This is a genomic window from Pseudomonas sp. NPDC087697 (assembly GCF_044743155.1).
GTDB lineage: Bacteria > Pseudomonadota > Gammaproteobacteria > Pseudomonadales > Pseudomonadaceae > Aquipseudomonas.
Map to the genome: position 1 here is coordinate 16,764 of NZ_JBIUVW010000036.1, position 50,723 is coordinate 67,486.

The following is a 50,723-nucleotide window of genomic DNA, read 5'->3' on the forward strand; positions in this document are numbered from 1 at the left end:
CAAGCACAAAAAGCCATACAACATAATTAAAGGAAAAATCAGTAAAGACATCATCACAAACCCAATCAAAGACGCCACCGGCCAGTCGCGGTTGTTGAAGAACTCTTGCCAGAGCACTTTACCGATCATCAGGGTTTCCGGGCCACCGAGCAGTTCCGGGATCACGAACTCACCCACCACCGGGATGAACACCAGCATGCAGCCAGCGATGATGCCGTTTTTCGACAACGGAACGGTGATCTTCCAGAAGCTGTTGAAGGTGCTCGAACCCAGGTCCGACGCGGCTTCCAGCAAACTGTTGTCGTGCTTCACAAGGTTGGCGTACAGCGGCAGGATCATGAACGGCAGGTACGAATAGACCACGCCGATATAGACCGCCAGGTTGGTGTTGAGAATCTGCAGCGGCTCGTTGATCCAGCCCATAGACATTAAAAAGCCGTTGAGCAGGCCGTTGTTGCTGAGGATACCCATCCACGCGTACACGCGGATCAGGATCGCCGTCCAGGTCGGCATCATGATCAGCAGCACCAGCACGGTCTGTATTTCCTTACGCGCACTGGCGATGGCGTAAGCCATCGGGTAACCGATCAGCAGACAAAGAATGGTGCTGAACAGCGCCATCTTCAGCGAGCCAAGATAGGCGGCGATGTACAACTCGTCGCCGCCCAGCATCGTGTAATTGCCCAGATTCAGTAGCAACTGGATCTTCTGATCGACGAAGCTGTAGATCTGGGTGTACGGCGGAATGGCCACGTCGGCTTCGGCGAAGCTGATCTTCAAAACGATGAAGAACGGCAACATGAAGAACATGAACAGCCAGATAAACGGAACCCCGATGACCAGATGACGGCCACCGGGAATTATTCGACCGAGTTGTCGTTTGAGCTTTTGCGTGTTCATGAGCGCAGTACCACGCCGCTGTCGTCTTCCCACCAGACGTAAACCTGATCGCCCCAGGTAGGACGCTGGCCACGCCGCTCGGCGTTGGCCACGAACGACTGCACGATCTTGCCGCTTGGCAGTTCAACGTAGAACACCGAGTGGCCGCCCAGGTAAGCGATGTCGTGCACTTTGCCGCTCGACCAGTTGTGTTCGCAGGTCGGCATTTCTGCCGTCACCAGCAGTTTTTCCGGACGAATCGCGTAGGTCACCGACTTGTCTTGCACCGAAGTGCTGATGCCGTGGCCGACGTAGATGTTGCGGTCCAGGTCCTTGCAGGTAATCAGCGCGTGGCCCTCGGCGTCGTCCACCACTTCACCGTCGAAGATGTTGACGTTGCCGATGAACTCGCACACCAGACGGCTGGTCGGGGTTTCGTAGATGTCGATCGGGCTGCCGATCTGGGCGATCCAGCCCAGGTGCATGATCGCGATGCGCTCGGCCATGGTCATGGCCTCTTCCTGGTCGTGGGTCACCATGACGCAGGTCACGCCGACACGCTCGATGATTTCCACCAATTCGAGCTGCATCTGCGAACGCAGTTTCTTGTCCAGCGCGCCCATCGGTTCGTCGAGCAACAGCAGCTTCGGCTTTTTGGCCAACGAGCGAGCCAGCGCGACACGCTGGCGCTGACCGCCAGAGAGCTGGTGCGGCTTGCGCTTGGCGTACTGGCTCATCTGCACCAGTTTGAGCATCTCGGCCACTCGGGCGTCGACTTCAGCCGTCGGGATCTTGTCCTGCTTCAGGCCGAAGGCGATGTTCTGCGCCACGGTCATGTGCGGGAACAAGGCGTAGGACTGGAACATCATGTTGATCGGCCGCTCGTACGGCGGCATCTCGGTGATGTCTACGCCATCGAGGAAAATGCGCCCCTCCGTGGGCCGTTCGAAACCTGCGAGCATGCGCAGCAAGGTCGACTTGCCCGATCCCGAACCGCCGAGCAAAGCGAAGATCTCGCCTTTCTTGATTTCCAGGGACACATCGTCCACGGCAATCGTCTCGTCGAACTTCTTCGTGACCCGGTCGATTTTGACCAGCACCTGTTTAGGTGACTGGTCGCCCTCGAGGGCTTTCTTATAGGCGCCGGAGGCAACTGCCATTTACGAAACTCCCAACAAAATTTGCAGTTCACCCAATGCAGGCGAACCTTGGATAGTCTGAGCCTTTGTCACTATTTACCCGACTTGACCTTGGTCCAGCTGCGGGTCATCAAACGTTGAATCTTTGGCGGCAGCTCAGCGTTGACGTAAAGCTTGTCGACGATGGCTTGCGACGGGTAAACCGCCTCGTCTGTACGTACTGCCTGATTCATCAGCTCACCCGCCTTGGGATTCGGGTTGGCATAGCCGACGGCATCACTGACCTGAGCGATCACTTCAGGTTTGAGCACATAGTTGATGAAGGCATTGGCCTCTTTGACGTTGCCGGCATCCCGAGGAATTGCCAGCATGTCGAACCACAGGTTGCCGCCTTCTTTGGGAATCACGTAGGCAATTTCGATACCTTTGCCGGCTTCGGCAGCACGCGCCCTGGCCTGGAATACATCGCCGGAGAAGCCGGCCGCAACACAAATCTCGCCGTTGGCCAGATCGGAAATGTACTTGGACGAGTTGAAATACGTCACATAAGGCCGCACCGCCAACAGTTTGGCTTCAGCCTTCTTGTAGTCTTCAGGGTTCTGGCTGTTGGGCGACAGGCCCATGTAATTCAGCACCGCGGGGAGCATTTCATCCGCCGAGTCGAGGAAGGCAACACCGCAGCTGGAAAGCTTCTTGATGTTTTCCGGCTCGAACAGCATGGCCCACGAGTCGATCTTGTCGACACCCAGTGCCGCTTTGACTTTCTCTACGTTGTAACCAATCCCGTTAGTGCCCCACAGGTAAGGCACGGCGTATTGATTACCCGGATCGTTTTTCTCCAGACGCTTGAGCAGCGCCGGATCGAGGTTGGAGTAGTTCGGCAGTTGCGATCTGTCGAGCTTCTGGAACGCCCCAGCCTTGATCTGCTTGCCCAGGAAGTGGTTGGACGGCACGACCACGTCATAACCGGTATGCCCGGCCAGCAACTTGCCTTCCAGGGTTTCATTGGAGTCGAACACGTCGTACACCGGCTTGATGCCAGTGGCCTTTTCGAAATCTGCCAGGGTGGTCTGCCCGATGTAATCCGACCAGTTATAAATATGCACAGTGGGCGCGGCTTGAACACTGACGGCAAGCGTCAGGCCAGCGCCGACCAGCATGGCTTTGCGAAACAAAGAAACAGGCAAGTGGAGGTCCTCTAAAATAGTTGGGCCCAAGTTGCCCAGCGTTACGTGACAGCCATGGCTGCCTGGAAACAAAACCGGCGCGCAACTTACCCTCGATAAACCTTTCCAGCAAAACTTTCTGTCATTTAATTATTCCTGTTGCCGCCGCCAGAGCGACGACGGCAACAGGTGACTGCCTCAAACCGGCTTATTTACCGGATTTGATCTTGGTCCAGCTGCGGGTCAGCTCACGCTGAGTGGCGGCTGGCAAATCGGCGATGGCGTAGAGCTTGGCCTGCACCTCTGTCGACGGATAGATGCCCGGATCCGAGGTGATTTCCTTGTTCACGTACTGGGTTGCTTCGGCATTCCCGTTAGGGAAACGCACAGCGTTGGTGATTTCAGCCATCACTTTCGGCTGCAACAGGTAGTTCATGAACTTGTAGGCACCCTCGACGTTTTCCGCATCTTTAGGGATAGCGACCATGTCGTAGAAGCTGCCGGCACCTTCTTTCGGAATGGCGTAGCTGACTTTCACCTTGTCACCGGCTTCGGCGGCACGGGTTTTGGCCTGCTGGACGTCACCCGAGTAGCCAACGGCTACGCAGATGTTGCCGTTGGCCAGGTCGGAGATGTACTTGGACGAGTGGAAGTAGGTGACCGAAGGACGAATCTTCAGGAACAGCTCTTCAGCCTTCTTCAGATCTTCCTTTTTCTGACTGTCGGTCGGCAGACCCAGGTAATGCAGGGCGACCGGCAGCATTTCGGTAGGCGAATCGAGGAAGCTCACGCCGCAGCCCTTGAGCTTGGCGAGGTTCTCTGGCTTGAGCACGACATCCCAGGAGTCGATTTTGTCGACGCCCAGCGCGGCTTTGACCTTCTCGGCGTTGTAACCGATACCGATCGAGCCCCACATGTAAGGGAAGGCATGTTTGTTGTCCGGGTCGCTGACAGAAACCGCTTTGAGCAGCGACTTGTTCAGGTTGCCGTAGTTGGACAGCTTGGACTTGTCCAGCTCCTGGTAAACGCCAGCCTTGATCTGCTTGGCCAGGAAGTTGTTGGACGGTACAACCACGTCATAACCGGACTTGCCGGCCAGCAACTTGGCCTCAAGGGTTTCGTTACTGTCGAACACATCGTAGACGACCTTGATCCCGGACTCTTTTTCAAAGTTCGCGATGGTGTCCGGTGCGATGTAATCGGACCAGTTGTAAACGTGCAGGACTTTGTCGTCGGCCTGGGCTGCCCCAGCCATCACGCCCATCAGGGACAAGGCGAGCAGGGTCTTGCCAGTGTTCTTCAAACCTAATGCCTTCATGCGTAACGCTCCAATTTATTCTTTTTTAAGCACATTTTTTGTTAACCAAGATCCAGCGGCCGATTCCTTGGCAACTCAAACAGCGGATAGTCTGGCAAGTTACAAGGCAGGCTTTCAAGGAAAGACCCGTCCTTTGTGCGCCCTGAGCGAAGTGCCAGCCACGGACCTCGCTCAGAGCCTAGCACTTAGCTTTGCAACGCACTCAGGGTCAGGTCCAGGCACTTGCGCGCCTTGGTGACCAGTTCGTCGATCTCGGCTTCGGTGATCACCAGGGGCGGAGCGATGATCATGGTGTCGCCCACGGCGCGCATGATCAGCCCGTTGTCGAAGCAGAACTGCCGGCAGATCATGCCAACACCCTTGCCGACGTACCGCGCCCGGGTCGCCTTGTCCTGAACCAGCTCAATGGCCCCCAACAGACCTACCCCACGAACCTCACCCACCAGCGGGTGATCGTTCAGTTCCCGTAGACGCTTTTGCAAATAAGGTGCCGTTTCTGCACGAACGCGCTCGATAATTTTCTCGTCGCGCAGAATGCGGATGTTTTCCAGTGCCACCGCAGCGGCAACCGGGTGCCCGGAATACGTGAAGCCGTGGTTGAAGTCGCCACCTTCGTTCAGCACGTCGACCACTTCGTCACGCACGATCAGGCCACCCATCGGGATGTAGCCGGACGTCAGGCCCTTGGCGATGGTCATCATGTCGGGCTTGAGGCCGTAGAAATCGCTACCGAACCACTCGCCGGTACGGCCGAAGCCACAGATCACCTCGTCCGCGACGAACAGGATGTCGTACTTGGCGAGGATTTCCTTGATGCGCGGCCAGTAGCTGTCTGGCGGAATGATCACGCCGCCCGCGCCCTGGATCGGCTCGGCAATAAAGGCCCCGACAGTGTCGACGCCGAGTTCGAGAATCTTCTCTTCGAGTTGATTGGCGGCCCAGATACCGAACTCTTCCGGGCTCATGTCGCCACCTTCACCGAACCAGTACGGTTGCGGGATGTGAACAATGCCCGGGATCGGCAAGTCGCCCTGTTCGTGCATATAGGTCATGCCACCCAGGCTGGCGCCGGCCACGGTCGAACCGTGGTAACCGTTTTTGCGGCTGATGATGACTTTCTTCTTCGGCTGGCCTTTGATCGCCCAATAGTGGCGAACCATGCGCAGCATGGTGTCGTTGCCTTCAGAGCCGGAACCGGTGAAGAACACGTGATTCATGCCTTCTGGCGCGATGTCCGAAATGGCCTTGGCCAGTTCCAGTACCGGCGGGTGGGCGGTCTGGAAGAAAAGATTGTAATAAGGCAGCTCGCGCATCTGTTTGCTGGCGGCATCGGCCAGTTCATCGCGACCGTAACCGATGGCCACGCACCACAGACCGGCCATGCCGTCGAGGATCTTGTTGCCTTCGCTGTCCCAGAGGTAAACGCCCTTGGCGTTGGTGATGATCCGCGGGCCTTTCTCTTTCAGCTGCTTGAAGTCGCTGAAGGGGGCCAGGTGGTGCTCGCTGCTCAGGGTTTGCCATTCACGGGTTTGCGGGTTCTTGCTGGTCATAAAGCTCTCCTAGTGGGGTGAGAGTGCGGCTTTTGAGGGCCGCACCCGGCGCATCAGACGGCGAACAACAGGAACTCCCGCTCCCACGAACTGATGACGCGCTTGAAGTTTTCATGCTCGGCCCGCTTGACCGCGACGTAGCCAGTGATGAATTTTTTGCCCAGGTACTTCTCGATGGTCGCGCTGTGCTCCATGCGCTCCAGTGCGTCTTCAATGGTCAGCGGCAGACGCAGGTTGCGTCGCTCGTAACCACGACCAACTACGGGTGCGCTTGGGGTGATGCCTTCCACCATGCCGATGTAACCGCAGAGCAGGCTCGCGGCGATCGCCAGGTAAGGGTTGGCATCGGCGCCCGGCAGGCGGTTTTCCACCCGACGGTTCTGCGGGCCTGCGTCTGGTACTCGCAGGCCGACAGTGCGGTTCTCTTCGCCCCACTCCACGTTCACCGGTGCCGAGGTATCCGGCAGGAAGCGGCGGAACGAGTTGACGTTCGGCGCGAACAACGGCAACAGCTCGGGGATGAACTTCTGCAAGCCACCGATGTGGTGCAGGAACAGCTCGCTCATGCTCCCGTCTTCATTAGAGAAGACGTTCTTGCCGCTTTCGATGTCGATGATGCTCTGGTGCAAGTGCATCGCACTGCCCGGCTCGCCGGTCATCGGCTTGGCCATGAAGGTCGCGGCTACGTTGTGCTTGAGCGCCGCTTCGCGCATGGTGCGCTTGAACACCAGAATCTGGTCGGCCAGGGACAGCGCATCGCCATGACGGAAGTTGATTTCCATCTGCGCCGTGCCGTCTTCGTGGATCAGCGTGTCCAGATCCAGCTCTTGCAGTTCGCACCAGTCGTAGACGTCTTCGAACAGCGGGTCGAATTCGTTGGCCGCCTCAATAGAAAACGACTGACGGCCGGTTTCCGGGCGACCGGAGCGGCCAATCGGTGGCTGCAACGGGAAGTCCGGGTCTTCGCAACGCTTGGTCAGGTAGAACTCCATCTCCGGCGCCACGATCGGCTGCCAGCCCTTGTCGGAATAGAGCTTCAGTACCTTTTTGAGCACGTTGCGCGGCGACAGCTCGATCGGGTTGCCCTGCTTGTCGTAAGTGTCGTGAATCACCTGTGCGGTCGGCTCGATGGCCCACGGCACGAGGAATACCGCGTTCGAGTCCGGGCGGCAGATCATGTCGATGTCGGCCGGGTCGAGCAGCTCGTAATAGATGTCGTCTTCGACGTAGTCGCCCGTCACTGTTTGCAACAGCACACTCTCGGGCAGGCGCATGCCTTTTTCGGCAATGAACTTGTTGGTCGGCGAAATCTTGCCACGGGTGATCCCGGTCAGATCGCCAATCATGCATTCGACTTCTGTGATCTTGTGGTCTTTCAACCAATCGGTGAGCTGGTCGAGGTTGTTACTCATAAATGCCTCTGGGCTGAGTGTCCTGACGTCTTTAAAAGTCAGGCGTTGTTTGACGCATCCGCGTCGCGTTGTGTTGCCTGCTTGCCGGCGCGAATCAACGGGAGGGTAGTGGCGTCGCGTGCAGGATCACGAGCAGTTCCCGGCGCACTGGCAGGACCGCTATAGTGAAAAGGTTCTACATTGGAAAGAGAGCCGGTAAACAGGATGCCATCCAGACCGTCAATAATATCGGTCGGATCGAGCAGCTCCGCCAGGGACGGAAGGATCAACGGCAGGCCCTTGGCAGCGGTGGCCACTGCGCGGACGTACTTATCGCCAGTGATGTGATAAGCATGCAAACCGATCTGCCTTGAGCAGTCGGTGACGCCGATTAACGGCAGGCGAGACATGAAGCACCCCGGTATTATTGCTGTTATGGGTTTGATTCGAGCTTAGCGTTGTTCATTTTTTTACACAACACCCCCGTAAAAAATACAACACGCCCCGCTCAAGCCTGCGGTCGTCAAAGACCCCGAAGGCAAAAAAACGCCCCAAAGCGCCTCAAAAATGCCCTTCGAGCGCTTTTTTAGGGCAAAAACGGCCTCGCTTGACTTCGGCATGCCGTTCGGGTTGACTGGAATCTGAAAAGATCAATGATTGATATTTTTAACAACAAAGGTGTTGCATCATGTCGGTACCCCCGCGTGCCGTTCAGCTTAACGAAGCGAACGCGTTCCTTAAGGAACATCCTGACGTACTCTACGAAGACGTTCTGTATGCGGAGATGAATGGTGTGGTGCGCGGCAAGCGCATCGAACGCACCAGCCTCCACAAGGTTTACGAGAAAGGCATCAACCTGCCGGCCTCTCTATTTGCTCTGGATATCAATGGCTCGACGGTGGAAAGCACCGGTCTGGGTCTGGACATCGGTGATGCTGACCGAATCTGCTATCCAATCCCCGATACCCTGTGCAATGAACCCTGGCAGAAGCGCCCGACCGCGCAACTGTTAATGACCATGCACGAAATTGAAGGTGAACCTTTCTTCGCCGACCCGCGTGAAGTGCTGGCCAATGTGGTGCGCAAGTTCGACGACATGGGTCTGACCATCTGCGCCGCATTCGAGCTTGAGTTCTACCTGATCGACCAGGAGAACGTGAATGGCCGGCCACAACCTCCGCGCTCGCCGGTTTCCGGCAAACGTCCGCACTCGACACAGGTGTACCTGATCGACGACCTGGACGAATACGTCGACTGCCTCCAGGACATTCTGGAAGGTGCGAAAGAGCAAGGCATCCCTGCCGACGCGATCGTCAAGGAAAGTGCTCCGGCGCAGTTCGAAGTGAACCTGCACCACGTTGCCGACCCGATCAAGGCCTGCGATTACGCGGTACTGCTCAAGCGTCTGATCAAAAACATCGCCTACGACCATGAGATGGACACCACCTTCATGGCCAAGCCTTACCCAGGCCAGGCGGGTAACGGTCTGCACGTCCATATCTCGATCCTTGATAAAGACGGCAAAAATATTTTTGCCAGTGAGGATCCCGAGCAGAACGCCGCACTGCGTCACGCGATCGGCGGTGTGCTCGAGACCCTACCGGCGCAGATGGCTTTCCTCTGCCCGAACGTCAACTCGTACCGTCGTTTCGGCGCACAGTTCTACGTGCCGAACTCGCCGTGCTGGGGCCTGGACAACCGTACCGTGGCGATTCGCGTACCGACAGGCTCTTCCGATGCCGTCCGTATCGAACACCGCGTTGCCGGCGCCGATGCCAACCCGTACCTGCTGATGGCTTCGGTATTGGCGGGCGTGCACCACGGTCTGGTCAACAAGATCGAACCTGGCGCGCCGGTTGAAGGCAACAGCTACGAGCAGAACGAGCAGAGCCTGCCGAACAACCTGCGTGATGCACTGCGCGAGCTGGACGACAGCGAAGTCATGGCCAAGTACATCGATCCGAAATACATCGACATTTTTGTCGCCTGTAAAGAGAGCGAGCTGGAGGAGTTCGAACACTCCATCTCCGACCTCGAGTACAACTGGTACCTGCACACCGTGTAAGCGGCTGTAGCAAAAAAACAACGCCGTGGGGCTCAACGCCCACGGCGTTTTTTTATGGCCGCCTGCGGCGGATCGCGAGCAAGCTTTGCTCCTACAGGGTTGAGCCGATCGGTATTTATGGCCCGAAGCCAAACCTCTGTAGGAGCAAGGCTTGCCCGCGATGGCGTCCTGGCAGACAACATCGAACCCTGCTCGTACAATGCCCGCTGCCCTGCAGGAGACTTCAATGACGCGCCCCGCCCCCCTTCGCAAACCCCGCGCACGCAGCCAGGCCCGGATCGACTCGATACTCGATGCCGCCCGCACGCTGCTTGCCGCCGAAGGCGTGGCCAGCCTGTCGATCTACAGCGTGGCCGAGCGCGCCGAGATCCCGCCGTCATCGGTCTACCATTTCTTCGCCAGCGTCCCGGCCTTGCTCGAAGCCCTGACCGCCGACGTCCACAGCGCCTTCCGCGCCTGCCTGCAAGAGCCGATCGAAGTCGACTCGCTGAATGGCTGGCGCGATCTGTCGCGATTGGTCGAGCAACGCATGCTCGCCATCTACAGCGAAGATGCCGCCGCGCGCCAGTTGATCCTCGCTCAACACGGCCTGACCGAAGTCACCCAGGCCGACCGCCAGCACGACATCGAGCTCGGCGACCTGATGCACAAACTCTTCGATCAGCATTTCGAACTGCCGTCGCTGCCCAAGGACGTCGACGTCTTTGCCCTGGCCATGGAGCTGGGCGACCGCGTCTATGCCCGCTCGGTGCAACAACACGGGCAGATCACCCCGCGCATGGCCGAGGAAGGCATGCGGGTGTTTGACGCGTATCTGGGACTGTATCTGCCGCCGTATCTACCCAAGCGCGCGATTCCAGCCTGATTTTTCTATTGTTTTCTCCGGCCTCATCGCGAGCTTGCTCGCGATGGCTGCGCCGCCGATACCCAGAGAAAAACCACAAAAACCCCGAAGGGCTCAAGCCGTCCGGGGTTGTGTACCGCGCATCAATCACAACTTGGCGATCGACACCTCGGTGGATTTCACGAAGGCGATCACTTCGCTGCCGATCACCAGTTCCAGTTCTTTGACCGAGCGCGTGGTGATGACCGAGGTAACGATGCCGGACGCTGTCTGAACATCGATTTCCGAGAGCACGTCACCTTCGACGATTTCCTTGATGGTGCCTTTGAACTGGTTGCGAACGTTGATGGCTTTGATCGTCATGATGTTGATTCCTGTCGTTGGGAGAACGTTGAGTCAGTGAGCCCAGCGCAATTGCGTGGGCAAGGGTGAAACAGGTTCCGGTTCCGGCGGCGAGCCCGGCAGTGACAGCACGCGGTTGAGCACTTCGGTTTCCAGCGCCGCCAGCCGATGAGAACCACGCACCCGAGGGCGCGGCAGTTCGACGTGTAGGTCGAGGCCGATTTCGCCCTCTTCGATCAGCAACACCCGGTCGGCGATCGCCACCGCTTCACTGACGTCGTGGGTCACCAGCAACACGGTAAAACCGTGCTGTTGCCAGAGGCGTTCGATCAGTTGCTGCATTTCAATTCGGGTCAGCGCATCCAGTGCGCCCAGCGGCTCATCGAGCAACAGCAAACGCGGCTGATGGATCAGCGCCCGCGCCAATGCCACCCGCTGCTTTTGCCCGCCGGACAACGCCGCTGGCCATTCATCGGCACGATCCGCCAGGCCCACCGCTTCCAGTGCGTCCAAAGCCTGCTGACGCCAATTACCCTTGAGCCCGAGGCCGACGTTGTCGATGACCTTTTTCCATGGCAACAAACGTGCTTCCTGGAACATCAGCCGAGTGTCTTCGCGCGCCTCGCCAAGCGGCGCAGAGCCGGCCAACAGTTCACCGGCCGTGGGTTGATCAAGGCCAGCAAGCAGACGCAGCAAGGTGCTTTTGCCGCAGCCGCTGCGACCGACCACTGCAACGAACTGACCGGCCGGAATGTGCAGGTCGATCTCGCGCAGCACCTGCCGCGCACCAAAGGTTTTTTGCAGTTTGCGCACCGCCAGCGGTATCCCGCGCAGCAGGCGTGGAGGTTGTTGTGCCGTCATGCTGCGTCCCTCCTGGCCACTTGATAGGCCGGATGCCAGCGCAACCAGATCCGTTCCAGACCACGGGCCGCGAGGTCGGCCAATTTGCCGAGCACCGCGTACAAAACAATCGCCAGCACCACCACATCCGTTTGCAAGAACTCCCGGGCATTCATTGCCAGGTAACCGATGCCGGAACTGGCGGAGATGGTTTCAGCGACGATCAGGGTCAGCCACATGAAGCCCAGGGCAAAGCGCACGCCCACCAGAATCGAAGGCAGCGCGCCCGGCAGAATCACCTGGCGGAACAGGCTGAATCCGGACAAACCGTAACTGCGCGCCATTTCCACCAAGGCCGGGTCGACGTTGCGAATGCCGTGGTAGGTGTTGAGGTAGATCGGGAACAACGTCCCCAGCGCCACCAGAAAAATCTTCGCCGACTCGTCGATGCCGAACCACAGGATCACCAGCGGAATCAGCGCCAGATGCGGCACGTTGCGGATCATCTGCACTGAACTGTCGAGCAGGCGTTCGCCCCATTTCGACAGACCGGTGATAAAGCCCAGCGCCAGACCGATACCGCCGCCAATCACAAAACCAATGCCGGCGCGCCAACCGCTGATCGCCAGGTGTTTCCAGATCTCGCCGCTGCGCACCAGGCTCACGCCCGCCTCGATCACCGCACTGGGTGCCGGCAGAATCCGCGTCGACAACCAGCCCGCCGACACCGACAACTGCCACACCGCCAGTAGCAGCACCGGCAATGCCCAGGGCGCGAGGCTGTGGATAATCTTTTCGCTTTTCATGGCGCGCCTCAGCTCTGGGACGCGGCTTTGGGAAGAATATCGTTGGCGACCATCTCGCCAAACGGGCTGATGTAACCGGCGCTTTTCGGCAACTCGGGACGCTCGATGTCGAGGTGCGGGAACAGCAGCTCCGCGACCCGATACGATTCTTCCAAATGCGGGTAGCCCGAGAAGATAAAGGTATCGATGCCAAGGTCCGCGTATTCCTTGACCCGCGCCGCCACGGTCGGGCCGTCCCCAACCAGCGCTGTACCGGCACCGCCACGCACCAGACCGACGCCGGCCCAGAGGTTCGGGCTGACTTCGAGGTTGTCGCGGCTGCCGCCGTGCAGCGCGGCCATGCGCTGCTGGCCGACCGAGTCGAAGCGCGCCAACGAGGCCTGAGCGCGGGCGATGGTGTCGTCGTCCAGATGGGAGATCAGCCGGTCCGCCGCTTGCCAGGCTTCAGCGTTGGTTTCGCGGACGATCACATGCAAACGAATACCGAAGCGCACGGTGCGTCCGAGCTTCGCGGCTTTGGCTCGCACTTGCTCGATCTTCTCGGCGACGGCGGCCGGCGGCTCGCCCCACGTCAGAACCATTTCGACCTGCTCGGCAGCCAGGTCCTGAGCGGCTTCCGAGGAGCCACCGAAGTACAGCGGCGGACGCGGTTGCTGGATCGGCGGATAGAGCAATTTCGCACCCTTCACGCTGATGTGCTGACCGTCGTAATCGACCGTCTCGCCTTCCAGCACCCGACGCCAGATCCGGGTAAATTCCACCGAGGCCTGATAGCGCTCTTCGTGACTGAGGAACAATCCATCACCGGCCAGTTCTTCCGGATCGCCGCCGGTCACCAGGTTGAACAACGCACGACCGCCGGATAAACGATCCAGGGTCGCCGCCTGACGCGCGGCCACCGTCGGGGAAATGATCCCGGGGCGCAACGCGACCAGAAACTTCAAGCGCTGGGTGACCGGTATCAGCGACGCGGCCACCAGCCACGAGTCTTCACAGGAGCGCCCGGTGGGAATCAACACCCCGCCGAAACCCAGACGATCCGCCGCTTGGGCGACTTGCTGCAAATAACCGTGATCCACGGCGCGAGCGCCTTCGGCGGTGCCAAGGTAATGGCCGTCACCGTGGGTAGGCAGGAACCAGAAAATATTAAGGCTCATGGAGTGGTCTCCTAAGGAAATCGAATTACGGTGCGGTAGCAACGGCTGCCGGTGGCGTCCAGATCACGTCTTTGATGCTCAAGGGCTTGGGGATCAACTTGAGCTGGTAGAAGCTGTCGGCGATTTTCTGCTGGGCGGCGACCACTTCCGGGGTGAGGAAATGCGCACCGTAGCCCTGGCGCTTCACCGCGGTCCGGGTGATATCTGCCGACAGGCCGAGCAGTGGCGCGACTTGTTCGGTCACCTCGATAGGGTTGGCCCTGGACCACTCGCCGATGGCGCGGATTTCTTCAATCAGGGTTTTGATCACGGCCGGATTTTTCACGGCGTAAGGCTTGGTCGCCAGGTAGAACTGATGGTTGTCGACGATGCCACTGCCATCACGCAGGGTGCGTGCTTGCAGTTGCTGTTCGGCGGCGGCCTGGTACGGGTCCCAGATCACCCAGGCATCGACGCTGCCACGTTCGAACGCTGCGCGGGCATCGGCCGGCGGCAGGAATACGGTTTGAATGTCGGTGTATTTGAGACCGGCGTCTTCGAGGGCGCGCACCAACAGGTAGTGCACGTTGGAGCCTTTGTTGAGGACGACTTTCTTGCCCTTGAGGTCCTGCACCGATTTGATCGCAGAGTCTTTCGGTACCAGGATCGCCTCGCTGTGTGGCGCTGGCGGTTCGTAGGCGACGTAGAGCAGATCGGCACCGGCCGCCTGAGCGAAGACCGGTGGGGTTTCGCCGGTCACGCCGAAATCGATCGAGCCAACGTTCAGCCCTTCGAGCAACTGCGGACCACCGGGGAATTCAGTCCATTGCACGTCGACGCCTTGGGCGGCGAGGCGTTTTTCCAGCGAGCCGCGGGCTTTGAGCAGCACCAGGGTGCCGTACTTTTGATAGCCGATTCGCAAGGTCTCGGCCGCTTGAGTTTGAGTAATAACGCCGAAGGACACAGCCGCAGCAAACAGAGCGACCAGACCACGACGCAAAATGACAGTGCGCATAGCGCTCTCCTTTTTGCAGTTGGGTTTTGGCTACACCTGCTTGCCCGTTAGCGGGCGAGTAAGGCCAGTACTTCAATTTTCGGGTAAGGCTTAAATGCTCCAGCGAGCACTCAACAAACGTTCATTCAACAGACGTGGATCAAGGGGCTTTGGACGTCGAGCCATGGCACTGAAGAACTGCTCCAGCGCCTCATTCAAACGTTGCTCCAGCTGTGGCGCCAATTGCGCCTGGGCACCGCCTTCGCCGTAAGCGATCTGGCTGTCTTCGGCGAAAATCCCGTGGAGCATTTCCTGGGCTTTCAGCGCCGACAGCACGGGCTTGAGCGCGTAATCCACAGCCAGCATGTGGGCGATGCTGCCTCCAGTGGCCATCGGCAGTACAACCTTGTGGCTCAGGGCGCGTTCGGGCAGCAGATCCAGTACGGTTTTCAGCGCGCCGGAAAACGACGCCTTGTAGACCGGTGTAGCGATCAGCAGGCCATCGGCGTTTTCAATCTGTTGCAGCAGGTCAACCACCTTCGGGCTGTCGAAGCGTGCGTGCAGCAAATCTTCGGCCGGGAAGTCCCGTACCTGATAACTCACCACTTCGACTCCTTGTTGCTGCAACCAGCGTTGGGAGCGATCCAGCAACACCCCGGACCGGGAGCGTTGGCTGGGACTTCCTCCGAGTGAGACGACCAGCATGCGGCAATTCCTTAAACTTCTTTGGCGATTCGCAGTGTGCGATCTCGTGACGATGGGCAGACCTTACCAGCTGATTTATATATCTATAAATCATATTTATTTATTTGTTTATTCTTTAAATGAATATGCATGACAGCGCTCTCCAAACGAAAAAAAGGCCGTCGAAACGGCCTGAAATCCCCTGCTTTGTGGATACCTTTGGAGCTGTTGCGCTTGGCAGACCGCTATCGCGAGCAAGCTCGCTCCCACATTGGAATGCGTACACCTGTGGGAGCGAGCTTGCTCGCGATTGGATTTCAGTACCACCGAACAATCCGGACCTTATTTATTGGGTTGTGGTGTCAGGCGCAGGTACGGTTTCACCGCGCGGTAGCCTTTGGGGAAGCGTTTGTTGATTTCGTCTTCATCTTTGAGCGACGGCACGATCACCACTTCATCACCGTCCTGCCAGTTGGCCGGGGTGGCCACTTTGTAGTTGTCGGTGAGTTGCAACGAATCGATCACCCGCAGGATCTCGTGAAAGTTGCGTCCGGTACTGGCCGGATAGGTGATGGTCAGGCGAACCTTCTTGTTCGGATCAATCACGAACAGCGAACGCACGGTCAGGGTGTCGTTGGCGTTCGGGTGGATCAGGTCATAGAGATCGGAGACCTTGCGATCGGCGTCGGCAAGGATCGGGAAGTTGACGAGGGTGTTCTGGGTTTCGTTGATGTCTTCGATCCACTTGTGGTGCGAATCCACCGGGTCGACCGACAGCGCGATGGCCTTGACGCCGCGCTTGGCGAATTCATCCTTGAGCTTGGCGGTAAACCCCAGCTCAGTGGTGCACACCGGCGTGAAGTCCGCCGGATGGGAAAACAGCACGCCCCAGCTATCGCCCAGCCACTCGTGAAAACGGAGGGTGCCGGCGCTGGAATCCTGTTCGAAATCGGGGGCAATGTCGCCCAGTCTGAGGCTCATGGTGCTGCTCCTGGTGAGTGCGTGATGAGCCTACTGTGCCTAGTGTCGTGAATTATTAAAAAGAATAAATATTGATTTATTTAGATCATAAACGAATATTAAACATCTGTTCACTGGACGCATACGTCAACGAAGACCAGTCTTGGAACCAAGGTTCGAGAAGGCCTTGAGTTGCTGCAAAGAGGGAAATGAAGGAGGGTCTGCGGGGGTGGGCCCGACTTGAAACACAAAAGCCCCGCCAGGCTTACGCCGAGCGGGGCTTTTTATTCAGGCTTGTAAACGCCTGGGTATTACAACAGCGGGATCGAGTAGCTGACGATCAGACGGTTTTCGTCCTGGTCGCGGGTGGCCACGTCGGTGCGCCACATGGCGTTTTTCCAGGCAAAGCCGAGGTTTTTCAGCGGGCCTTCAGGAACAACGTAAGCCAGGCTCAGGTCACGCTCCCACTCGCTCTTTTCGCCAGTAGGGGTGTCGATGTTGTTGCCATGCAGGTAGATCACACCAGCGGTCAGACCCGGTACGCCAACCTTGGCGAAGTCATAAGCGTAGCGAGCTTGCCAGGTACGTTCGCCAGCGCGGGCAAACTTCTGGATCTGCATGTCGGTGATGGTGCTGTTGGACGAACCGTCACCCTGGTTCAGCCAAGGGAAATCGCTGTCGCCCTTGGTGTACTGGTAACCGCCACCGAAGGTGTGACCTTCAACCGAGTACAGAGCCAGGTAGCTGTACAGGTCGTTGTCGACCTTGCCTTTGGTTGTATTGTCGCCGTAGAAACCGGTAGTGAAGAAGCTCTTGTCGTTGCCGTTGGAACCGTTGTCGCGGCTACGGTAGTAGCGCAGGTCACTTTTCAGCACGCCAGGACCGATGGACCAGTTGTGCACCAGGCCCAGGAAGTTCTGCGAGTAGAAGTCCTTCAGCTCGCCGTAGTAGTACGAAGCGGTCAGGTCCTTGGTGATTTTGTAGTCAGCACCACCGTAGTAGAACTTGTTGCTGAACTTGCCCGCGTCGTAGTTGGAGCCAGCGTTGGCACCGGCAATCGACAGACCTTCGTCGTTGCTGGAGTTACGGCCTTTAGCCTCATTGATCTCGCCCGCAGTCAGGGTCAGATCTTTGATTTCGTTGGACTTGAGCTCGCCACCAGTGAAGGTTTGTGGCAACAGACGACCATCGTTGTACTTGATGACCGGGTTGTTCGGCTGCAGGGTACCGATTTTCAGCTCGGTCTCGGAGATTTTGACCTTACCGGTCAAGCCCAGGCTACCGAAGTCTGGAACCGCACGGTTGCCATCGCTTGGGAAAATCGTACCGCCGGAAGCTGTACCGCTCGAATTGCCGCTCTTGGCTGGGCTGGAGTCCAGACGCACGCCGTACAGGCCAATGGCATCAACGCCGAACTTAACAGTACCTTGGGTGTAACCCGAGATGAAACGCAGATCGAAGCCTTGGCCCCATTCTTCGTTTTTGTTCGCGCCGGTGCCAGTACGGTTGTCGGTGTTGATGTAGAAGTTACGCAGACCCAAGGTCGCCTTACTGTCTTCGACAAAACCGGCGGCGCCTGCCTGCTGCGCCAAAACCCCTACGGCCACAGCCAGGGCCAAGGTGGACTTATTCATGTTTCGCTCCTCTACGTTTCTAATTTTTTGTGCACCTTGGTCCAAGGTCTAGTGCCCCGGTTCCCACAGATGCGCGATTAGCGCAAGACCGTGACTGATAAGTCAATCGTAAGCAGTCGCGTTACGACCTTGGTCTAATCGCAGTGTTTGATCCGTTCAGGTTAATGACTTCCTCATAAACCCAAAAGGAACTGTTTATTAATTTTTCATACGATTCGGGAATATAGCTCAGCACGCCTCAACCGAACCGGATGCGGGGGTATCGGCCTACGAGCTAATTCCTAAATGGTATTTACCAGCATTTGCTTAGATCAATACGTGCTTACGTATTCTTCATACGTCAATCACTATCAAATAAGCGACGCCATCATGGCCAAACGTGCATCTTCCCGTCAAATTGTTACAGTTTGTATACCGATATAATTTTTTTTACCGCCCGTCAGGTAAATTTCGCAACGGGCAGAAAAACGGCAGAACTGATCGGCGCATTCCCCTGTAAGAGCAGGCGCAACCAGCGATCTGTCAGTGCCCGGGGCGAAGTCTAAGCTCTTCAGGTTACAGAGTCTTTTCGAAGATCTTCGAATTACGCTGATAGTTGTACAGCGAGGCCCGAGCCGATGGCAGGCGCTCGACGCTGCTTGGCACAAAGCCGCGCTCGCGGAACCAGTGCGCCGTGCGGGTAGTCAGGACAAACAGGGTGTTGAGCCCTTGAGCACGTGCCCGGGTCTCGATCCGCTCCAGCAGTTCATCACCACGGCCGCCATGGCGGTATTCCGGGTTCACCGCCAGACAGGCCAGCTCCCCGGCATTCGAATCGGCAATTTGATACAGCGCTGCGCAGGCGATGATCATGCCTTCACGCTCGACCACGCTGAACTGCTCGATTTCGCGCTCCAGCACTTCACGTGAACGACGCACCAGAATCCCCTGCTCTTCCAATGGGCTGATCAGGTCCAGCAAACCGCCGACGTCTTCAATGGCCGCTTCGCGCACCAGCTCAAATTGCTCCTGGGCTACCAGCGTACCGCCACCGTCTCGGGTGAACAGTTCGGTCAGCAGCGCGCCGTCTTCGGCATAACTGACAATATGGCTGCGGCCGACACCACCACGGCAAGCTTCGGCTGCGGCATCCAGCAGTTCCGCCTGATAGTTGCCGCCCAGACGCTGCAAGTGCGCTGGCACCTGTTGCGGACGCAGTTCGCGGACCAGACGACCGTTCTCATCGATCAGCCCAAGATCTGCGCCGAACAGCAACAGCTTGTCGGCCCCCAGATCGATGGCCGCGCGGGTGGCGACGTCTTCGCACGCCAGGTTGAAGATTTCCCCGGTCGGCGAGTAGCCCAGCGGCGACAGCAATACGATAGAACGCTCGTCCAGCAGACGGTTGATGCCCTTGCGGTCGACCCGACGCACTTCGCCGGTGTGGTGATAATCGACCCCTTCGAGCACACCGATCGGCCGTGCGGTCACCAGGTTTCCGCTGGCCACCCGCAGACGCGAACCCTGCATCGGCGAGGAGGCCATGTCCATCGACAAGCGCGCCTCGATGGCAATGCGCAGTTGACCCACCGCGTCGATCACACATTCCAGGGTCGCCGCATCGGTGATGCGCATCCCGTGGTGGTAATGCGGGGTCAGGCCGCGGGCGGCAAGGCGGGTTTCAATTTGCGGACGCGAACCGTGAACCAGTACCAGTCGCACACCCAGGCTGTGCAGCAGCACCAGGTCGTGAACGATATTGCCAAAGTTCGGGTGCTCGACGCCGTCGCCGGGCAGCATGACGACGAAGGTGCAATCGCGGTGGGCGTTGATATAAGGGGAAGCGTGACGAAGCCAATTGACGTATTCGGGCATAACACCTGCGCCTGTAATAAATAGCAGCCGATAAAAAGGACGAAGCAATACGCACAGCGGGCTGATGGTTATCGTCGGAACAGGCTTGGCAACACGCGCGCTCTCCTCATGAATACGGGTTGGGTGCCCCGGTATTTTAAGCCGGGGTCAGGCAGTAATGTTCGATCAGTTGACGCAAGAGATGCACAGTAGGCTGCAAACGTGACATTTCGAGGTATTCCCCCGGTTGGTGGGCGCAGGCGATATCGCCTGGGCCAAGCACTATCGTCTCGCAGCCAAGACGCTGAAGATAAGGCGCTTCGGTGCCGAACGCTACTGCTTCGGCGAGGTGGCCGGTGAGTTTTTCGGCAACCCGCACCAGCTCCGAGTCCGCCGCCTGCTCGAACGGTGGCACTTCGGGGAACAACGGAGCGTAGTCGATCTTCACGTGATGGAGCTCGGCGACCGGTTCGAGTTTCTGCCGGATTGCCGCGCGCAACGCGTTCGGGTCCATGCCTGGCAAGGGCCGCAGGTCGAACTCCAGCGAGCATTGGCCGCAGATCCGGTTCGGGTTGTCGCCACCGTGGATGCAGCCGAAATTCAGCGTCGGATGCGGCACGCTGAACTGTGGATTACGAAACTCGCGCTGCCATTGCAGGCGCAAGCCGCGTAATTCGCCCATCGCATCGTGCATGGCTTCCAGAGCGCTGTGACCCAGGCTCGGATCGGACGAATGGCCGCTCTGACCGAGAATGTCGATGCGCTCCATCATCACACCTTTGTGCAGACGAATCGGCTTCAGTCCCGTCGGCTCGCCAATCACCGCCACCCTGCCCAACGGCCGGCCAGCAGCAGCCAACGCCCGGGCGCCGGCCATGGAGCTTTCTTCGTCACAGGTGGCGAGGATCATCAGCGGTTGCTTGAACGGTTTATCCAGCAACGGCAGCACGGCTTCGATGGCCAGCGCAAAGAAACCCTTCATGTCGCAACTGCCGAGGCCGACCCAGCGACCGTCGACTTCGGTCAGTTTCAGCGGATCGGTCTGCCACAGGGCGCCGTCGAACGGCACCGTGTCGCTGTGCCCGGCCAGCACCAGCCCGCCGGGGCCGCTGCCAAAACTGGCGAGCAGGTTGAATTTGCCGGAGCTGACCTGCTGGATTTCGCACGAAAACCCCAGGTCGCCGAGCCAGGTCGCCAGCAGATCAATGACCGCGCGATTGGATTGATCGAGGTTGGGTTGGGTGCAGCTGACAGACGGTGCGGCGATCAACGCAGCGAACTGTTCTTTCATGGACGGCAAAGGCATCGCTGACTCCCAACTCCCGAATTGAAGTCCATCATAGAACCATCTGGCGACAGGAATAAACCGTCGCGGCGCGTAGGTTTAGTGAGTGCTGTACACTGCACGGCCTTGGCAGCCACACATTCCCCCGGCTGCGCTCCCGATCCTGGATTTTCCGGCCATGCAGAAAGAAACCGAAATCAAACTCCGCGTCAGCCGCGAAACCCTCGCCGCCCTGCGCGAACACCCGTTACTGAAAAAACGCAACAAAAGTGGCTGGGAACGCCGTGAGTTGATGAACCAGTACTTCGACACGCCAGAGCGTGATCTGGCCCGTGCCAAGGTCGCCCTGCGCCTGCGCCGCGATGGCGAAGAAGTGATTCAAACGCTCAAGACCCGTGGCCACAGCGTCGCCGGTCTGTCCGAGCGTCATGAATACGACTGGAACCTGCCCAAAGCCAAGCTCGACGTGAAGAAACTCGACGGCGAATGCTGGCCCGAAGAGCTGGCCGAGCTGGACAAGAAAACCCTGAAGGCCATTTTCACCACCGATTTCGTACGCGAACGCGCCGAAATCGCCTGGGGTCGTGGCAAGACCAAAGTGGTCATTGAAGCCGCACTGGACCTGGGCCACGTGATTGCCGGCAAGCAGAAAGAAGAAATCTGCGAGCTGGAACTGGAACTGCGCGAAGGCGAGCCGGCGGCATTGCTGGAACTGGCCGCCGAACTGGCCGCAACCCTGGCGCTGATGCCATGCGACATCAGCAAGGCCGAGCGCGGCTACCGCCTGTTCGATGCCAACAGCTACTCGTTGAGCCTGCCGGCACCGCAGATCACCGCAGAAACGCCGTTGGACGACGCTTTCGCCGCACTGAGCTGGCACTTGCTGGGCAGCAGCCAGCGTCTGGCCGAACAATATCGCTTTAATGGCCACTGGCGCCTGTTGCAGGACTGGGTCGAAAACCTGGCTGAATTGCGCGCGTTGCTCAGCAGCCTGGGTCAAGCCGCACCACGTCAGTCGACTCACGATCTGCGTCTTGCGCTGGATGCCTTGCTCGAAGACTGGCGCCCGCTGGTACAAGCCGGTCTGGATGACGAAGACGTGCGCAAAGCCGCGCCGGAGCAGTTCCTCGAAGAACTGGAAGACCCGCGCTGGGGCCTGTTCTCCCTGAACACTTCGCGCTGGTTGCTGGCCCGTACCTGGGCAGCCGATCGCAACACTCGCGGCAATCGCCAGGGCGCTGCGCAATTGGGCAGCTGGCTGCCGCGTCTGCTGGGTGAAGAAGCTACGTCCCTGCAATTGCAGCGTTATCAGCAACAGCCAGAAGACCTGGCCGAGCAACTGCCGCGTATCGAACGCATCCAGGCCTGGCTGCATCATGCCCGCAACGTGCTGGAGATCCCGGAAATGGATCGTCTGTACGGTGAGCTGAACAAACTCGCGCAACTGGCCAACGAACCCATCACCGACGAAGTGCTGGATGCACGCAAGCAGCAGGCGATTGCGGTGTATCAGAACCGCGCGTGGAAGATGTTGTTGCGTATGTAAGATCTTTTGCTTTATCGCAACACCGGCAAACTCGTCGTGGACTTGATTTCCGACAAGGCCACGATCGAGTTGACCTCCTGAATCCCCGGCACCATCGACAGCTTCTCGAAGAAGAAGCGCTCATAGGCTTCGATGTCTGCCGTGACGATCCGAAGCAAGAAATCCACCGCGCCCATCAGCACATAACACTCCAGTACCTCCGGAAAACCGCGAATCGCCTCGGTGAATTCCGTGAAGTTCGAACGCCCGTGAGCGTTGAGTTTGATCTCGGCGAAGATCTGCGTGTTGAGGCCGATTTTCTTGCGATCGAGCAAGGTCACCTGCCCGCGAATAACGCCCTCCTCCTTCATCCGCTGAATACGCCGCCAGCACGGCGACTGCGATAACCCGACTTGCTCGGCAATCTGCGCACTGGAAAGCGATGCGTCCTCTTGCAACAGCGCCAGAATCCGTCGGTCGTACGCGTCAAGTTCGCTATGCATAGAAAAACCCGCAAATACACTATCTGAGAATTGAACAATTCGATTTAACGCCAATTGTCCCCATCATAGATAAGAAATACCCAGCACCGAATGTAAAAATTTCTCCAGTGATTTGGAGACCGACCATGCCCCCGCTCGAAGCCGTCAGCAACACCCCCACCCGCGCCGATGTGTGGAACGTCAGCAATGCCCATTGCCGCGTGCACTACCAACTGCTAGCTGAGGCCGAACCGGACGTGTTGTGCCGGGCGCTCAACTTGTTTGCGCTGCAGTTTCTGGTGCCACAGCAGGTCAATGTGTTGCGCGACAACGATTTGCTGTCGATCGATATCGTCATGGACGGCCTGAGCTGGCACCGTGCCCAGGTGATCGCGGAAAAATTACGTAACCTGATCAGCGTCTGCTCGGTGGAGCTGCAAGCGGCTGATTCGCAACGGGTTCAGCTTGCAAAGGCCACCGGCTGAAGCACCACTGCAAAAACTCGCAACGATGAATCGGCCAATGGCCGAACGGTTGGCCATTGTGGGGACTATTCTTGGCATCTGTGGTTAGAGACGCACCTGTCTAAACCGCTCGTTGCAGGATCGTTTCCATAAGGAGCCCGGATGCCCGTTCAACTCGCCACTCAGGATCGCTGGCTGGATCTCAATGACCTGCTGCGCGAGTTGGTCGCCCAGGGCTTCATCAGCCAGGACTCGGCCGAGCACGCACTGACTACCCGCCGTAATGCCAGCAACAGCCAGTTGCACCCGCTGGAATTTCTGGCCAGCCAACACCTCGACGACCTCAGCCGCCCCGGCAAACGCCTGGATCTGGAAAGCCTGACCCTGTGGCTCTCGCAGCAGGCCGGCCAGCCTTACTTGCGCATCGATCCGCTGAAAATTAACGTCGCGCAAATTACCCCGTTGATGTCCTACGCCTTTGCCCAGCGCCACAAGATTCTCGCGGTAGCGATCGACCGCAACGCCGTCACCGTCGCCAGCGCGCAGCCTTATGTGCGGAGCTGGGAAGCTGACCTGACCCACGTTCTACAGCTGCCGATCAAACGCGTGGTGGCCAACCCGGCAGACATCCAGCGCTTCAGTGTGGAGTTCTTCCGCCTGGCGAAATCGGTCAGCGGCGCGACCAACGCCGATCAGCAGATGAACACCCTGGGCAACTTCGAACAGTTGCTCAACCTCGGCGCCAGCGATCAGGAGCCGGACGCCAACGACGCGCACATCGTCAACATCGTCGACTGGTTGTTCCAGTACGCCTTCCAGCAGCGCGCCAGTGATATCCACATCGAACCGCGGCGCGAGCAAGGCACCGTGCGCTTTCGCATCGACGGCGTATTGCACAACGTCTATCAATTTCCACCGCAGGTGACCATGGCGATTGTCAGTCGCCTGAAAAGTCTGGGACGGATGAACGTCGCGGAAAAGCGCAAACCCCAGGACGGCCGGGTCAAAACCAAGACGCCGGATGGCGGCGAAGTGGAGTTGCGGCTGTCGACGCTACCCACCGCGTTCGGGGAAAAAATGGTCATGCGGATCTTCGATCCGGAAGTGCTGCTCAAAGACTTCGACCAGCTCGGTTTTTCTGCCGATGATCTGCGGCGCTGGCAGGACATGACCCGACAACCCAACGGCATCATTCTGGTCACAGGGCCAACCGGTTCAGGCAAGACCACCACGCTCTACACCACGCTGAAAAAACTCGCGACGCCAGAGGTCAACCTCTGCACCATCGAAGACCCGATCGAGATGGTCGAGCCGGCGTTCAATCAGATGCAGGTCCAGCACAACATCGACCTGACCTTTGCCAGCGGCGTGCGCGCACTGATGCGACAGGACCCGGATATCATCATGATCGGTGAGATCCGCGACCTCGAAACCGCCGAAATGGCTATTCAGGCAGCACTCACCGGACACCTGGTGCTGTCGACCCTGCACACCAACGACGCGCCGAGCGCCATCAGCCGCTTACTGGAGCTCGGCGTGCCGCATTACCTGATCAAAGCCACCGTGCTGGGGGTCATGGCGCAACGGCTGGTCCGCACTTTATGCCCGCATTGCAAGGCGCCGCTGACCCTGGGTGAAGACGACTGGCAAACCTTGACCCGCCCCTGGCAAGCACCGCTGCCAAGCAACGCCCAGCGCGCCATTGGCTGCCTGGAATGCCGCGACACCGGCTATCGCGGACGCGCCGGGGTCTACGAAATCATGCAAATGACCGACGGCGTCAAAGCCCTGATCAACCCCGACACCGACTTGCTCGCAGTCCGTCGCCAGGCATTCAAGGAAGGCATGCGCAGCCTGCGGCTGTCGGGTGCGCAAAAAGTGGCGGCGGGGCTGACGACGATTGAAGAGGTGCTGCGGGTTACGCCGCAGAGTGAGCAGAAATAGGGGGGGTTATCCTGGTCGAACACGCCGATGAACGCTACGGAACTCGTTTGGGGTATTGGCAATCCAACCCGCCAGAAATCCCACTGGAGTCACCCACAATGCGTTTTAAACTTGCTGCCGCTACGCTTGCCTTGCTGTCCCTGTCTGTAGGTTCAGCAATGGCCCATGAGCATGATCATGATGGCATCTTGCAAGAAGTTATTTCCTCAGGTGCGACCACCGCGTCCACCTACCTGACCTCCAGGGATCACAAGCTGGTCGTTGCCGCTCAGGACGACGCCAGCAGTTTCGTGGCCAGTGACGGCAATATTCGTGGTCCGTACCTGGAATCTGCGATGCAGAAAGTCCGTGCCGACAATCCAGGTTTGAAGGCCACCGACATGGAACTGGCCAACGCGATCCTGGCCAAGAACGCAGTCGCCCCGGAATAATTTTGTTGCTGTAAAAATGCCGCTCCCAAGAGCGGCATTTTTTTGCCCATTGCGATCCAGTGTGGGAGCGGGCTTGCTCGCGAAAGCAGTGTGTCAGTCGACATCAATGTTGAATGTTGAACCGCTTTCGCGAGCAAGCCCGCTCCCACAGAGGATTGATGTACGCCGTAACCTCAGCGGTATTCATCCACCGGCACGCAGGCACAGAACAGGTTGCGATCCCCGTAGACGTTGTCCACGCGATTCACCGTCGGCCAGTATTTATGCAGCTTGGTGTGCAGATCCGGGGTCACCGCTTGCTCAATGCTGTAGGGCCGATCCCAGACGCCGACAATGTCCGCCAACGTATGAGGCGAGCGTTTCAGTGGATTGTCCTCGGCAGACCAATTGCCATTCTGCACCTCGGCAATTTCTGCGCGAATGCTCAACATCGCGTTGATAAAGCGATCCAGCTCAGCCTTGGACTCGCTTTCGGTGGGCTCGACCATCAACGTTCCCGGCACCGGGAAAGACATGGTCGGTGCATGGAAACCGTAATCCATCAGCCGCTTGGCGACATCTTCTTCGCTGATACCGGTCTGCGCCTTGAGCGGTCGCAAGTCTAGGATGCATTCGTGCGCCACCCGCTCGTTGCGCCCGGTGTAGAGCACCGGGAAAGCACCGGACAAATGTTTCGCCAGATAGTTGGCCGAAAGAATCGCCACTTCGCTGGCATCGGCCAGTTGCGGCCCCATCATCGCGATGTACATCCAGCTGATCGGCAAAATGCTCGCACTGCCCCAAGGCGCCGCGCTGACTGCACCATTGTGCGGGTCAGGCCCGTCGATCGGCACCACCGGGTGATTGGCAACGAACGGTGCCAAATGCGCCCGCACGCCAATCGGCCCCATCCCCGGCCCGCCTCCGCCATGGGGAATGCAGAAGGTCTTGTGCAGGTTCATATGGGAAACATCGGCGCCGATATCCGCCGGCCGGGCCAGCCCGACCTGCGCATTGAGGTTGGCGCCATCCATGTACACCTGGCCACCATGGCTGTGGATAACTTCGCAGATTTCGCTGATGCCTTCTTCGTACACCCCATGGGTCGAAGGGTAAGTGGCCATCAGGCAGGAAAGCTTATCGCCGGCAGCCAGCGCCTTGGCTTTCAGGTCATCAAGGTCGACGTTACCGGCATCGTCGCAGTCGACGATCACCACCCGCATCCCAGCCATCTGCGCCGATGCCGGGTTGGTGCCGTGGGCTGATGCGGGAATCAGGCAGATGTCGCGTACACCTTGCTGACGGCTTTCGTGATATTTGCGGATCGCCAGCAACCCGGCGTATTCACCTTGGGCGCCGGAGTTGGGCTGCATGCAGATCGCATCAAAACCGGTGATCGCGCAGAGCCAGCTCTCCAGTTCGCTGATCATCAGCGAATAGCCGAACGCCTGCTCCTTCGGTGCAAAAGGGTGCAGATTGGCGAACTCTGGCCAGGTGATCGGGATCATCTCGCTGCTGGCGTTGAGTTTCATGGTGCAGGAGCCCAGCGGAATCATCGACTGGTTGAGCGCCAGGTCCTTGTTCTCCAGTTGCTTGAGGTAGCGAAGCATCTCGGTTTCGCTATGGTGGGCGTTGAACACCGGGTGGCGCAAAACCGGTGTGGCCCGCAACAAGCCGTCGGGAATCCCGGAGACCAGCGGCTCGCCATCCAGCTCGGCGACATCAAGCCCATGATCGGCGCCCAGGAACACATCAAACAACTTCGTCACGGTGCGTTCATCGCAGCTTTCGTCGAGACTCAAACCAACCTGTCCGCGTCCGAGAATCCGCAGGTTGATCTGTGCCGCTTTGGCGCTCTCGATGATTGCGGTCTGACTGCCGCCAACCTCCAGGGTCAAGGTGTCGAAGAAGTGCTGGTTGAGCCGGGTAATGCCGTTGCGCTCAAGCCCGGCAGCGAGAATGCAGGTCAGCCGGTGTACTCGTTGAGCAATCCGTTTAAGCCCCTGCGGGCCATGATAGACCGCGTAAAAACTGGCGATGTTGGCCAGCAATACCTGGGCCGTGCAGATGTTCGAATTGGCCTTCTCGCGGCGGATGTGTTGCTCGCGGGTTTGCAGGGCCATGCGCAGTGCGACGTTGCCGCGAGCATCTTTCGACACTCCGATGATCCGCCCGGGAATCGCCCGTTTGTATTCATCGCGGCTGGCGAAGAACGCTGCGTGAGGGCCGCCATAACCCATCGGCACGCCAAAGCGCTGGGAAGAACCAAACACCACATCAGCGCCCTGCTCACCCGGCGGCGTCAGCAACAACAGGCTCAGCAGATCAGTCGCAACGCAGGCCAGCGCCTGTTGCGCATGCAAGTGGTCAATCAGCGGGCGCAGGTCGCGGATCTCACCGTGGGTATCGGGATACTGCAGCAGTGCGCCAAATACCTGATGCCGTTTCAAGTTATCCACAGCGTCGACGATCAGCTCGAAGCCAAAGCCTTCAGCGCGAGTCTGCACCACGGAAATGGTTTGCGGGTGGCAGTTTTCGTCGACGAAGAACAGATTGCTTTTCGACTTGGCGACACGCTTGGCCAGCGCCATGGCTTCGGCCGCAGCCGTGGCTTCGTCGAGCAACGAGGCGTTGGCCAGTTCCAGGCCTGTAAGGTCGATGGTCAATTGCTGGAAATTGAGCAGCGCTTCGAGTCGCCCCTGAGCAATCTCTGGCTGATACGGAGTGTAAGCGGTGTACCAACCGGGATTTTCCAGCACGTTGCGCAAGATCACCGCGGGCAGAAGGGTGCCGTGGTAACCCATGCCGATCAGGCTGGTCCAGACCTGATTCTGTTCGGCATAGCCGCGCAGTTTTGCCAGCGCGGCCTCTTCATCGAGCGCTGGCGGCAAGTCCAGTGCGCGGTTGAGGCGAATTCCCGGCGGCACCGTCTGCTCGATCAGCTCGACACGGCTGCCGAGCCCGAGGCTGTCGAGCATCGCCTGCTGCTCGGCGGTGTCCGGCCCCAAGTGGCGCCGCAGAAAGGCATTCGGGTCTCGTAACTGACTCAAGGATGGCAACTGGGACATGACGGGCTCTCTCTTGAATGGCGCTCAGCGTCGATGCAACTCGATCAAAGCAGCATAGCTCCCCTGCGCGGACGGCATGGCGTCTTTGCGCAATCAGGCTCATCATGTGCGGCGCATATAACTACCGTCAGCCAATCGGGTGCACTGATCGTCATGAGCCAACTGCCTTTTCTACCGTTTTCCAAACCCACCATCGATGAAGCCACCATTGCCTCTGTCGGCGATGTCTTGCGCTCCGGCTGGATCACCAGCGGGCCCAAGGTTCAGGCGTTCGAAGCCCAGCTCTCGGAGTTTTTGGGCGGCCGCCCGGTGCGCACGTTCAACTCCGGGACCTGCACCATGGAGATCGCCCTGCGCATCGCCGGGATCGGTGCCGGTGACGAAGTCATCACCACGCCGATTTCCTGGGTCGCCACGGCCAACGTGATTCTCGAAGTGGGCGCCACTCCGGTGTTTGCCGACATCGACCCGGTCACTCGCAACATCGACCTGGACCAGCTCGAAGCGGCCATTACCCCGCGTACCAAGGCAATCATCCCGGTGTACCTCGCCGGTTTGCCGGTGGACATGAGCCGCCTTTACGCGATCGCCAAAAAACATGGCCTGCGCATTGTCGAAGACGCCGCCCAGGCACTGGGTTCGAGCTGGAACGGTCAGCGCATCGGCGCCACAGGCGATTTCGTGTCGTTCAGCTTCCAGGCGAACAAGAACGTCACCTCCTCGGAAGGTGGCTGCCTGGTATTGAACAACGCTGAAGAAGTGCGGCTGGCCGAGAAATATCGCCTGCAAGGCGTGACCCGCACAGGCTTCGACGGCCTGGACGTCGATGTGCTGGGTGGCAAGTTCAACATGACCGACGTGGCGGCGGCCATTGGCCTGGGCCAATTCGCCCACATTGAAGCCATCACCGCTCACCGCCGCGAGCTGGCCAAACATTACTTCGCCTGTTTCGGCAGCGATTTCGAAGCCAAGTACGGTGCACAGCTGCCACCGGCGGACTTCACCAACAGCAACTGGCACTTGTTCCAACTGGTGTTGCCAGAGCGCAAGGACGGCAAGCCGGCCCGCGCGACCTTTATGGAGCAAATGCAGGAACTGGGCGTCGGTATCGGCTACCACTACCCGCCGATCCACCTGCTGAGCCTTTACCGCGAACGCGGTTTCAAGGAAGGCATGTTCCCGGTGTCCGAGCGTGTCGGTCGCCTGATCGTTTCGCTGCCGATGTTCTCGGCCATGAGCAAAAGCGACGTCGAGCGTTCGGTTGCAGCGGTGAAGGAGGTTTTGCAGCGGTGAGGTGAGATTGACGCTTTTGTAGGAGCACGGCTTGCCGGCGATGGCGATCTTGAGGCCGCTATCGCCGGCAAGCCGTGCTCCTACGGGGCGAGCATTACTCGCCGATGGCGTTCTTGTAGCCAGTAGGGTCGAGCAGCTTGTCCAGTTCAGAGGTATCACTTGGCTCGAGCTTGAAGAACCAGCTGTCGTATGGCGCGCTGTTGACCAGTTCCGGGCTGTTGGCCAACTCTTCGTTAATCGCGATGACTGTACCGGAGACCGGTGAGTAGATATCCGAAGCGGCCTTGACCGACTCGACTACGCCCGCAGCATCACCGGCAGCGAACACCTTGCCGATTTCCGGCAGCTCGACGAACACTACGTCACCCAAGGCTTCCTGAGCATGGTCTGAAATACCGACTTTTACGCCGCCATCTTCATCCAGACGGGCCCATTCGTGACTTTCGGCAAAACGCAGGTCGGCAGGGATATCGCTCATGTTCTGTGTCCTCAAGAAGAAATGTCAGCGGTGTTGGCCCGCCAGAAAAAGTTAGATCAGGGTTTTGCCGTGACGCACGAAGGTCGGTTTAACCACCCGAACCGGGTACCACTTGCCACGAATTTCCACTTCTGCCCGGTCGGCGGTTGCCATCGGTACCCGCGCCAGGGCGATCGATTTGCTAAGCGTAGGAGAGAAACTACCACTGGTGATCTCCCCTTCGCCAACATCAGCGATGCGAACCACCTGATGGGCACGTAAAACCCCACGCTCTTCGAGCACCAGGCCGACCAGTTTGTACTTGATGCCAGCCGCCCGCTCGGCCTCAAGCGCTGCCCGGCCGATGAACTGACGAGCAGCCGGTTCCCAGGCAATGCTCCAGGCCATATTGGAAGCCAGCGGTGAGACATCCTGATGAATGTCCTGACCGTAGAGGTTCATTCCGGCCTCAAGACGCAGCGTGTCACGCGCGCCGAGGCCAATCGGCGATATGCCCGCACCCACCAGATCGTTGAAGAATCCCGGCGCCTGATCGGCCGGCAAGGCAATTTCCAGACCGTCTTCGCCGGTGTAACCGGTACGGGCGATGAACCAGTCACCGTCACATTGCCCTTCGAACGGTTTGAGCTGCTGGATCAGCGTGCCACGGGACTGGGTCACCAGTTCGGCGATCTTTTGCCGCGCCTGCGGACCTTGAATCGCCAGCATCGCCAACTCGCAGCGCTCGTGTAGTTGCACCTGATAGTCGCCGAGCTGGGCCTGCATCCAGGCCATGTCCTGATCGCGCGTGGCAGCGTTCACCACCAGACGGTAAGCGTCTTCCAGGCGATAAACGATCATGTCGTCGACCACCCCGCCCCGTTCATTGAGCATGGTGCTGTACAAGGCACGGCCGACGCTGTGCAGACGTTCGACATCATTGGCCAGCAAATGCTGGAGCCAGGCCTTGGCCTGAGGGCCGCTGACATCGATTACGGTCATATGGGATACATCGAAAACCCCACAGTCGCGGCGCACCTGATGGTGTTCCTCGACCTGAGAGCCGTAATGCAGTGGCATATCCCAACCGCCAAAATCGACCATCTTCGCGCCGAGTGCGAGATGAAGGTCATACAGAGGCGTACGCTGTCCCATGGGTTTCTCCTTCCGGGCGTGGCGAAGGTACGGACAGGTGCTGTATGGTTGAAAGCCTTGAAATAGAAGGCTTCCAGCCAATTTCAGCGACCCGGTCTGAAGGACGAACCGCACCGAATGCCGCGCATTGTAGCCGCAAGGTGTAGGACTGACACCTAGCCGTTTCGATGTGCCGAACGTCTGATCAATCCGATGACTGGCAACAGGCCCACCAGAATCAGCGTCAGCGCCGGCAACGACGCCCGCGCCCACTCACCTTCACTGGTCATTTCGAAGATCCGCACTGCCAGCGTGTCCCAGCCAAACGGGCGCATCAGCAAGGTCGCGGGCATTTCCTTGAGCACATCGACGAACACCAGCAACGCCGCGCTCAACGTACCGGGCAGCAACAGCGGCAGATACACCTTGAAAAACAGTCGTGGCCCACTGACACCCAAACTGCGTGCAGCTTCCGGCAACGACGGGCGGATCCGCGCCAGGCTATTTTCCAACGGCCCGTAGGCCACCGCGATAAAGCGCACCAGATACGCCAGCAGTAACGCCGACAGGCTGCCCAACAGCAACGGCTTGCCTGCACCACCAAGCCAGCCCGACAGCGGCACCACCAGCTCGCGGTCCAGATAACTGAACGCCAGCATGATCGATACCGCCAGCACCGAACCGGGCAAGGCGTAGCCGATATTGGCCAGGCTGACCCCGGAACGAATCGCCCGGGTCGGCGCCAGGCGCCGGGCAAACACCAGCAGCAGCGCGACGCTGACAGTGATCAGCGCGGCCATGGTGCCCAGGTACAGCGTATGCATGATCAGCCCGGCGTAACGCTCATCCAGGTCAAAGCGCCCGCGCTGCCAGAACCACGCCACCAGTTGCAGCAATGGAATGACAAACGCGCAGGCAAACACCAGCCCGCACCAACTGGTGGCGGCCACGGCCTTGAACCCGCGCAGGTGATAGAGCGCCTTGCCTCGCGGCCGCTCGTTACTCGCCCGACTGACACCACGAGCACGGCGTTCGCCGTAAAGCAGCAGCATCACCACCAGCAGCAACAGGCTGGCCAGCTGTGCGGCGCTCGACAGGCTGAAGAAGCCGTACCAGGTCTTGTAGATCGCCGTGGTGAAGGTGTCGAAATTGAACACCGATACCGCACCGAAATCCGCCAGCGTCTCCATCAACGCCAAGGCCACTCCGGCACCTATCGCCGGCCGCGCCATCGGCAACGCCACGCGCCAGAATGCTTGCCACGGTGATTGGCCGAGCACTCGCGCAGCCTCCATCAGACCTTTGCCCTGAGCCAGAAATGCGGTGCGCGCCAGCAGGTAGACGTAGGGATAGAACACCAGCACCAACACCAGAATCACCCCGCCGGTGGAGCGCACGCGTGGCAGCCGTAAACCGCTGCCGAACCATTCGCGCAGCAGGGTTTGCACGGCGCCTGAGAAATCCAGCAGCCCAACAAAAACGAACGCCAGCACATAGGCCGGGATCGCAAACGGCAGCATCAGCGCCCAGTCCAGCCAGCGTCGTCCGGGGAATTCGCAGAGGCTGGTCAGCCACGCCAGGCTCACGCCCAACAGCGTGACGCCAATTCCGACGCCGAGGATCAGCGTCAGGGTGTTGCCCAGCAGGCGCGGCATCTGGGTGTCCCACAGGTGCGACCATATCTGCAGGTCGACGGTTTGCCACGACAGCAGCAACACGCTCAGCGGCAGCAGCACCAGAGCGGCAACGACGAAAACCAACGGATACCAACGGCGTTGGGCGGGATGGGCCAAGGAAAAGCTCTCTGGGGGTGAATCCGCAAAAAGATCGCAGCCTGCGGCAGCTCCTACGCGGGGTTTGTGTTCCCCCTGTAGGAGCTGCCGCAGGCTGCGATCTTTTGATCTTTAGTGCTTCGGACTCAGTTCCAGCCCGCGCGGTCCATCAGGCGAATGGCCTCTGCCTGGCGCAGGCCAGCGACTTCAACCGGCAGGGTGTCCGGGATGAACTTGCCCCAGGCCTCGACTTCAGCGGACGGTTTCACCGTCGGGTTGGCCGGGAACTCCTGGTTAACGTCGGCGAAGATTTTTTGCGCTTCAGGCGTGGTCATCCATTCCACCAGAGCCTTGGCGGCTTCCGGGTGCGGCGCGTATTTGGTCAGGCCAATGCCCGACAGGTTCACGTGTACGCCACGGTCAGCCTGGTTCGGCCAGAACAGTTTGACCGGCAGATCCGGCTTCTGCTGGTGCAGACGACCGTAGTAGTAAGTGTTGACGATACCGACGTCGCACTGCCCGGCGTTGATGGCTTGCAGTACGGCAATGTCGTCGGAGAACACGTCAGTGGACAGGTTGCGAACCCAACCCTTGATGATTTCTTCGGTTTTTTCCGCGCCATGAGTTTCGATCAGGGTCGCAGTCAGCGATTGGTTGTAGACCTTCTTCGCGGTACGCAGGCACAGACGACCTTCCCACTGCTTGTCAGCCAGTGCTTCGTAGGTGGTCAGGTCCGAGGGTTTTACCCGGTCGGTGGAATAGGCGATGGTCCGCGCCCGCAGGCTCAGACCGGTCCAGGCGTGAGAAGCGGCGCGGTATTGCAGTGGAATGTTGGTATCGATCACTTTCGAGGTGAACGGCTGCAGGATGCCCATTTGCTCGGCCTGCCAGAGGTTGCCGGCATCGACGGTGAGCAGCAGGTCGGCGGTGGCGTTCTCGCCTTCGGCCTTGATGCGCTGCATCAGCGGCGCTTCCTTGTCGGTGATGAACTTCACCTTTACGCCGGTTTTTTGGGTGTAAGCATCGAAGACCGGTTTGATCAGTTCGTCGATACGTGAGGAGTAGACCACCACCTCGTCAGCGGCCTGAGCGGTGGTGCCAATCAGGGTCAGGGCGAGGGCTGTCAGTAGACGCTTCGGTGCCAACATGGGAGCGGTCTCTCGAAATCAAAAATGAGTCGAAATGATAAGGACTCACATTTGGCTTCTCAACCGATCCCTCTGCGGAGGAGTTACGAGATATTGCACAACCGGGGATTGATGGTGAATGTGCCGCCGCCATCGCGAGCAAGCTCGCTCCCACAGGGAATCTCCTTGAAGCGCACATTCGTGTGAACAAAGAAGATCAAGTGTGGGAGCGAGCTTGCTCGCGATGAGGGCATCAGCTCCGACGCAAAATGTCAGGCCTTGGCCAGCTCCGGCAGATCCCCGATCAATCCAAGCGCTTCGCGCACGAACAGCGCCTTGGCTTCGGGCATCTGGTCGACCATTTTCAACCCGGTATTACGCAACCAGCGCAGCGGCAAAGGGTCGGCCTGGAATAAACGTTCAAAACCTTCCATCGCCGCCATCAACGCCAGGTTGTGCGGCATGCGTCGACGCTCGTAGCGGCTGAGGACTTTCACATCCGCCAGACGCTCACCACGGCTGGTCGCGTGCAATAGCACTTCGGCCAGAACCGCCGCATCGAGGAAACCGAGGTTGACGCCCTGCCCGGCCAACGGGTGAATGGTGTGAGCGGCGTCGCCGATCAGCGCCAGGCCTTCAGCCACATAGCGCTTGGCGTGACGCTGACGCAGCGGCACGCACAGTCGTGGATCAGCGCTCAGCACGCTGCCAAGGCGCCCTTCAAAGGCACGCTCCAGTTCACGGCAGAAGCCTTCATCGTCCAGCGCCATCAGGCGTTCGGCTTCGCTCGGGGTGGTCGACCAGACGATCGAGCACCAGTCTTGCTGGCCGTCACGCTCCAATGGCAGGAACGCCAGCGGACCGTGGTCGGTAAAACGCTGCCAGGCCGTCATCTGATGCGGCAGCGAACTGCGAACGCTGGTGACGATGGCGTGATGCAGGTAATCCCACTCGCGAGTCGCGACACCGGTGAGGCGGCGCACCGCCGAGTTGGCGCCGTCAGCCGCGATCACCAGCGGTGCACGCAGCGTGCGGCCATCGGCCAGGGTCAGCAGCCAGTCGTCGCCGGAACGGCGCATCTGCTCCAGGCGCGCATTGGCCAGCAGGCCCAGGTCGCAATCGTGCAGGCGATCAAGCAATGCATCCTGCACCACCCGGTTCTCGACGATATGCCCGAGCGTCTCGGCGTGGACGCTGGTGGCCGAGAAATGAATCTGCCCGGTGCCGCTGCCGTCCCAGACATGCATGTCGGTATAAGCGCTGCTGCGCCGGCTGATGACGCCTTCCCACACACCCAGACGTTCCAGGATCCGCTGACTGGCGGCCGACAAGGCACTCACCCGAGGCTCGAACGCCGACTGCGCATCGAAGGGTTTGACGCTCATGGGGCTGCCGTCGAGCAGCAGGACTTCCAGCCCACTGTTCTGTAACGCCAGCGCCAACGCGCTCCCGACCATTCCGGCCCCGACTATCAGCAGATCTGCGCGCATTTCCATGCTTTAAGCCTGTCTCGCTTGCGGCTTGAGCCGCACGTAAAGGGTTTTATCGACCCGCGCCACCAAGGCGCCGTCGTGAATCTCGATCTGCAGCCACTTAACCATCGGAACGTGTTCCCAACCCCATCGCTTGCCGAGCGAACCAGCGTTTGGCCGGCGGCAACAGATCGAGGCCCAGCAGGCCGATGTTGCGGCCCAGCGAAACCAGCGGTTGGGTACTGCCGAACAAACGGGTGACCTGATCGGAGAAACCCACGGTGAGGTGCTGGTCCAGGCGCTGGCGTTCGCGGTAAGCCTGCAAGGTGGCGAAGTCACCCGGCGCGCTCTGGCTGGCGAGCAATGCTTCGGCCAAGGCCTGAGCGTCCCGCAGCGACAGATTGAAGCCCTGACCGGCAATCGGGTGCAGGCTGTGGGCGGCGTTGCCCAATACGGCCAGATGCGGACGCACCTGCTCTTCGGCTTCAATCAGCGACAACGGGTACAGATGCCGCGCACCGACCTGCTTGAGGGTGCCGAGGCGATAGCCGAATACGCCCTGCAGCTCGCTGAGGAAGCTGCGCTCATCGAGTGCGGCCAGACGCTGCGCGTCCATGCCCAGGCGAGTCCAGACCAGCGCGCAGCGGTTATCCGGCAGCGGCAGCAGGGCCATCGGGCCGTCATCGGTGAAGCGCTCGAACGCCATGCCGTTGTGGGCTTCGCTGGGGGTGATGTTGGCGATCAATGCACTTTGATTGTACGGACGCTTTTTGACGCCGATCCCCAGCTGCTCGCGCAAGCCCGAACGACCGCCATCGGCCAGCACCGCGAGGTCGCATTCAAGGCTGACTTCATCGTTGAGGGTCAAGCGATAGCCGTCTTCCAGCGGTTCCATGCGCGTGACTTCAGCCGGGCAGCGCCAGCTGATCACGTCCTTGTCCAGGCCCTGCCAGAGGCATTGACCCAGCCAGGCGTTTTCCACCACATAACCCAAGGCCGGAACGCCCTCTTCCATGGCCGACAGCCGCGCGGTAGAGAAACGCCCACGATCCGAGACATGGATCTGTTTGATCGGCTCGGCGCGGCGGGAGATTTCCTGCCACAGACCCAGCCGCTGATAAATTTGCCGAGCACCAAAGGACAGCGCCGAAGAGCGCGCGTCATAGCTTGGCTGGTAGGTATGACCAGGCGCGAACGGTTCGATCAGCACGATCTTCCAGCCACGGGCACGGGCACCGGCCTGCAAGGCCAACGCCAGACTGGCGCCAACCAGACCGCCACCGATGATTGCCAGATTGACTCTGCTCATGCTGCTTCAGTCCGCGCAGCGGCCATCAAGGCCTCGATCTCGGCGACCGTTTTCGGCGCGCCGTTGGTCAGGATTTCACAGCCCTGTCTGGTTACCACCACGTCATCCTCGATGCGTACGCCAATGCCGCGCCACTTCTTCGCCACGCTCATGTTGTCCGGGGCAATGTAGATACCCGGCTCGACGGTCAACGCCATGCCGACTTCCAGCACCCGCCATTCACCGCCGACCTTGTAATCGCCGACGTCATGCACATCCATGCCCAGCCAATGGCCGGCGCGGTGCATGTAAAACGCCTTGTAGGCTTCGCTGGCGATCAACTCGTCTACGTCGCCCTGTAACAAACCGAGCTTCACCAGACCGGCCGTAATCACCTGAACCGTCGCCTCGTGCGCCTGATTCCAGTGCTTGTTGGGTGCGATCTGGGCAAACGCGGCTTCCTGCGACGCCAACACCAACTCGTAGATCGCCTTCTGTTCCGGCGAATACTTGCCGTTGACCGGCCAGGTGCGGGTGATGTCGCTGGCGTAGCAGTCGATCTCGCAACCGGCGTCGATCAACACCAGATCGCCGTCCTTGAGCAGCGCGTCATTCTGCTGGTAATGCAGGATGCAACTATTGCGCCCGGCAGCGACGATCGAACCATAGGCCGGCATTTTCGCCCCGCCTTTGCGGAACTCGTAATCGAGTTCGGCTTCCAGGCTGAACTCATGCAAGCCGGCACGGCTGGCCTGCATGGCGCGAATGTGGGCTTGCGCGGAAATCCGTGCGGCTTCGCGCATCACTTTCACTTCTGCTGCCGATTTATACAGGCGCATGTCGTGCAGCAAATGATCCAGCGCAACGAATTCGTTCGGCGGCTGGGCGCCCAGGTGCGCTTTAGAGCGGATCACGTTGATCCAGTCCATCAGGTGACGATCGAATTCGGGGTTGCTGCCCATGGCCGAATAAACCCGGTCACGGCCTTCGATCAGGCCCGGCAGGATGTCGTCGATGTCGGTGATCGGAAAGGCGTCGTCGGCACCGAAATCGCGGATCGCGCCTTCCTGCCCCGCACGCAGGCCGTCCCACAGTTCGCGTTCGGCGTTGCGTTCACGGCAGAACAGAATGTATTCGCCATGTTCACGCCCGGGCATCAGCACGATGACGGCCTGAGGCTCGGGAAAACCGCTCAGGTACTGGAAGTCGCTGTCCTGACGGTAAACGTGCTCGACGTCGCGGTTGCGGATCGCCACGGCCGCGGCCGGCAGGATTGCGATGCTGTTGGGTTCCATCTGCGCCATCAACGCCTTGCGGCGGCGGGTGTATTCCGATTTAGGGATATGAATCATGGGCAGATGGCAGTCCCTTACAAACGATCAGTGCAGAGAAGGTTTGGCAGCAGCGGCTTGCGCCGGTTTCTTGGTCTCGGCGAACAGCAGCAATGGCGCGACGCGCAGGTATTCCATCACTTCCATGTAGTCGCCTTCGCCGTCTTCGGACTCTTCCAGGGCATCTTGCACCTGAGCGATGGCGGCGAGGTCTTGCAGCACTTCCTGGGCATCTTTGCTCAGTTCCAGGCCGCCCGCGTTCACGCCGAAGCCGTGGAGGAAGCCCTGGCACCATTGGCCCAGCGCAGCGGCACGTTCGGTGAGCGGCGCGTCGTCGGTCGGCAGCAACAGGACCACGGTGACGTCGTCGCCCGTCAACTCGCCCTTGACCATTTCTTGCAGGCCGATCAGCGCGTTGCGTACGTTATCGGCCGGTTCGGTTTCCAGCAGCTCGGCGACGTCAGCCAACCAGGTGTCGGCATCAAAGCCGACACCGGTGCAACTGCGGCCCAGCAGCACGCCGTGAAGCTCGGCAGGGGAGCAAGGATGGCCGCTGGAGCTCAGCAGGGTGGCAAAGGCGTTATACGGGGAATTCTGAGTGGTCATGGGCAGCTAGGCGCCAGACGGCGCTATGTCTAGAATGAAGGCCTTGTATCCTACATCGACAGACTCGCCAAGACTATTAAAGGCTGTCCGCCAGTTACCGCCCATCAGACAAATCCCGTGGAACACGTATGGAAGACACCGACTTGCAAGCGCTGATGGCCAGACTCGAGCTGCTAATTGCCCGAGTCGAGCAACTTAAGAGCCAAAACGGACTCTTATTAGCTCAGGAAAAGACCTGGCGCGAGGAACGCGCTCATCTCATTGAAAAAAACGAAATCGCTCGGCGTAAGGTCGAATCGATGATTTCGCGCCTCAAGGCCCTGGAGCAAGACTCATGAGTTCAAGCAATAGCGTTACCGTGCAGATCCTCGACAAAGAGTACTCGATCATTTGCCCCCAGGAAGAGCGCAGCAACCTGGTGAGCGCCGCCCGTTACCTGGACGGCAAAATGCGCGAGATCCGCAGCAGCGGCAAAGTCATCGGCGCCGATCGCATCGCCGTGATGGCCGCGCTGAACATTACCCACGATCTGCTGCACACCCGGGAACGCCCTGATGTACAGGCCAGTGGCTCGACCCGCGAGCAGGTGCGTGATCTGCTTGATCGAGTGGATCTGGTGCTCGCCACCGATCCGGATGTCAGCAAGGGCTGATTCCTGAGGGTGGTTGCGGTATACTCGCGGCACTCCCTGGGGTGCTTGCCAGTTGGCGATGTCCCTGAGCCGATTCGCACTACCCTGGAGGTTGCACGTTGGGCCGGTGTGCATGTCCGCTAGACGGAAAGCCTTAAGGCCTACTGCATCTTCCACCTTGAACTTTCGGGTTCAAGGGCTAAGTCGACAGCGGTTCATCCGGGGAGCCTGATTCAAGCCGATGCCAGTTTTTTGCTGGCATCGGCTTTTTACGAAGCCACCGTCCTGGTGCCTTCGACACTCGAACAGCCCATGACGATGACCGAACCTGCGCCGCTTTCCCGCCCGCAACTTCGACGCATGCTGCGCAAGGCCCGTCGCGCACTCTCGCACTGCGAACAACGCGAGGCCGCCCGCGGGCTATATCGGCAATTGGCGCAACATCCGCTGTTTCGCCGCGCAAAACACATTTCCCTGTACCTGCCCACCGACGGTGAAATCGATCCGCGCCTGCTGCTGCGCGCCGCTCAACGTCGGGGCAAGGCGACTTACCTGCCGGTACTCAGCGCCTGGCCGCGAACCAAGATGGTCTTCCAGCGGATTCGCCCCGGTGAAAAGCTGCGGCCCAACCGCTTTCGCATTCTCGAACCACGGGTCAACCAGGCTAAGCAACGCAAGGTCTGGGCACTGGATCTGGTGTTGTTGCCGTTGGTCGGTTTTGACGAACACGGTGGACGTCTGGGGATGGGTGGCGGTTTCTACGATCGCAGCCTGGCCTATCTGGCGCGCCGCAAAAACTGGCGCAAGCCGACGCTGCTGGGCCTGGCCCATGAATGTCAGAAAGTCGAAAAACTGGCTCAAGCGAGCTGGGATGTACCGTTGCAAGGAACGGTGACTGACAGGAAGTGGTATTTCGCAGGCTAGACTCAGACGCCACTGCCATCAGCGGCGTCGTTTGCAGCGGTTTTAGCGCTTGTGCGGCTTTAGATGTTGTTGCTGTTGCTGTTGTGCAACTTCGATCGGTGCATCGGTCTTGTTCGCCCACAGGCTTTGCGCATAGCCCGTGGTTACGACGCCCAGGCCGAACACAATAACTAAAATCCACAGTAAATCCGGTTTGCGTTTCATCGATTGCCCCCCTCAGGCATGTTACTTACGATGACAGCAACGGTATCCGAAATAGGCCGTGCAGCAGCGTCTCGCTTAAAAGTCCGGCATTTTGCGGTAACGTGAAGCGACACGCAAACGCTGGCGTCAACCGACCGTCGGTTTGTCATAAAATTGTCGGGCAACTTTCCCGGCCACCTCTTTCGGAGCAAAAAAGATGGCCTATTGGCTTATGAAATCCGAGCCCGACGAGCTCTCGATCAAAGGCCTGGAGAAGCTCGGCGAAGCCCGCTGGGACGGCGTTCGCAACTACCAGGCACGTAATTTTTTGCGGGCCATGGCCGTCGGCGACGCGTTTTTCTTTTATCACTCCAGCTGCCCCGAGCCGGGCATCGCCGGGATCGGGCGAATCATTGAAGCGGCGTATCCGGACCCGACGGCGCTGGAGCCGGAGAGTGTTTATTTCGACCCCAAGGCCACGCCCGAGAAAAATGCCTGGAGCGCGATCAATGTCGCTCACGTCGAGACATTTCCTAAAGTGCTGAAGCTCGACTATCTGAAACAACAGGCGGCACTGGCAGAGATGCCGCTGGTGCAGAAAGGCTCCCGACTGTCGGTGATGCCGGTGACGGCCGAGCAGTGGGCGGCGGTGATTGCTTTACGAGCGTGAACGATGTAGCGATTGCCAGGACGCCTTCGCGAGCAAGCCCGCTCCCACATTAGATCTGCGCCGAATGCAAAACCTGCAGCCACTGGAGAGCAACTGTGGGAGCGGGCTTGCTCGCGAAGAGGCCCGCCCTAACAGCGAAGGCTTATTGAATGATCAGGTTGTTGAACAACAGGTCGTCAACCACCGGTTTGCCGGTTTCGTCATTCATCACTTGCTGGGTCTGCTTCAAGGCTTCCTGACGCAACTTCTCTTTCGCCTCGACGTTGTTCATGGCCTCGGTGGTTTGCTGGGCGAACAGTGCCACCAGCTGATTACGGATCAACGGCTCGTTGGCCTTCACGGCCTTGATGGCTTCCTCACCGGTTACCCGCAACGCCACGTCAGCCTTGTAGACCTTGAGCTTCGGGGTGCCATCCAGCCCGTAGTTGCCCACGAACGGCGGGGTCAGGCTGATATAACTGACTTTCGGCGCCTCGCCTTCTTTGGCTTCTTTGGCTTCTTCGGCCATCGCTGCCACAGGCAGAGACAGGGCCAGCATCAACATGATCCACGCTTTCACAATTCGCTCCTCATCCGGTTTGCGGCCTAGCATAACGACCCGCAGCCCAAGCACAAAGCTTATGGCTGACTATCAGGGTCGGGCATGCTCGTTGACCCGTTGACTCACACACCTACACTTATCGGCCATCACTCCCAAAGGAATAGCCCTGATGAAAGCCGTGCTGTGCAAAGCCTTCGGCCCTGCCGAATCGCTGGTGCTGGAAGAAGTCGCCAGTCCTGTCGCCAAGAAGAACGAAATCCTGCTGGATGTGCATGCGGCCGGGGTTAACTTCCCGGACACGCTGATCATCGAGGGCAAATACCAGTTCAAGCCGCCCTTCCCGTTTTCGCCGGGCGGTGAAGCCGCTGGCGTGGTGAGCGCGGTGGGCGAAAAAGTCAGCCATCTCAAGGTCGGTGACCGGGTCATGGCACTGACCGGCTGGGGCAGCTTTGCCGAGCAAGTCGCGGTGCCGGGCTACAACGTGCTGCCCATCCCGCCGTCCATGGACTTCAACACCGCCGCCGCCTTCAGCATGACCTATGGCACCTCGATGCACGCCCTGAAACAGCGCGGCAACCTGCAACCGGGGGAAACCCTGCTGGTGCTCGGCGCTTCGGGTGGTGTTGGCCTGGCCGCCGTGGAAATCGGTAAAGCCATGGGCGCCCGGGTCATCGCCGCCGCCAGCAGCGCCGAGAAACTCGCAGTAGCCAAGGCCGCCGGCGCCGATGAGTTGATCAACTACAGCGAAGCCAACCTCAAGGACGAAATCAAGCGTCTGACCGACGGCAACGGTGCCGACGTGATCTACGATCCGGTGGGTGGCGACCTGTTCGATCAGGCGATCCGCGCCATTGCCTGGAACGGTCGCCTGCTGGTGGTTGGTTTCGCCAGCGGACGCATCCCGGAACTGCCGGTAAACCTCGCCCTACTCAAGGGTGCAGCCGTGGTTGGCGTGTTCTGGGGCGCCTTTGCCCAACGCCAGCCGCAAGACAACGCCGCAAACTTCCAGCAACTGTTTGGCTGGTTCGCCGAAGGCAAGCTCAAGCCTCTGGTGTCGCAGGTTTACCCGTTGGCTCAGGCCGCCAACGCCATCAACGATCTGGGCCAGCGCAAGGCCGTTGGAAAGGTGGTCGTGCAGGTACGGTGAACAAGACTCCCTGCTACTCTTCGAGTCTGTTTACCCATCACAGGACGGAGGATGAGCATGATGCTGCGCAAATTGTTATTGGGCCTGGCTGTCTTGCCTGCACTGGTGATTTCAACGCAGACACCGGCAAATCAGAGTGACAAGGCGGCCCAGGGTCTGCGAAATGTCACGGTGCTGATCGTCCGACACGCGGAAAAGCCCGATCAGGGTACCGGGTTGAGCCCTCGTGGCGAGCAGCGCGCAGAGGCTTATGCGCACTATTTCGACCCGCTGCAACTGGGCGGCAAGAACCTGGTACCGCAACGACTGATCGCCACCAGCGACAGTAAGTCCAGCGCGCGACCACGGCTGACCCTGACACCGCTATCGCAGCGTCTGCACATTCCGATCGAGCAACCCTATGCCGATGAAGAAGTCGACAAACTGGTCAAATCGCTGAGCAAGAAGAACCAGGCCTCGGTCCTATTGATAGCCTGGCATCACGGGCATATCGACAATTTGATCGAAGCGTTCGGCGGCGATGGCCAAGCGTTGACCGGGCAGAAATCCTGGCCAGAGGACGTCTATGACTGGCTGATCGTATTGCGCTTCGATGACCAGGGGCAATTGGTCGAATCCCATAGCCAGAAGATCCAGGAACATCTGTTGCCCGGTGATGGCAGCTGATTATCGGGATCACCCCCCTCCCTTGCACCGGATCCATCCTGATCTGGTGCACAAAACAACTCACGCTCCCACTCCCTTACACCTGAGCGACATGTTCATAAAAGAACATGCGACTTTGTTCATTTGCTCCAATTTGACAGATGAGAAGCAGTGCTATTTTCGGTAATGAAACTGTAACATTCGCATCCGCAGTCAAAACAAGAAATTTGGAGCTCTTGAATGTTTGCTTTTTTTCGTCCTGCCGCACATCAGGCTCCATTGCCTGAAGAACACGTAGACAGCACTTACCGGCGCTTGCGCTGGCAAATCTTCGCCGGGATTTTCTTTGGCTATGCGGGTTATTACCTGCTGCGCAAAAACTTCTCCCTGGCCATGCCGTACCTGATCGACGAAGGCTACACCCGTGGCCAATTGGGCCTGGCGATGTCGGCGATTGCGATTGCTTACGGCTTGTCGAAGTTTTTGATGGGCCTGGTGTCGGACCGTTCCAACCCGCGTTACTTCCTGCCCTTCGGCTTGCTGGTATCCGCCGGGGTCATGTTCATTTTCGGTTTCGCACCCTGGGCAACGTCCAGCGTGACCATGATGTTCATCCTGCTGTTCATCAACGGCTGGGCCCAGGGCATGGGCTGGCCGCCAAGTGGCCGGACCATGGTGCACTGGTGGTCGCAGAAAGAACGGGGTGGTGTAGTTTCGGTCTGGAACGTTGCGCATAACGTCGGCGGCGGTCTGATCGGTCCGTTGTTCCTGCTCGGCATGGGCCTGTTCAACGACTGGCACGCGGCGTTCTACGTCCCGGCCGCCGTGGCCTTGCTGGTGGCGGTGTTTGCCTTCATGGTGATGCGTGACACCCCGCAATCGGTAGGCCTGCCGCCCATCGAGCAATACAAGAACGATTACCCGGAAGGCTACGATGCCAGCCACGAAGACGAATTCAGCGCCAAGGAAATTTTCGTCAAGTACGTGCTGCGCAACAAAATGCTCTGGTACATCGCCATGGCCAACGTCTTCGTCTATCTGCTGCGCTACGGCGTACTGGACTGGGCGCCGACCTACCTGAAGGAAGCCAAGCACTTCGACGTGGATAAAACCTCGTGGGCGTACTTCTTCTACGAGTGGGCCGGTATCCCGGGCACGCTGCTGTGCGGCTGGATGTCGGACAAGATCTTCCGTGGCAACCGTGGCCTGACCGGCATGGTGTTCATGGCATTGGTGACCGTGGCGACTCTGGTTTACTGGCTGAACCCGGCCGGCAATCCGACCGTCGACATGATCGCGCTGTTCTCCATCGGCTTCCTGATCTATGGCCCGGTGATGTTGATCGGTCTGCAAGCACTGGAACTGGCACCGAAGAAAGCCGCCGGCACTGCTGCAGGGTTCACCGGCCTGTTTGGTTATCTGGGCGGGTCGGTCGCGGCCAGTGCAGCGATGGGCTACACCGTGGACCATTTCGGCTGGGATGGCGGTTTCGTGTTGCTGGTCGGTGCGTGTCTGTTGGCGATGGCTTGCCTGGCACCGACCTTGTGGCACAAGCAAGTCGCCAGTCAGGGTCGTGAAGCGCTCGCTTAAGCCTTGCAGCGCTTGAGCCGCGCCTCCAGATTCCGGTCTGGCATGGCGTGGCTACGCAGGGCATGTACGGTCTGCTCGACATAATCGCGAGTGGTACCGTAACGCCCGCAAGCGCTTTCGAACACCTGGCTCAGCACATGGTCTGGCAAGTTGCCGGCATAGCTGGGCAGGTGCCGCTCCAAAACAAACCCCAATGCCTGAACCTTGCTTCCGTCTTCCAGCCGGCAATTGAGCCAGTGCGGGCGATAAGACGGCACCGGCATTTCGCGCTGCCAAAGCGCGTACAGCGATGCTTCCAATTGCTCCTCGGGTAACCGGTAGGCAAAGCCGCTGCATGAACCTCCCCGATCCAGGCCAAATACCAGTCCCGGCATTTCCGGCGTACCCCGGTGTTCGTGAGACCACAGGTACAAACCACGATGGTAACCATGCACGCGCCCGCGCACCCGTTCGACCGCCGTGCATTCCGGGCGCCAGATCAATGAACCGTAAGCGAACAACCAGACTGGCCCGCCCTTGTGCCGGGCCATGGTGGCCTGCATCGAGCTGAGCAATTGTTCGTGAGTCAGCTGCGCGCCCAGATCGAGCCGCGGAGGGTAAGCCAGATTCAAACAACTAGATTCAATGGCGGTCATAGTGAATGGTGTTCGGCCCCACAAGTATTACAAGATGTAAGCAAGATTAACGTCATAGAACATATAGCAGTAAACGTAAAACGAAAAGTGCTAAAGGACGTATGACCCCTCTATATCAAGGACTACACCCATGAAACAGCCTGACATATAGCTTAATACTCTTTTGAAAACATCTTAAATACCCGAATGAAATATGCATAAGCCTTGCCTCCGTTCAGAATCAACGGTCACTTAACAGATCTTTCTGACGTATTCGTCTGATACCCTGCCGCCCCTTCTTTGAATGCAGGCGTATAGCAGCCTCCACAGGCGCACGCCGAATTGCTCAATAGAGGTCGCAAGATGAAAAACCTACAGATTTACGGTCTGCTGTTACTGGCGCTGGCCACCCCGGCGCTGGCAGTAGAAAACCCGACTCAAGAAGACAAAGGTTTCTGGTACCTGCAAACCAGCCTCTACACCAAACACTATTCGCCAGACCCCGACCACAATGACAATCAGGACCTGATCGGCCTTGAACGCAATGATGCGTCCGGTTGGTTGTTTGGCGCGGCGACTTTTCGCAACTCGTTCAGCCAGCGTTCGTATTACGCCTATGCGGGGAAGCGTTACGAGAGCGCCAACTATCCGGTGTATGTAAAGCTGACCGGTGGCTTACTCCAGGGTTACAGCGGCGAGTACAAGGACAAGATTCCCCTCAACCACTTCGGCGTAGCGCCGGTGATCATTCCATCACTCGGCGCTTATTACGGTCCGGTAGCGGCCGAGCTGGTGTTGCTCGGCTTCAACGCGGCCATGATTACCACTGGCGTGCGTTTCTAGCTTGCTTGCGGTCGAGGCGCGTAAGCGAAGACGTCGGCGCGCATCTGGTGCGCGTCCATCCCGGCGTTGACCAAGGCGTCCAGGGTGCCGTAAACCATCGCCGGCGAACCACTGGCGTACACATGCAGGGATTTCAGGTCGGGAAAGTCCTCGCAAACCGCCTCGTGCAACATGCCACAACGCCCTTCCCAACCGCACAGATCGCTGACGACCTTGTGCAGGAACAGGTTGGGCAGCTTCAGCCATTCATCCCAATGTTCGATCTGATAGAAGTCTTCCGGTCGCCGCACGCCCCAGTACAAATGCACCGGATATTTGAAGCCCTTGGCCCGGCAATGCTCGATCAGGCTGTGGATCTGCCCCATGCCGGTACCCGCGGCCATCAACACCAGCGGGCTGTCAGGCAACTCGGCCAAATGCGTATCGCCGAATGGCATTTCGATCCGCACCATGCGATTGCGCTGCAACTGCTCGATCAGGCTCAGTGCACTGGCTTCGCGCGCCAGCACATGAATTTCCAGATCTCGCCCCGAGTGTGGTGCCGAGGCTAATGAGAAGGCAGATTTTTCGCCATTCTCGCGCTCGATCAGCAGGTACTGCCCGGCGTGATAGCGCGGCGGCTTGCCGGCCGGAGCCCGCAGTCGAACCCGCCAGGTATCACCGCCAACGTCTACGCATTCAGTGACCTGACACGACAGGCTGCGCACCGGCAGTTCTCCCAGCGCAAGGACGCCATCCCACAATACGATGCAGTCTTCCAGCGGCTCTGCTATGCAAGTGTAGAACTCGCCGTGGTCGCGCACATCGCCTGACTGCTCGACCCGACCTTCGACCAGCAACGCGCCACAGATGTGACAGTTGCCATTACGACAGCTTTGCGGGCACTCATAGCCCAGGCGCCGCGCCCCATCGAGAATCCGCTCGCCGGGCAGTATCTCAAGCACTGCTCCGGACGGCTGCAAGGTTACACGCATCAATCTATTCCTAACTGATTCCAGATGGCATCGATCCGGCGTGTCACCGCCTCATCCTTGACGATCACCCGGCCCCACTCGCGGGTGGTTTCACCGGGCCATTTATGCGTGGCATCGAGCCCCATCTTCGAACCCAGGCCGGAAATCGGCGAGGCGAAGTCGAGGTAGTCGATCGGCGTGTTATCGATCATCACCGTATCGCGCTTGGGGTCCATGCGCGTGGTGATGGCCCAGATCACGTCGTTCCAGTCGCGGGCGTTGATATCGTCGTCAGTGACGATAACGAACTTGGTGTACATGAACTGTCGCAAAAACGACCAGACACCGAGCATTACCCGCTTGGCATGGCCGGGATACTGCTTCTTCATGGTCACAATGGCCATGCGGTACGAGCAGCCTTCGGGCGGCAGGTAGAAGTCGGTGATCTCCGGGAATTGCTTTTGCAGGATCGGCACGAACACTTCGTTCAGCGCCACACCAAGGATCGCCGGCTCATCCGGTGGACGGCCGGTGTAGGTGCTGTGGTAGATCGGCTTGATACGGTGCGTGATGCGCTCGACGGTGAACACCGGGAAGCTGTCGACTTCGTTGTAATAGCCGGTATGGTCGCCGTAAGGCCCTTCGTCAGCCATTTCGCCCGGATGGATCACACCTTCGAGGATGATCTCGGCGGTGGCCGGTACTTGCAGGTCGTTGCCACGGCACTTCACCAACTCAGTGCGGTTACCACGCAAGAGGCCGGCGAAGGCGTACTCGGACAGGCTGTCCGGCACCGGCGTAACGGCCCCCAGAATGGTCGCAGGGTCGGCGCCCAGCGCCACGGACACCGGGAACGGCTGGCCTGGATGCTTCTCGCACCACTCGCGATAGTCCAGCGCGCCGCCACGGTGGCTCAACCAGCGCATGATGACCTTGTTGCGGCCAATCACTTGCTGGCGATAGATGCCAAGGTTCTGGCGATCCTTGTTCGGGCCTTTGGTGACCGTCAGGCCCCAGGTGATCAGCGGGCCGACGTCGCCAGGCCAGCAGGTCTGAACCGGCAGCATTGCGAGATCGACGTCATCGCCTTCGATGACCACTTCCTGGCAGATCGCGTCTTTGACGACTTTCGGCGCCATGGCAATGATCTTGCGGAAGATCGGCAGCTTGGACCAGGCGTCTTTCAGACCCTTTGGCGGCTCAGGCTCTTTGAGGAAGGCCAGCAGCTTGCCGATCTCGCGCAGTTCGCTGACGGCTTCGGCGCCCATACCCAGAGCCACGCGCTCAGGCGTACCGAACAGGTTGCCGAGCACGGGAATGTCATAACCGGTCGGGTTTTCGAACAACAGCGCCGGGCCCTTGGCCCGCAAGGTGCGATCGCAGACCTCGGTCATTTCCAGCACTGGTGAAACCGGAACCTGGATGCGCTTGAGTTCGCCGCGCTGTTCCAGGCCGCTGATAAAGTCGCGCAAGTCGCGATACTGCATGCGTAAGCCTCGTTTGGCCGTGGCGTTCGGGGGCATGAGTTTAGCCTCGAACCCACCCGTTCAGAAGAGTGACCAGGCAAATCATCAAAGAACAGATAGCAAAAAGCCGGGTTTCCCCGGCTTTTTGTTGAGCCCGATCGATTTACTTGCGTTTCATCGACAGGAAGAACTCATCGTTGGTCTTGGTCTGTTTCAGCTTGTCGACCAGGAACTCGATGGCAGCGACTTCATCCATAGGATGCAGGAGCTTGCGCAGGATCCACATGCGCTGCAACTCGTCGTCGGCGGTCAGCAACTCTTCGCGGCGGGTGCCGGAACGGTTGATGTTGATCGCCGGGAAGACGCGTTTTTCAGCGATCTTGCGATCCAGAGGCAGTTCCATGTTGCCCGTGCCTTTGAACTCTTCGTAGATCACTTCGTCCATCTTCGAGCCGGTTTCAACCAGCGCGGTAGCGATGATGGTCAGCGAGCCGCCTTCTTCGATGTTCCGCGCAGCACCGAAGAAACGCTTTGGTTTCTCCAGGGCGTGGGCATCGACACCACCGGTGAGGACCTTGCCGGAGCTCGGGATCACGGTGTTGTAGGCACGTGCCAGACGAGTGATGGAGTCGAGCAGGATGACCACGTCTTTCTTGTGTTCAACCAGGCGCTTGGCCTTCTCGATCACCATTTCGGCAACCTGCACGTGGCGGGTTGGCGGCTCGTCGAACGTCGAGGCAACCACTTCGCCGCGCACGGTGCGCTGCATTTCGGTTACTTCTTCCGGACGTTCGTCGATCAGCAGCACGATCAGATGAACTTCAGGGTTGTTACGAGCGATGTTGGCAGCGATGTTCTGCAGCATGATCGTCTTGCCCGCTTTTGGCGGAGCAACGATCAGACCGCGCTGGCCTTTACCGATCGGGGCGCACAGGTCGATGACACGACCGGTCAAATCTTCGGTGGAACCGTTACCGGCTTCCATTTTCATGCGCACGGTCGGGAACAGCGGGGTCAGGTTCTCGAAGAGAATCTTGTTTTTCGCGTTCTCGGGACGATCGTAGTTGATCGTGTCGACCTTGAGCAGTGCGAAATAACGCTCGCCTTCCTTTGGAGGACGGATCTTGCCAACGATGGTGTCACCGGTGCGCAAGTTGAAGCGACGGATCTGACTCGGCGAGACGTAGATATCGTCTGGGCCGGCGAGATAGGAGGCGTCTGCAGAGCGGAGGAAGCCGAAGCAGTCCTGGAGAATCTCCAGCACGCCATCACCGGAG

At 59.2% G+C, this 50,723-nt stretch carries 47 protein-coding genes, 1 other RNA gene and 2 pseudogenes; 16 read left to right on the plus strand and 34 right to left on the minus strand.

The window, feature by feature from the left end:
* The 7 genes and pseudogenes from ACIPIN_RS21285 to ACIPIN_RS21315 form a co-directional block, all read right to left on the minus strand.
* Window positions 1-861, minus strand: an 861-nt coding sequence (locus tag ACIPIN_RS21285) for an ABC transporter permease subunit (RefSeq protein WP_401121852.1), incomplete at its 3' end; no start/stop codon positions are given.
* 35 nt (window positions 862-896) lie between these two features.
* A complete protein-coding gene (locus ACIPIN_RS21290) occupies window positions 897-2,039 on the minus strand; it encodes an ABC transporter ATP-binding protein (protein ID WP_123426282.1) in 1,143 nt (380 codons plus the stop codon).
* A gap of 71 nt (window positions 2,040-2,110) precedes the next feature.
* Entirely contained in the window at window positions 2,111-3,205 is a 1,095-nt protein-coding gene (locus tag ACIPIN_RS21295; RefSeq protein WP_401121765.1) for a polyamine ABC transporter substrate-binding protein, read from the minus strand.
* Window positions 3,206-3,392: 187 nt separating this feature from the next.
* Window positions 3,393-4,487 (minus strand): polyamine ABC transporter substrate-binding protein, encoded by a 1,095-nt coding sequence (locus tag ACIPIN_RS21300; protein ID WP_401121854.1) that lies wholly within the window; start codon window positions 4,485-4,487, stop codon window positions 3,393-3,395.
* Window positions 4,488-4,687: 200 nt separating this feature from the next.
* On the minus strand, window positions 4,688-6,052 hold the full coding sequence (locus tag ACIPIN_RS21305; RefSeq protein ID WP_401121768.1) for an aspartate aminotransferase family protein: 1,365 nt from the start codon (window positions 6,050-6,052) through the stop codon (window positions 4,688-4,690).
* Between the two features lie 53 nt (window positions 6,053-6,105).
* Window positions 6,106-7,464 carry a glutamine synthetase family protein gene (locus ACIPIN_RS21310; RefSeq protein WP_401121770.1) on the minus strand — a complete coding sequence of 453 codons (1,359 nt, stop codon included), beginning with the start codon at window positions 7,462-7,464 and terminating at the stop codon, window positions 6,106-6,108.
* A gap of 74 nt (window positions 7,465-7,538) precedes the next feature.
* Window positions 7,539-7,853 (minus strand): annotated as a pseudogene (locus tag ACIPIN_RS21315) (gamma-glutamyl-gamma-aminobutyrate hydrolase family protein); the annotation flags it as partial.
* Window positions 7,854-8,131: 278 nt separating this feature from the next.
* Between ACIPIN_RS21315 and ACIPIN_RS21320 the strand changes: the two are divergent.
* Entirely contained in the window at window positions 8,132-9,508 is a 1,377-nt protein-coding gene (locus tag ACIPIN_RS21320; RefSeq protein ID WP_401121773.1) for a glutamine synthetase family protein, read from the plus strand.
* A gap of 226 nt (window positions 9,509-9,734) precedes the next feature.
* Window positions 9,735-10,373, plus strand: a complete 639-nt coding sequence (locus ACIPIN_RS21325; RefSeq protein WP_401121775.1) for a TetR/AcrR family transcriptional regulator — start codon at window positions 9,735-9,737, stop codon at window positions 10,371-10,373.
* Window positions 10,374-10,499: 126 nt separating this feature from the next.
* Here the strand turns inward: ACIPIN_RS21325 and ACIPIN_RS21330 are convergent, their stop codons facing one another.
* From ACIPIN_RS21330 to argE, 10 genes are all read right to left on the minus strand, one after another.
* Window positions 10,500-10,715 carry a molybdopterin-binding protein gene (locus ACIPIN_RS21330; protein WP_003213899.1) on the minus strand — a complete coding sequence of 72 codons (216 nt, stop codon included), beginning with the start codon at window positions 10,713-10,715 and terminating at the stop codon, window positions 10,500-10,502.
* 33 nt (window positions 10,716-10,748) lie between these two features.
* The gene (gene ssuB / locus ACIPIN_RS21335) at window positions 10,749-11,555 is read right to left on the minus strand and encodes an aliphatic sulfonates ABC transporter ATP-binding protein (protein ID WP_401121778.1); all 807 of its coding nucleotides are present in this window, start codon (window positions 11,553-11,555) and stop codon (window positions 10,749-10,751) included.
* Complete coding sequence (gene ssuC / locus ACIPIN_RS21340) at window positions 11,552-12,340, minus strand: aliphatic sulfonate ABC transporter permease SsuC (protein WP_401121779.1); 789 nt, start codon at window positions 12,338-12,340, stop codon at window positions 11,552-11,554. Before ssuC ends, ssuB begins: the two co-directional genes overlap by 4 nt.
* A gap of 8 nt (window positions 12,341-12,348) precedes the next feature.
* Entirely contained in the window at window positions 12,349-13,497 is a 1,149-nt protein-coding gene (ssuD, locus tag ACIPIN_RS21345; protein WP_401121782.1) for an FMNH2-dependent alkanesulfonate monooxygenase, read from the minus strand.
* Between the two features lie 25 nt (window positions 13,498-13,522).
* Entirely contained in the window at window positions 13,523-14,491 is a 969-nt protein-coding gene (locus ACIPIN_RS21350) for a sulfonate ABC transporter substrate-binding protein (RefSeq protein ID WP_401121785.1), read from the minus strand.
* 90 nt (window positions 14,492-14,581) lie between these two features.
* Entirely contained in the window at window positions 14,582-15,175 is a 594-nt protein-coding gene (gene ssuE, locus ACIPIN_RS21355; RefSeq protein WP_401121787.1) for an NADPH-dependent FMN reductase, read from the minus strand.
* 321 nt (window positions 15,176-15,496) lie between these two features.
* Entirely contained in the window at window positions 15,497-16,135 is a 639-nt protein-coding gene (locus tag ACIPIN_RS21360; protein WP_401121789.1) for a peroxiredoxin, read from the minus strand.
* A gap of 290 nt (window positions 16,136-16,425) precedes the next feature.
* Complete coding sequence (locus tag ACIPIN_RS21365; protein WP_401121790.1) at window positions 16,426-17,748, minus strand: OprD family porin; 1,323 nt, start codon at window positions 17,746-17,748, stop codon at window positions 16,426-16,428.
* Window positions 17,749-18,303: 555 nt separating this feature from the next.
* Complete coding sequence (gene argA, locus ACIPIN_RS21370) at window positions 18,304-19,602, minus strand: amino-acid N-acetyltransferase (RefSeq protein ID WP_401121793.1); 1,299 nt, start codon at window positions 19,600-19,602, stop codon at window positions 18,304-18,306.
* A 136-nt stretch (window positions 19,603-19,738) separates the two neighbouring features.
* The gene (gene argE, locus ACIPIN_RS21375) at window positions 19,739-20,887 is read right to left on the minus strand and encodes an acetylornithine deacetylase (protein ID WP_401121795.1); all 1,149 of its coding nucleotides are present in this window, start codon (window positions 20,885-20,887) and stop codon (window positions 19,739-19,741) included.
* A 157-nt stretch (window positions 20,888-21,044) separates the two neighbouring features.
* Here argE and ACIPIN_RS21380 point away from each other — a divergent pair, with 157 nt between their 5' ends.
* Entirely contained in the window at window positions 21,045-22,412 is a 1,368-nt protein-coding gene (locus tag ACIPIN_RS21380; RefSeq protein ID WP_401121798.1) for an inorganic triphosphatase, read from the plus strand.
* An 11-nt stretch (window positions 22,413-22,423) separates the two neighbouring features.
* Here ACIPIN_RS21380 and ACIPIN_RS21385 read toward each other — a convergent pair whose 3' ends face one another.
* Window positions 22,424-22,894 carry an Lrp/AsnC family transcriptional regulator gene (locus ACIPIN_RS21385; protein ID WP_054594557.1) on the minus strand — a complete coding sequence of 157 codons (471 nt, stop codon included), beginning with the start codon at window positions 22,892-22,894 and terminating at the stop codon, window positions 22,424-22,426.
* A gap of 125 nt (window positions 22,895-23,019) precedes the next feature.
* Between ACIPIN_RS21385 and ACIPIN_RS21390 the strand changes: the two genes are divergently transcribed.
* The 3 genes from ACIPIN_RS21390 (at window position 23,020) to ACIPIN_RS21400 (ending at window position 25,712) form a co-directional block, all read left to right on the plus strand.
* Complete coding sequence (locus ACIPIN_RS21390; RefSeq protein WP_401121800.1) at window positions 23,020-23,358, plus strand: hypothetical protein; 339 nt, start codon at window positions 23,020-23,022, stop codon at window positions 23,356-23,358.
* Window positions 23,359-23,499: 141 nt separating this feature from the next.
* A complete protein-coding gene (locus tag ACIPIN_RS21395; protein WP_401121802.1) occupies window positions 23,500-25,281 on the plus strand; it encodes a GspE/PulE family protein in 1,782 nt (593 codons plus the stop codon).
* Between the two features lie 98 nt (window positions 25,282-25,379).
* The gene (locus ACIPIN_RS21400; RefSeq protein WP_401121804.1) at window positions 25,380-25,712 is read left to right on the plus strand and encodes a DUF2388 domain-containing protein; all 333 of its coding nucleotides are present in this window, start codon (window positions 25,380-25,382) and stop codon (window positions 25,710-25,712) included.
* 173 nt (window positions 25,713-25,885) lie between these two features.
* Here the strand turns inward: ACIPIN_RS21400 and gcvP are convergent, their stop codons facing one another.
* Window positions 25,886-28,759: an aminomethyl-transferring glycine dehydrogenase gene (gene gcvP / locus ACIPIN_RS21405; RefSeq protein WP_401121806.1), complete on the minus strand. Its 2,874-nt coding sequence runs from the start codon at window positions 28,757-28,759 to the stop codon at window positions 25,886-25,888.
* 153 nt (window positions 28,760-28,912) lie between these two features.
* On the opposite strand from gcvP, the gene ACIPIN_RS21410 reads away from it, so the two are divergent.
* Complete coding sequence (locus tag ACIPIN_RS21410) at window positions 28,913-30,052, plus strand: DegT/DnrJ/EryC1/StrS family aminotransferase (protein ID WP_401121809.1); 1,140 nt, start codon at window positions 28,913-28,915, stop codon at window positions 30,050-30,052.
* A 94-nt stretch (window positions 30,053-30,146) separates the two neighbouring features.
* On the opposite strand, the gene gcvH is transcribed toward ACIPIN_RS21410, so the two are convergent.
* From gcvH to ACIPIN_RS21455, 9 genes and pseudogenes are all read right to left on the minus strand, one after another.
* Window positions 30,147-30,530: a glycine cleavage system protein GcvH gene (gene gcvH, locus ACIPIN_RS21415; RefSeq protein ID WP_401121811.1), complete on the minus strand. Its 384-nt coding sequence runs from the start codon at window positions 30,528-30,530 to the stop codon at window positions 30,147-30,149.
* A gap of 51 nt (window positions 30,531-30,581) precedes the next feature.
* Window positions 30,582-31,664, minus strand: a complete 1,083-nt coding sequence (gene gcvT / locus ACIPIN_RS21420) for a glycine cleavage system aminomethyltransferase GcvT (protein ID WP_401121813.1) — start codon at window positions 31,662-31,664, stop codon at window positions 30,582-30,584.
* Between the two features lie 155 nt (window positions 31,665-31,819).
* Window positions 31,820-33,436: an ABC transporter permease gene (locus ACIPIN_RS21425; RefSeq protein WP_401121815.1), complete on the minus strand. Its 1,617-nt coding sequence runs from the start codon at window positions 33,434-33,436 to the stop codon at window positions 31,820-31,822.
* A gap of 125 nt (window positions 33,437-33,561) precedes the next feature.
* Window positions 33,562-34,563, minus strand: coding sequence for an extracellular solute-binding protein (locus ACIPIN_RS21430; protein ID WP_401121818.1), 1,002 nt, complete (start codon window positions 34,561-34,563; stop codon window positions 33,562-33,564).
* Window positions 34,564-34,814: 251 nt separating this feature from the next.
* Window positions 34,815-36,032, minus strand: a complete 1,218-nt coding sequence (locus ACIPIN_RS21435; protein ID WP_401121857.1) for a 2-octaprenyl-3-methyl-6-methoxy-1,4-benzoquinol hydroxylase — start codon at window positions 36,030-36,032, stop codon at window positions 34,815-34,817.
* A 9-nt stretch (window positions 36,033-36,041) separates the two neighbouring features.
* Window positions 36,042-36,131, minus strand: a pseudogene (locus ACIPIN_RS21440) (tetrameric acyl-CoA thioesterase); the annotation flags it as partial.
* A 4-nt stretch (window positions 36,132-36,135) separates the two neighbouring features.
* Window positions 36,136-37,323, minus strand: a complete 1,188-nt coding sequence (gene ubiH, locus ACIPIN_RS21445) for a 2-octaprenyl-6-methoxyphenyl hydroxylase (protein ID WP_401121820.1) — start codon at window positions 37,321-37,323, stop codon at window positions 36,136-36,138.
* Window positions 37,320-38,654 (minus strand): Xaa-Pro aminopeptidase, encoded by a 1,335-nt coding sequence (pepP, locus tag ACIPIN_RS21450; RefSeq protein WP_401121823.1) that lies wholly within the window; start codon window positions 38,652-38,654, stop codon window positions 37,320-37,322. The genes ubiH and pepP overlap by 4 nt, the downstream gene beginning before the upstream one ends.
* A gap of 27 nt (window positions 38,655-38,681) precedes the next feature.
* Entirely contained in the window at window positions 38,682-39,239 is a 558-nt protein-coding gene (locus ACIPIN_RS21455; protein WP_401121824.1) for a YecA family protein, read from the minus strand.
* A gap of 128 nt (window positions 39,240-39,367) precedes the next feature.
* On the opposite strand from ACIPIN_RS21455, the gene ACIPIN_RS21460 reads away from it, so the two are divergent.
* The 4 genes from ACIPIN_RS21460 to ACIPIN_RS21475 all read left to right on the plus strand — a co-directional run bounded on the left by ACIPIN_RS21460 (window position 39,368) and on the right by ACIPIN_RS21475 (window position 40,794).
* Window positions 39,368-39,577 carry a TIGR02449 family protein gene (locus tag ACIPIN_RS21460; RefSeq protein ID WP_169991256.1) on the plus strand — a complete coding sequence of 70 codons (210 nt, stop codon included), beginning with the start codon at window positions 39,368-39,370 and terminating at the stop codon, window positions 39,575-39,577.
* Window positions 39,574-39,891, plus strand: a complete 318-nt coding sequence (locus ACIPIN_RS21465) for a cell division protein ZapA (RefSeq protein WP_019694181.1) — start codon at window positions 39,574-39,576, stop codon at window positions 39,889-39,891. The genes ACIPIN_RS21460 and ACIPIN_RS21465 overlap by 4 nt, the downstream gene beginning before the upstream one ends.
* Before the next feature lie 30 nt (window positions 39,892-39,921).
* Window positions 39,922-40,100: non-coding RNA, 6S RNA (ssrS, locus tag ACIPIN_RS21470), on the plus strand.
* Window positions 40,101-40,188: 88 nt separating this feature from the next.
* The gene (locus ACIPIN_RS21475; protein WP_401121859.1) at window positions 40,189-40,794 is read left to right on the plus strand and encodes a 5-formyltetrahydrofolate cyclo-ligase; all 606 of its coding nucleotides are present in this window, start codon (window positions 40,189-40,191) and stop codon (window positions 40,792-40,794) included.
* 42 nt (window positions 40,795-40,836) lie between these two features.
* Here ACIPIN_RS21475 and ACIPIN_RS21480 read toward each other — a convergent pair whose 3' ends face one another.
* The gene (locus ACIPIN_RS21480; RefSeq protein WP_401121828.1) at window positions 40,837-40,998 is read right to left on the minus strand and encodes a hypothetical protein; all 162 of its coding nucleotides are present in this window, start codon (window positions 40,996-40,998) and stop codon (window positions 40,837-40,839) included.
* A gap of 196 nt (window positions 40,999-41,194) precedes the next feature.
* Between ACIPIN_RS21480 and ACIPIN_RS21485 the strand changes: the two genes are divergently transcribed.
* Window positions 41,195-41,647 (plus strand): EVE domain-containing protein, encoded by a 453-nt coding sequence (locus ACIPIN_RS21485; protein WP_401121831.1) that lies wholly within the window; start codon window positions 41,195-41,197, stop codon window positions 41,645-41,647.
* A 142-nt stretch (window positions 41,648-41,789) separates the two neighbouring features.
* Here ACIPIN_RS21485 and ACIPIN_RS21490 read toward each other — a convergent pair whose 3' ends face one another.
* Entirely contained in the window at window positions 41,790-42,206 is a 417-nt protein-coding gene (locus ACIPIN_RS21490) for a flagellar basal body-associated protein FliL (protein ID WP_401121834.1), read from the minus strand.
* Window positions 42,207-42,357: 151 nt separating this feature from the next.
* On the opposite strand from ACIPIN_RS21490, the gene ACIPIN_RS21495 reads away from it, so the two are divergent.
* The 3 genes from ACIPIN_RS21495 (at window position 42,358) to glpT (ending at window position 45,570) form a co-directional block, all read left to right on the plus strand.
* The gene (locus ACIPIN_RS21495; RefSeq protein WP_401121836.1) at window positions 42,358-43,335 is read left to right on the plus strand and encodes an NADPH:quinone oxidoreductase family protein; all 978 of its coding nucleotides are present in this window, start codon (window positions 42,358-42,360) and stop codon (window positions 43,333-43,335) included.
* A gap of 51 nt (window positions 43,336-43,386) precedes the next feature.
* The gene (locus ACIPIN_RS21500) at window positions 43,387-44,001 is read left to right on the plus strand and encodes a flagellar basal body-associated protein FliL (protein WP_401121839.1); all 615 of its coding nucleotides are present in this window, start codon (window positions 43,387-43,389) and stop codon (window positions 43,999-44,001) included.
* Between the two features lie 219 nt (window positions 44,002-44,220).
* Window positions 44,221-45,570: a glycerol-3-phosphate transporter gene (glpT, locus tag ACIPIN_RS21505; protein ID WP_401121841.1), complete on the plus strand. Its 1,350-nt coding sequence runs from the start codon at window positions 44,221-44,223 to the stop codon at window positions 45,568-45,570.
* On the opposite strand, the gene ACIPIN_RS21510 is transcribed toward glpT, so the two are convergent.
* Entirely contained in the window at window positions 45,567-46,205 is a 639-nt protein-coding gene (locus ACIPIN_RS21510) for a gamma-glutamylcyclotransferase (protein WP_401121843.1), read from the minus strand. The two genes, glpT and ACIPIN_RS21510, sit on opposite strands and share 4 nt — an antisense overlap.
* Window positions 46,206-46,547: 342 nt before the next feature.
* On the opposite strand from ACIPIN_RS21510, the gene ACIPIN_RS21515 reads away from it, so the two are divergent.
* Complete coding sequence (locus ACIPIN_RS21515) at window positions 46,548-47,027, plus strand: sn-glycerol-3-phosphate transporter (protein WP_401121845.1); 480 nt, start codon at window positions 46,548-46,550, stop codon at window positions 47,025-47,027.
* Here ACIPIN_RS21515 and ACIPIN_RS21520 read toward each other — a convergent pair.
* From ACIPIN_RS21520 to rho, 3 genes are all read right to left on the minus strand, one after another.
* Window positions 47,024-48,001 carry a CDP-6-deoxy-delta-3,4-glucoseen reductase gene (locus tag ACIPIN_RS21520; protein WP_401121848.1) on the minus strand — a complete coding sequence of 326 codons (978 nt, stop codon included), beginning with the start codon at window positions 47,999-48,001 and terminating at the stop codon, window positions 47,024-47,026. The genes ACIPIN_RS21515 and ACIPIN_RS21520 overlap by 4 nt on opposite strands.
* Window positions 48,001-49,467 carry a 4-hydroxy-3-polyprenylbenzoate decarboxylase gene (ubiD, locus tag ACIPIN_RS21525; RefSeq protein WP_123426241.1) on the minus strand — a complete coding sequence of 489 codons (1,467 nt, stop codon included), beginning with the start codon at window positions 49,465-49,467 and terminating at the stop codon, window positions 48,001-48,003. The genes ACIPIN_RS21520 and ubiD overlap by 1 nt, the downstream gene beginning before the upstream one ends.
* 142 nt (window positions 49,468-49,609) lie before the next feature.
* Window positions 49,610-50,723, minus strand: a 1,114-nt coding sequence (gene rho, locus ACIPIN_RS21530; protein ID WP_401121850.1) for a transcription termination factor Rho, incomplete at its 5' end; no start/stop codon positions are given.

Bases quoted from the DNA above. Each gene is read 5' to 3' on its own strand.
- argA (WP_401121793.1), bottom strand. From the start codon at position 19,602: ATGCCCGAATACGTCAATTGGCTTCGTCACGCTTCCCCTTATATCAAC.
- ssuC (WP_401121779.1), bottom strand. From the start codon at position 12,340: ATGAAAAGCGAAAAGATTATCCACAGCCTCGCGCCCTGGGCATTGCCG.
- ACIPIN_RS21330 (WP_003213899.1), bottom strand. From the start codon at position 10,715: ATGACGATCAAAGCCATCAACGTTCGCAACCAGTTCAAAGGCACCATC.
- ACIPIN_RS21350 (WP_401121785.1), bottom strand. From the start codon at position 14,491: ATGCGCACTGTCATTTTGCGTCGTGGTCTGGTCGCTCTGTTTGCTGCG.
- ACIPIN_RS21395 (WP_401121802.1), top strand. From the start codon at position 23,500: ATGCCCGTTCAACTCGCCACTCAGGATCGCTGGCTGGATCTCAATGAC.
- ACIPIN_RS21290 (WP_123426282.1), bottom strand. From the start codon at position 2,039: ATGGCAGTTGCCTCCGGCGCCTATAAGAAAGCCCTCGAGGGCGACCAG.
- ACIPIN_RS21500 (WP_401121839.1), top strand. From the start codon at position 43,387: ATGAGCATGATGCTGCGCAAATTGTTATTGGGCCTGGCTGTCTTGCCT.
- ACIPIN_RS21495 (WP_401121836.1), top strand. From the start codon at position 42,358: ATGAAAGCCGTGCTGTGCAAAGCCTTCGGCCCTGCCGAATCGCTGGTG.
- ACIPIN_RS21460 (WP_169991256.1), top strand. From the start codon at position 39,368: ATGGAAGACACCGACTTGCAAGCGCTGATGGCCAGACTCGAGCTGCTA.
- ACIPIN_RS21365 (WP_401121790.1), bottom strand. From the start codon at position 17,748: ATGAATAAGTCCACCTTGGCCCTGGCTGTGGCCGTAGGGGTTTTGGCG.
- ACIPIN_RS21360 (WP_401121789.1), bottom strand. From the start codon at position 16,135: ATGAGCCTCAGACTGGGCGACATTGCCCCCGATTTCGAACAGGATTCC.
- ACIPIN_RS21455 (WP_401121824.1), bottom strand. From the start codon at position 39,239: ATGACCACTCAGAATTCCCCGTATAACGCCTTTGCCACCCTGCTGAGC.
- ACIPIN_RS21320 (WP_401121773.1), top strand. From the start codon at position 8,132: ATGTCGGTACCCCCGCGTGCCGTTCAGCTTAACGAAGCGAACGCGTTC.
- ACIPIN_RS21325 (WP_401121775.1), top strand. From the start codon at position 9,735: ATGACGCGCCCCGCCCCCCTTCGCAAACCCCGCGCACGCAGCCAGGCC.
- ACIPIN_RS21480 (WP_401121828.1), bottom strand. From the start codon at position 40,998: ATGAAACGCAAACCGGATTTACTGTGGATTTTAGTTATTGTGTTCGGC.
- gcvP (WP_401121806.1), bottom strand. From the start codon at position 28,759: ATGTCCCAGTTGCCATCCTTGAGTCAGTTACGAGACCCGAATGCCTTT.
- glpT (WP_401121841.1), top strand. From the start codon at position 44,221: ATGTTTGCTTTTTTTCGTCCTGCCGCACATCAGGCTCCATTGCCTGAA.
- ACIPIN_RS21485 (WP_401121831.1), top strand. From the start codon at position 41,195: ATGGCCTATTGGCTTATGAAATCCGAGCCCGACGAGCTCTCGATCAAA.
- ssuB (WP_401121778.1), bottom strand. From the start codon at position 11,555: ATGACGGCACAACAACCTCCACGCCTGCTGCGCGGGATACCGCTGGCG.
- ACIPIN_RS21475 (WP_401121859.1), top strand. From the start codon at position 40,189: ATGACCGAACCTGCGCCGCTTTCCCGCCCGCAACTTCGACGCATGCTG.
- ubiH (WP_401121820.1), bottom strand. From the start codon at position 37,323: ATGAGCAGAGTCAATCTGGCAATCATCGGTGGCGGTCTGGTTGGCGCC.
- ACIPIN_RS21305 (WP_401121768.1), bottom strand. From the start codon at position 6,052: ATGACCAGCAAGAACCCGCAAACCCGTGAATGGCAAACCCTGAGCAGC.
- ssuD (WP_401121782.1), bottom strand. From the start codon at position 13,497: ATGAGCCTTAATATTTTCTGGTTCCTGCCTACCCACGGTGACGGCCAT.
- ACIPIN_RS21410 (WP_401121809.1), top strand. From the start codon at position 28,913: ATGAGCCAACTGCCTTTTCTACCGTTTTCCAAACCCACCATCGATGAA.
- ACIPIN_RS21380 (WP_401121798.1), top strand. From the start codon at position 21,045: ATGCAGAAAGAAACCGAAATCAAACTCCGCGTCAGCCGCGAAACCCTC.
- ssuE (WP_401121787.1), bottom strand. From the start codon at position 15,175: ATGCTGGTCGTCTCACTCGGAGGAAGTCCCAGCCAACGCTCCCGGTCC.
- gcvH (WP_401121811.1), bottom strand. From the start codon at position 30,530: ATGAGCGATATCCCTGCCGACCTGCGTTTTGCCGAAAGTCACGAATGG.
- ACIPIN_RS21520 (WP_401121848.1), bottom strand. From the start codon at position 48,001: ATGCGTGTAACCTTGCAGCCGTCCGGAGCAGTGCTTGAGATACTGCCC.
- ACIPIN_RS21310 (WP_401121770.1), bottom strand. From the start codon at position 7,464: ATGAGTAACAACCTCGACCAGCTCACCGATTGGTTGAAAGACCACAAG.
- pepP (WP_401121823.1), bottom strand. From the start codon at position 38,654: ATGATTCATATCCCTAAATCGGAATACACCCGCCGCCGCAAGGCGTTG.
- argE (WP_401121795.1), bottom strand. From the start codon at position 20,887: ATGCCTTTGCCGTCCATGAAAGAACAGTTCGCTGCGTTGATCGCCGCA.
- ACIPIN_RS21400 (WP_401121804.1), top strand. From the start codon at position 25,380: ATGCGTTTTAAACTTGCTGCCGCTACGCTTGCCTTGCTGTCCCTGTCT.
- ubiD (WP_123426241.1), bottom strand. From the start codon at position 49,467: ATGCAGTATCGCGACTTGCGCGACTTTATCAGCGGCCTGGAACAGCGC.
- gcvT (WP_401121813.1), bottom strand. From the start codon at position 31,664: ATGGGACAGCGTACGCCTCTGTATGACCTTCATCTCGCACTCGGCGCG.
- ACIPIN_RS21435 (WP_401121857.1), bottom strand. From the start codon at position 36,032: ATGCGCGCAGATCTGCTGATAGTCGGGGCCGGAATGGTCGGGAGCGCG.
- ACIPIN_RS21515 (WP_401121845.1), top strand. From the start codon at position 46,548: ATGAAAAACCTACAGATTTACGGTCTGCTGTTACTGGCGCTGGCCACC.
- ACIPIN_RS21510 (WP_401121843.1), bottom strand. From the start codon at position 46,205: ATGACCGCCATTGAATCTAGTTGTTTGAATCTGGCTTACCCTCCGCGG.
- ACIPIN_RS21390 (WP_401121800.1), top strand. From the start codon at position 23,020: ATGCCCCCGCTCGAAGCCGTCAGCAACACCCCCACCCGCGCCGATGTG.
- ACIPIN_RS21385 (WP_054594557.1), bottom strand. From the start codon at position 22,894: ATGCATAGCGAACTTGACGCGTACGACCGACGGATTCTGGCGCTGTTG.
- ACIPIN_RS21430 (WP_401121818.1), bottom strand. From the start codon at position 34,563: ATGTTGGCACCGAAGCGTCTACTGACAGCCCTCGCCCTGACCCTGATT.
- ACIPIN_RS21465 (WP_019694181.1), top strand. From the start codon at position 39,574: ATGAGTTCAAGCAATAGCGTTACCGTGCAGATCCTCGACAAAGAGTAC.